At 68.0% G+C, this 56,290-nt stretch carries 54 protein-coding genes (1 of these 54 cut by a window edge); 42 read left to right on the top strand and 12 right to left on the bottom strand.

From position 1 onward, the window contains the following. The 12 genes from DIE02_RS23080 to DIE02_RS23020 form a co-directional block, all read left to right on the top strand. Positions 1-263, top strand: the 3' portion of a protein-coding gene (locus tag DIE02_RS23080; RefSeq protein ID WP_044844191.1) for a hypothetical protein. It extends 142 nt beyond the left edge of the window; only the last 263 of its 405 coding nucleotides appear in the window; the start codon falls outside the window, past its left edge; its stop codon occupies positions 261-263. Positions 264-610: 347 nt separating this feature from the next. Further along, entirely contained in the window at positions 611-1,510 is a 900-nt protein-coding gene (locus tag DIE02_RS23070) for an IclR family transcriptional regulator (RefSeq protein ID WP_044844190.1), read from the top strand. After that, positions 1,507-2,532, top strand: a complete 1,026-nt coding sequence (locus tag DIE02_RS23065; RefSeq protein ID WP_124488244.1) for a 2-dehydro-3-deoxygalactonokinase — start codon at positions 1,507-1,509, stop codon at positions 2,530-2,532. Before DIE02_RS23070 ends, DIE02_RS23065 begins: the two co-directional genes overlap by 4 nt. 22 nt (positions 2,533-2,554) lie before the next feature. Beyond that, positions 2,555-3,232: a 2-dehydro-3-deoxy-6-phosphogalactonate aldolase gene (locus DIE02_RS23060; protein WP_124488245.1), complete on the top strand. Its 678-nt coding sequence runs from the start codon at positions 2,555-2,557 to the stop codon at positions 3,230-3,232. Continuing rightward, entirely contained in the window at positions 3,232-4,011 is a 780-nt protein-coding gene (locus DIE02_RS23055) for an SDR family oxidoreductase (protein ID WP_124488271.1), read from the top strand. The genes DIE02_RS23060 and DIE02_RS23055 overlap by 1 nt, the downstream gene beginning before the upstream one ends. 102 nt (positions 4,012-4,113) lie before the next feature. Further along, complete coding sequence (locus DIE02_RS23050; protein WP_044844187.1) at positions 4,114-5,109, top strand: arabinose ABC transporter substrate-binding protein; 996 nt, start codon at positions 4,114-4,116, stop codon at positions 5,107-5,109. Between the two features lie 67 nt (positions 5,110-5,176). Next, positions 5,177-6,697 carry an L-arabinose ABC transporter ATP-binding protein AraG gene (gene araG / locus DIE02_RS23045; protein WP_124488246.1) on the top strand — a complete coding sequence of 507 codons (1,521 nt, stop codon included), beginning with the start codon at positions 5,177-5,179 and terminating at the stop codon, positions 6,695-6,697. Between the two features lie 80 nt (positions 6,698-6,777). Further along, positions 6,778-7,794, top strand: a complete 1,017-nt coding sequence (araH, locus tag DIE02_RS23040; RefSeq protein WP_044844185.1) for an L-arabinose ABC transporter permease AraH — start codon at positions 6,778-6,780, stop codon at positions 7,792-7,794. 23 nt (positions 7,795-7,817) lie between these two features. Continuing rightward, entirely contained in the window at positions 7,818-8,633 is an 816-nt protein-coding gene (locus DIE02_RS23035; RefSeq protein ID WP_124488247.1) for an SDR family NAD(P)-dependent oxidoreductase, read from the top strand. Positions 8,634-8,707: 74 nt separating this feature from the next. Beyond that, the gene (locus DIE02_RS23030; protein ID WP_124488248.1) at positions 8,708-9,772 is read left to right on the top strand and encodes an aldose 1-epimerase; all 1,065 of its coding nucleotides are present in this window, start codon (positions 8,708-8,710) and stop codon (positions 9,770-9,772) included. Between the two features lie 39 nt (positions 9,773-9,811). Then, positions 9,812-10,639: an orotidine-5'-phosphate decarboxylase gene (gene pyrF / locus DIE02_RS23025; protein ID WP_124488249.1), complete on the top strand. Its 828-nt coding sequence runs from the start codon at positions 9,812-9,814 to the stop codon at positions 10,637-10,639. Positions 10,640-10,847: 208 nt separating this feature from the next. Then, the gene (locus tag DIE02_RS23020) at positions 10,848-11,906 is read left to right on the top strand and encodes a haloacid dehalogenase-like hydrolase (RefSeq protein ID WP_124488250.1); all 1,059 of its coding nucleotides are present in this window, start codon (positions 10,848-10,850) and stop codon (positions 11,904-11,906) included. A gap of 42 nt (positions 11,907-11,948) precedes the next feature. Here DIE02_RS23020 and DIE02_RS23015 read toward each other — a convergent pair whose 3' ends face one another. From DIE02_RS23015 to thiL, 3 genes are read right to left on the bottom strand one after another with little or no spacing between them, the layout of a single operon-like run. Then, complete coding sequence (locus DIE02_RS23015) at positions 11,949-12,449, bottom strand: CinA family protein (protein WP_044844180.1); 501 nt, start codon at positions 12,447-12,449, stop codon at positions 11,949-11,951. A 31-nt stretch (positions 12,450-12,480) separates the two neighbouring features. Then, positions 12,481-13,026: a phosphatidylglycerophosphatase A gene (locus DIE02_RS23010; RefSeq protein WP_124488251.1), complete on the bottom strand. Its 546-nt coding sequence runs from the start codon at positions 13,024-13,026 to the stop codon at positions 12,481-12,483. After that, positions 13,016-14,014 carry a thiamine-phosphate kinase gene (gene thiL / locus DIE02_RS23005; RefSeq protein WP_185702649.1) on the bottom strand — a complete coding sequence of 333 codons (999 nt, stop codon included), beginning with the start codon at positions 14,012-14,014 and terminating at the stop codon, positions 13,016-13,018. The genes DIE02_RS23010 and thiL overlap by 11 nt, the downstream gene beginning before the upstream one ends. A 136-nt stretch (positions 14,015-14,150) precedes the next feature. On the opposite strand from thiL, the gene DIE02_RS23000 reads away from it, so the two are divergent. The 3 genes from DIE02_RS23000 (at position 14,151) to DIE02_RS22990 (ending at position 17,877) form a co-directional block, all read left to right on the top strand. Next, positions 14,151-16,493, top strand: coding sequence for an NADP-dependent malic enzyme (locus DIE02_RS23000; RefSeq protein WP_311766318.1), 2,343 nt, complete (start codon positions 14,151-14,153; stop codon positions 16,491-16,493). Between the two features lie 375 nt (positions 16,494-16,868). Then, positions 16,869-17,300, top strand: coding sequence for a ribonuclease domain-containing protein (locus DIE02_RS22995; RefSeq protein WP_124488254.1), 432 nt, complete (start codon positions 16,869-16,871; stop codon positions 17,298-17,300). A gap of 16 nt (positions 17,301-17,316) precedes the next feature. Continuing rightward, complete coding sequence (locus DIE02_RS22990) at positions 17,317-17,877, top strand: barstar family protein (RefSeq protein ID WP_124529789.1); 561 nt, start codon at positions 17,317-17,319, stop codon at positions 17,875-17,877. Between the two features lie 191 nt (positions 17,878-18,068). On the opposite strand, the gene DIE02_RS22985 is transcribed toward DIE02_RS22990, so the two are convergent. From DIE02_RS22985 to speE, 3 genes are all read right to left on the bottom strand, one after another. Beyond that, positions 18,069-18,836, bottom strand: a complete 768-nt coding sequence (locus tag DIE02_RS22985; protein ID WP_124488255.1) for a 16S rRNA (uracil(1498)-N(3))-methyltransferase — start codon at positions 18,834-18,836, stop codon at positions 18,069-18,071. A gap of 17 nt (positions 18,837-18,853) precedes the next feature. Next, positions 18,854-19,270, bottom strand: a complete 417-nt coding sequence (locus DIE02_RS22980) for a glyoxalase/bleomycin resistance/extradiol dioxygenase family protein (protein ID WP_044844175.1) — start codon at positions 19,268-19,270, stop codon at positions 18,854-18,856. Between the two features lie 215 nt (positions 19,271-19,485). After that, on the bottom strand, positions 19,486-20,343 hold the full coding sequence (gene speE, locus DIE02_RS22975) for a polyamine aminopropyltransferase (RefSeq protein ID WP_044844174.1): 858 nt from the start codon (positions 20,341-20,343) through the stop codon (positions 19,486-19,488). Between the two features lie 215 nt (positions 20,344-20,558). On the opposite strand from speE, the gene tkt reads away from it, so the two are divergent. Both tkt and gap read left to right on the top strand, forming a co-directional pair. Next, positions 20,559-22,631, top strand: coding sequence for a transketolase (gene tkt / locus DIE02_RS22970; RefSeq protein WP_044844173.1), 2,073 nt, complete (start codon positions 20,559-20,561; stop codon positions 22,629-22,631). An 87-nt stretch (positions 22,632-22,718) separates the two neighbouring features. Further along, positions 22,719-23,729 carry a type I glyceraldehyde-3-phosphate dehydrogenase gene (gap, locus tag DIE02_RS22965; RefSeq protein ID WP_006485712.1) on the top strand — a complete coding sequence of 337 codons (1,011 nt, stop codon included), beginning with the start codon at positions 22,719-22,721 and terminating at the stop codon, positions 23,727-23,729. Between the two features lie 78 nt (positions 23,730-23,807). On the opposite strand, the gene DIE02_RS22960 is transcribed toward gap, so the two are convergent. Further along, positions 23,808-24,698, bottom strand: a complete 891-nt coding sequence (locus tag DIE02_RS22960) for a LysR family transcriptional regulator (protein WP_124488256.1) — start codon at positions 24,696-24,698, stop codon at positions 23,808-23,810. A 162-nt stretch (positions 24,699-24,860) separates the two neighbouring features. Here DIE02_RS22960 and DIE02_RS22955 point away from each other — a divergent pair, with 162 nt between their 5' ends. Both DIE02_RS22955 and DIE02_RS22950 read left to right on the top strand, forming a co-directional pair. Further along, complete coding sequence (locus DIE02_RS22955; protein WP_124488257.1) at positions 24,861-25,634, top strand: SDR family NAD(P)-dependent oxidoreductase; 774 nt, start codon at positions 24,861-24,863, stop codon at positions 25,632-25,634. A gap of 15 nt (positions 25,635-25,649) precedes the next feature. Then, positions 25,650-26,708 (top strand): L-idonate 5-dehydrogenase, encoded by a 1,059-nt coding sequence (locus DIE02_RS22950; protein WP_124488258.1) that lies wholly within the window; start codon positions 25,650-25,652, stop codon positions 26,706-26,708. Positions 26,709-26,803: 95 nt separating this feature from the next. Here the strand turns inward: DIE02_RS22950 and DIE02_RS22945 are convergent, their stop codons facing one another. Beyond that, a complete protein-coding gene (locus DIE02_RS22945) occupies positions 26,804-28,003 on the bottom strand; it encodes an MFS transporter (protein WP_124488259.1) in 1,200 nt (399 codons plus the stop codon). 306 nt (positions 28,004-28,309) lie between these two features. Between DIE02_RS22945 and cynR the strand changes: the two genes are divergently transcribed. After that, positions 28,310-29,200 (top strand): transcriptional regulator CynR, encoded by an 891-nt coding sequence (gene cynR / locus DIE02_RS22940; RefSeq protein WP_124488260.1) that lies wholly within the window; start codon positions 28,310-28,312, stop codon positions 29,198-29,200. 57 nt (positions 29,201-29,257) lie between these two features. Here the strand turns inward: cynR and DIE02_RS22935 are convergent, their stop codons facing one another. Further along, positions 29,258-29,980, bottom strand: a complete 723-nt coding sequence (locus DIE02_RS22935) for a FadR/GntR family transcriptional regulator (protein WP_185640885.1) — start codon at positions 29,978-29,980, stop codon at positions 29,258-29,260. 202 nt (positions 29,981-30,182) lie between these two features. Here DIE02_RS22935 and DIE02_RS22930 point away from each other — a divergent pair, with 202 nt between their 5' ends. From DIE02_RS22930 to DIE02_RS22920, 3 genes are all read left to right on the top strand, one after another. Further along, entirely contained in the window at positions 30,183-31,502 is a 1,320-nt protein-coding gene (locus DIE02_RS22930) for a C4-dicarboxylate transporter DctA (protein WP_124488262.1), read from the top strand. A 103-nt stretch (positions 31,503-31,605) separates the two neighbouring features. Beyond that, positions 31,606-32,613 (top strand): allantoicase, encoded by a 1,008-nt coding sequence (gene alc, locus DIE02_RS22925; RefSeq protein WP_124488263.1) that lies wholly within the window; start codon positions 31,606-31,608, stop codon positions 32,611-32,613. A gap of 14 nt (positions 32,614-32,627) precedes the next feature. After that, the gene (locus DIE02_RS22920) at positions 32,628-33,152 is read left to right on the top strand and encodes an ureidoglycolate lyase (protein WP_044844245.1); all 525 of its coding nucleotides are present in this window, start codon (positions 32,628-32,630) and stop codon (positions 33,150-33,152) included. A 210-nt stretch (positions 33,153-33,362) separates the two neighbouring features. Here DIE02_RS22920 and fur read toward each other — a convergent pair whose 3' ends face one another. Further along, the gene (fur, locus tag DIE02_RS22915) at positions 33,363-33,791 is read right to left on the bottom strand and encodes a ferric iron uptake transcriptional regulator (protein WP_011350926.1); all 429 of its coding nucleotides are present in this window, start codon (positions 33,789-33,791) and stop codon (positions 33,363-33,365) included. 142 nt (positions 33,792-33,933) lie between these two features. Between fur and DIE02_RS22910 the strand changes: the two genes are divergently transcribed. From DIE02_RS22910 to DIE02_RS22870, 9 genes are all read left to right on the top strand, one after another. After that, the gene (locus DIE02_RS22910; RefSeq protein ID WP_124488264.1) at positions 33,934-34,740 is read left to right on the top strand and encodes an outer membrane protein assembly factor BamE; all 807 of its coding nucleotides are present in this window, start codon (positions 33,934-33,936) and stop codon (positions 34,738-34,740) included. Between the two features lie 65 nt (positions 34,741-34,805). Continuing rightward, positions 34,806-35,603 carry a 4-hydroxy-tetrahydrodipicolinate reductase gene (dapB, locus tag DIE02_RS22905; RefSeq protein ID WP_124529787.1) on the top strand — a complete coding sequence of 266 codons (798 nt, stop codon included), beginning with the start codon at positions 34,806-34,808 and terminating at the stop codon, positions 35,601-35,603. 19 nt (positions 35,604-35,622) lie between these two features. After that, positions 35,623-36,291 (top strand): MotA/TolQ/ExbB proton channel family protein, encoded by a 669-nt coding sequence (locus DIE02_RS22900; RefSeq protein WP_044844160.1) that lies wholly within the window; start codon positions 35,623-35,625, stop codon positions 36,289-36,291. A gap of 22 nt (positions 36,292-36,313) precedes the next feature. Continuing rightward, entirely contained in the window at positions 36,314-36,769 is a 456-nt protein-coding gene (locus DIE02_RS22895) for a biopolymer transporter ExbD (protein ID WP_044844159.1), read from the top strand. 342 nt (positions 36,770-37,111) lie between these two features. After that, positions 37,112-39,706, top strand: a complete 2,595-nt coding sequence (leuS, locus tag DIE02_RS22890; RefSeq protein WP_044844158.1) for a leucine--tRNA ligase — start codon at positions 37,112-37,114, stop codon at positions 39,704-39,706. A gap of 38 nt (positions 39,707-39,744) precedes the next feature. Then, a complete protein-coding gene (gene lptE, locus DIE02_RS22885; protein WP_044844157.1) occupies positions 39,745-40,299 on the top strand; it encodes an LPS assembly lipoprotein LptE in 555 nt (184 codons plus the stop codon). Positions 40,300-40,317: 18 nt separating this feature from the next. After that, positions 40,318-41,412 (top strand): DNA polymerase III subunit delta, encoded by a 1,095-nt coding sequence (holA, locus tag DIE02_RS22880; protein WP_124488266.1) that lies wholly within the window; start codon positions 40,318-40,320, stop codon positions 41,410-41,412. 138 nt (positions 41,413-41,550) lie between these two features. Further along, on the top strand, positions 41,551-42,822 hold the full coding sequence (locus DIE02_RS22875) for a glutamate-5-semialdehyde dehydrogenase (RefSeq protein ID WP_044844155.1): 1,272 nt from the start codon (positions 41,551-41,553) through the stop codon (positions 42,820-42,822). 17 nt (positions 42,823-42,839) lie between these two features. Then, positions 42,840-43,262: a CopD family protein gene (locus tag DIE02_RS22870; protein ID WP_124488267.1), complete on the top strand. Its 423-nt coding sequence runs from the start codon at positions 42,840-42,842 to the stop codon at positions 43,260-43,262. 151 nt (positions 43,263-43,413) lie between these two features. Here DIE02_RS22870 and DIE02_RS22865 read toward each other — a convergent pair whose 3' ends face one another. After that, positions 43,414-44,262 (bottom strand): MurR/RpiR family transcriptional regulator, encoded by an 849-nt coding sequence (locus tag DIE02_RS22865; RefSeq protein WP_044844153.1) that lies wholly within the window; start codon positions 44,260-44,262, stop codon positions 43,414-43,416. A gap of 293 nt (positions 44,263-44,555) precedes the next feature. On the opposite strand from DIE02_RS22865, the gene edd reads away from it, so the two are divergent. The 4 genes from edd to DIE02_RS22840 all read left to right on the top strand — a co-directional run bounded on the left by edd (position 44,556) and on the right by DIE02_RS22840 (position 49,150). Then, positions 44,556-46,412: a phosphogluconate dehydratase gene (gene edd / locus DIE02_RS22860; RefSeq protein WP_044844152.1), complete on the top strand. Its 1,857-nt coding sequence runs from the start codon at positions 44,556-44,558 to the stop codon at positions 46,410-46,412. A 19-nt stretch (positions 46,413-46,431) separates the two neighbouring features. Beyond that, on the top strand, positions 46,432-47,058 hold the full coding sequence (eda, locus tag DIE02_RS22855) for a bifunctional 4-hydroxy-2-oxoglutarate aldolase/2-dehydro-3-deoxy-phosphogluconate aldolase (RefSeq protein WP_044844151.1): 627 nt from the start codon (positions 46,432-46,434) through the stop codon (positions 47,056-47,058). A gap of 219 nt (positions 47,059-47,277) precedes the next feature. Continuing rightward, positions 47,278-48,639, top strand: a complete 1,362-nt coding sequence (locus DIE02_RS22845; protein WP_124488268.1) for a GntP family permease — start codon at positions 47,278-47,280, stop codon at positions 48,637-48,639. 13 nt (positions 48,640-48,652) lie between these two features. Continuing rightward, positions 48,653-49,150: a gluconokinase gene (locus tag DIE02_RS22840; RefSeq protein ID WP_044844149.1), complete on the top strand. Its 498-nt coding sequence runs from the start codon at positions 48,653-48,655 to the stop codon at positions 49,148-49,150. A gap of 147 nt (positions 49,151-49,297) precedes the next feature. Here the strand turns inward: DIE02_RS22840 and purB are convergent, their stop codons facing one another. After that, a complete protein-coding gene (gene purB / locus DIE02_RS22835) occupies positions 49,298-50,686 on the bottom strand; it encodes an adenylosuccinate lyase (protein ID WP_044844148.1) in 1,389 nt (462 codons plus the stop codon). A gap of 264 nt (positions 50,687-50,950) precedes the next feature. On the opposite strand from purB, the gene DIE02_RS22830 reads away from it, so the two are divergent. The 6 genes from DIE02_RS22830 to DIE02_RS22800 form a co-directional block, all read left to right on the top strand. Beyond that, positions 50,951-51,904: a LysR substrate-binding domain-containing protein gene (locus DIE02_RS22830; RefSeq protein WP_044848296.1), complete on the top strand. Its 954-nt coding sequence runs from the start codon at positions 50,951-50,953 to the stop codon at positions 51,902-51,904. Between the two features lie 276 nt (positions 51,905-52,180). Then, positions 52,181-53,467, top strand: coding sequence for a Glu/Leu/Phe/Val dehydrogenase (locus DIE02_RS22820; protein ID WP_044848295.1), 1,287 nt, complete (start codon positions 52,181-52,183; stop codon positions 53,465-53,467). 252 nt (positions 53,468-53,719) lie between these two features. Next, positions 53,720-54,613, top strand: a complete 894-nt coding sequence (locus DIE02_RS22815; RefSeq protein ID WP_185500314.1) for a glutamate/aspartate ABC transporter substrate-binding protein — start codon at positions 53,720-53,722, stop codon at positions 54,611-54,613. Between the two features lie 84 nt (positions 54,614-54,697). Further along, complete coding sequence (locus tag DIE02_RS22810; RefSeq protein ID WP_044848294.1) at positions 54,698-55,438, top strand: amino acid ABC transporter permease; 741 nt, start codon at positions 54,698-54,700, stop codon at positions 55,436-55,438. Next, entirely contained in the window at positions 55,438-56,115 is a 678-nt protein-coding gene (gltK, locus tag DIE02_RS22805) for a glutamate/aspartate ABC transporter permease GltK (RefSeq protein WP_044848293.1), read from the top strand. Before DIE02_RS22810 ends, gltK begins: the two co-directional genes overlap by 1 nt. After that, positions 56,112-56,290, top strand: a 179-nt coding sequence (locus DIE02_RS22800; protein WP_148092719.1) for an ATP-binding cassette domain-containing protein, incomplete at its 3' end; no start/stop codon positions are given. The genes gltK and DIE02_RS22800, both read left to right, overlap by 4 nt.

The following is a 56,290-nucleotide window of genomic DNA, read 5'->3' as shown; positions in this document are numbered from 1 at the left end:
TGCCGCCGGCCGCGCGCAAGCCGACCGCCGGCACGCAGACGACGGGCGCCGCGCTGCACGCGCAGGTGGTGCGCAAGCTCGCGCGGCAGTTCGGCGCGGCCGACACGCAGAACACCGGCTCGATCACCGAAGCGCAGGCGCGCGCGGCCGGCCTCGGCTACGTCGCGAACCACTTCCGGCAGATCGACGCGAACGGTAGCGGCCGCGTGTCGTTCTCCGACGTGCAGCGCTACATGCAGGCGCGCAGCACGAACCAGCAGTAAGCGCGCCGCGCGCGGATAACGGGGGCGGGACCCGCAACGTGTCGGGTTCCGCCCCCGTGCGCATGGCGCGGCGGTTCCGCGCCGAATGCCGCGGCTTCCGTCGCTTTTCTCATTATCTGGACAATGCACTCAAATATTGGAGGCGAGTGCGTGCGCTCCTACAATCCGAAGCACATCGACAGCTTCGGACCCACGCATCGCGCGGCGCCCGACGCACACGGAGACACCTTCCATGACGTTCGCCGGGCGCTTTCCTCGGTGCATCGACCGCCGCGTTGCCGCGACGCCGGACTTCGTTCCGGCCTCGCAACAGCGGCTAGACCGATTCCGCTGAAGAAGCCCGTTCCATGACCAAGATGCCCGATACCCTTGCTCTCGACGCCCGGCGCGCGACGCCGGACGATGCGCCGCTGACCGACAGCATCGGCGCGACCAGCACGCCGCTCGACCTCGCCGCGCAGCAGGCCGGCACGCAGACGCTGCTGCGCGGCCTCGCGATCCTCGAAGCGATCGCGAACGGCGCGCGCGACATGCGCGCGATCGGCGCCGCGCTCGGCACGACGCGCAGCACGACGCACCGTCTCGTCAGCAGCCTCGTGCAGGCGCGCTACCTGCGCCAGGTGCAGGGCGGCTACCTGCTCGGCCCGAAGCTGATCGAACTCGGCACGATCGCGCTCGAGCAGATGCCGCTCACGGCGGTTGCACGGCCGCACCTCGAGGCGCTCGCCGAAGCGACGCTCGACACGATCCACCTCGGTGTGCGCGACGGCGACGACGTGCTGTACATCGACAAGATTCCCGGCACGCGCGGCCTCGAGATGCGTTCGCGCGTCGGCCACCGGATGCCGCTCGCGTCGACCGGCATCGGCAAGGCGATGATGCTCGACCTCGATCCGGACCGGTGGCGCTCGCTGTTCGAAGCCGCGCGGCGCGCGCTGGCCGGCGTCAATTTCAAGCCGGACAACCGGCCCGAGACGAGCGCGTTCCTGCAGCGCATGGCGCATTACGCGGCCGGCGGCTACACGTTCGACCTCGAGGAAAACGAAGCATCGATCCGTTGCGTGGCCGCACCGATCCGCGACGCGTCGGGCGCGATCGTCGCCGCCGTATCGGTCGCGAGCACGATCCCGTACATGCCGCACGACCGGATGGACGAACTGATTCCGCTCGTGCAGCGCGAAGCGCGAGCCATTTCCGCGGAACTGGGCTGGAGCCCGCCGCAGGGTACCCGCAGGATCAAACGATGACCCACTCGACCCGGACCGCTCCGGACGCCAACACCGCCACCCCGTCGCTGATCGCGCTCGACTGGGGCACGACGTCGCTGCGCGCGTATCTGTTCGACGCGCACGGCGCGCTGCTCGACACGCGCAGCCGCGCGGCAGGCGTGATGCACGTGCCGGCCGGCGGCGCGCGTGCCTTCGACGTCGTGTTCGAGGAAGCGTGCGGCGACTGGCTCGACCGCGCGCCGGGCGTGCCGGTGCTGGCGGCCGGGATGGTCGGTAGCGCGCAGGGCTGGCGCGAGGCGCCGTACGTCGCGGTGCCGGCCGGCGCCGACGCGCTCGTCGCGGGGCTCGTCACGGTGACGACGGCGCGCGGCACGACTGTATCGATCGTGCCGGGCGTGATCGCGACGGGCGAATTGCCCGACGTGATGCGCGGCGAAGAAACGCAGATATTCGGCGCACTCGCGAACGATCCCATGCTTGATGCCGATCGTTCAGGGGTACTGATCGGCTTGCCGGGCACGCATGCGAAGTGGGCATGGGTGAAGGACGGGCTCATCGAGCGCTTCCAGACCTTCATGACGGGCGAGCTGTTCGCGGCGCTGCGCGATCACACGATCCTCGGCCGCACGATGCGCGCGAGCGCGTCGCCCGACCGCGCGGCGTTCGCCCGCGGCGTCGCGGTGGCCCGCGGCGCGCAGCGCGCGGGACTGCTCGCGACGATCTTCAGCACGCGCACGCTCGGCCTGACCGACCGGCTCGCGCCCGATGCGCAGGGCGACTATCTGTCCGGGCTGCTGATCGGCCATGAGCTGAACGCGCTCGACGCGATGCTCGCGGAGCGCGGTGTCGCGCTCGCGAACCAGCCGCTGCTGCTGATCGGCGACGACCGATTGTGCGCGCGCTACGTCGACGCGCTGAGCGTATTCGGCTGCACGCATGCACGCGTCGTCGCACAGGCGACCGAGCGCGGCTTGTGGTGGATCGCGTCGCGCGCCGGACTCGTGCGCGCGGATGGCGAACCCGTCTGCGCCGACCAATGAACCGATTGAAGAGGAACTGCCGATGTCGTCCGACCTTACGCTGCCCGCGCCGTACACGCCGCACGCCGCGCTGATGCGCGCGTTCGACGCGTGCCCGCTGATCGCGATCATGCGCGGCATCGCGCCCGCGGAAGCTGTCGACCACGGCCTTGCGCTGCATGAAGCCGGCTTCCGGATCGTCGAGGTGCCGCTGAACTCGCCCGATCCGTTCGGCAGCATCGCGGCGCTGCGCCGCGCGCTGCCCGACGACATGATCGTCGGCGCGGGCACCGTGCTGCGCGCCGAATTCGTCGACCGCGTGCAGGACGCGGGCGGCACGCTGATCGTGATGCCGCACAGCGACGCGGCGGTGATCCGCCGCGCGCGCGAGCGCGGGCTCGCGAGCGCACCGGGCGTCGCGACGCCGACCGAGGCGTTCGCCGCGCTCGCGAACGGCGCCGACTTGCTGAAGATGTTCCCGGCCGAGCAGCTCGGCGTGCCCGTCGTGAAGGCGTGGCGCGCGGTGATCGACCGCGCGGTGCCGCTGCTTCCGGTCGGCGGGATTACGCCGGACAACATGCAGCCGTTCCTCGCGGCAGGCGCCAACGGCTTCGGCCTGGGTTCGGCGCTGTACCGGCCCGGCCAGTCGGCGGACACGACCGCGGCGAACGCACGCGCGTTCCAGGCCGGCCTGCGCGCGGCGCGCGGCGGAGCCGCATGATGGAACGCCTCGCGGGCAAGGTCGCGATGGTGACGGGCGCGGGCCGCGGGATCGGCGCCGCGATGGCGCAGGCGTTCGCGCGCGAGGGCGCGGCCGTCGCGCTCGTCGACCTCGACTTCGCGCAGGCGCAGCGCACGGCCGCGGCGATCACCGACGACATCGACGGCGCGCGCGTGCTGGCGCTGCATGCGGACGTCGCGCGGCAGGACTCGGTACGCGACGCGCTCGCGCAGACCGAAGCGGCTTTCGGCCCGCTCGACGTGCTGGTGAACAACGCGGGCATCAACGTGTTCGCCGATCCGCTGACGATGACGGACGACGACTGGCGCCGCTGCTTCGCGGTCGACCTCGACGGCGTGTGGCACGGCTGCCGCGCGGCGCTGCCGGGCATGGTCGAGCGCGGCCGCGGCAGCATCGTGAACATCGCGTCGACGCATGCGTTCCGGATCATCCCGGGCTGCTTTCCGTATCCGGTCGCGAAACACGGCGTGCTGGGCCTCACGCGTGCGCTCGGTATCGAATACGCGGCGCGCAACGTGCGCGTGAACGCGATCGCGCCCGGCTACATCGAGACGCAGCTCACGCGCGACTGGTGGGATGCGCAGGCCGACCCGGCCGCGGCGCGCGCCGAGACGCTCGCGCTGCAGCCGATGAAGCGGATCGGCAAACCGGAGGAAGTCGCGATGACGGCCGTGTTCCTCGCGTCCGACGAGGCGCCGTTCATCAATGCCGCGTGCATCACCGTCGACGGCGGGCGCGCGGCGCTGTACCACGACTGACGCAACGATTCGACAGACCGCACGTGCGACGGCCGCGCGCACGCTGCGTCGAAACCAACAAGCGGCTGCATTCCGTTCGATGAAGACAAGGAGACACTGGAGATGAAACGCAGAACGTTCGTAACGCTGGCCGCCGCGGCCGCGGTGGTGATGGGAAGCCCGGTGGCGCACGCGGCCGACCCGGTCAAGATCGGCTTCCTCGTGAAGCAGCCGGAAGAGCCGTGGTTCCAGGACGAATGGAAGTTCGCCGAGATCGCGGCGAAGGACAAGGGCTTCACGCTCGTGAAGATCGGCGCGCCGTCGGGCGAGAAGGTGATGAGCGCGATCGACAACCTGTCCGCGCAGAAGGCGCAGGGCTTCATCATCTGCACGCCCGACGTGAAGCTCGGGCCGGGCATCGTCGCGAAGGCGAAGTCGCACAACCTGAAGATGATGACGGTCGACGACCGCCTCGTCGACGGCGCGGGCAAGCCGATCGAGGCGGTGCCGCACATGGGGATCTCCGCGTACAACATCGGCAAGCAGGTCGGCGACGGCATCGCGGCCGAGATCAAGAAGCGCGGCTGGAACATGAAGGACGTCGGCGCGATCGACATCACCTACGAGCAACTGCCGACCGCGCACGACCGCACGAGCGGCGCGACCGATGCGCTGGTGGCCGCCGGCTTTCCGAAGGCGAACGTGATCGCGGCGCCGCAGGCGAAGACCGACACCGAGAACGCGTTCAACGCGGCGAACATCGCGCTCACCAAGAACCCGCAGTTCAAGCACTGGGTCGCCTACGGCCTGAACGACGAGGCCGTGCTCGGCGCGGTGCGCGCGGCCGAAGGGCGCGGCTTCAAGGCGGACAACATGATCGGCATCGGCATCGGCGGTTCCGATTCGGCGTTGAACGAGTTCAAGAAGCCGCAGCCGACGGGCTTCTACGGCACCGTGATCATCAGCCCGAAGCGCCACGGCGAGGAAACCTCCGAGCTGATGTACACGTGGATCACGCAGGGCAAGGCGCCGGCGCCGCTCACGCTGACCACCGGCATGCTCGCGACGCGCGACAACGTGTCGAAGGTGCGCGAGGAGATGGGGCTTGCCTCGAAGTAAGCGGCACGCCGGCCGCCGCGGCGATGCGGCGGCCGGCGATCGATGGATCTGCAAGTGGGGAGACGACGTGTCAGCGGCACTGCGTTTTGACAATATCGGCAAGGTATTTCCCGGCGTGCGCGCACTCGACGGCATCTCGTTCGACGTGCACGCGGGCGAGGTGCATGGCCTGATGGGCGAGAACGGCGCGGGCAAGTCGACGCTGCTGAAGATTCTCGGCGGCGAATACCAGCCCGATGCGGGCAGCGTGCTGGTCGACGGCCAGCCCGTGCATTTCTCGAGTGCGGCCGCGTCGATCGCGGCCGGCATCGCGGTGATTCACCAGGAGCTGCAGTACGTGCCCGACCTGACGGTCGCGGAGAACCTGCTGCTCGGCCGCCTGCCGAATGCGCTCGGCTGGGTGAGGAAGGGCGAGGCGAAGCGCCACGTGCGCGATCGGCTCGCGGCGATGGGCGTCGATCTCGATCCGGATGCGAAGCTCGGCCGGCTGTCGATCGCGCAGCGGCAGATGGTCGAGATCTGCAAGGCGCTGATGCGCAATGCGCGCGTGATCGCGCTCGACGAGCCGACGAGCTCGCTGTCGCATCGCGAGACCGAGGTGCTGTTCAAGCTCGTCGACGACCTGCGCGCGCAGGGTCGCGCGCTGATCTACATCTCGCACCGGATGGACGAGATCTACCGGCTGTGCGATGCGTGCACGATCTTTCGCGACGGGCGCAAGATCGCGTCGCACGAATCGCTCGCCGACGTGCCGCGCGAGCGGCTGGTCGCCGAGATGGTCGGGCGCGAAATTTCGGATATCTACCATTACGCGCCGCGCGCGCTCGGCGACGTGCGGTTGTCGGCGGAAGGCGTCGATGGTCCGGCGCTGCGCGAACCCGCGAGCTTCTCGGTGCGCGCGGGCGAGATCGTCGGGTTCTTCGGCCTCGTCGGCGCGGGACGCAGCGAGCTGATGCGGCTCGTGTACGGCGCCGACCGCCGGCGCGCGGGCACGCTGACGCTCGACGGCCGGCGTATCGACGTGAAGCGCACCGGCGACGCGATCCGTCACGGCATCGTGCTGTGTCCGGAAGACCGCAAGGAGGAAGGGATCATCGCGATGGCGTCGGTCGCGGAGAACATCAACATCAGCTGCCGCCGTCATTCGCTGCGCGCGGGCCTGTTCATCGACCGCAAGACCGAAAGCGAAACGGCCGACCGCTTCATCCAGCGGCTGAAGATCAAGACGCCGAACCGGCGGCAGAAGATCCGCTTCCTGTCGGGCGGCAACCAGCAGAAGGCGATCCTGTCGCGCTGGCTCGCGGAGCCCGACCTGAAGGTCGTGATCCTCGACGAGCCGACGCGCGGCATCGACGTCGGTGCGAAGCACGAGATCTACGACGTGATCTACCGGCTCGCGGAGCGCGGCTGCGCGATCGTGATGGTGTCGTCGGAGCTGCCGGAAGTGCTCGGCGTGTCCGATCGCATCGTCGTGATGCGCGAAGGGCGGATCGCGGGCGAGCTGCCGCGCGAACGGGCGAACGAGCATGCGGTGCTGAGCCTCGCGCTGCCGCAGACGAGCGTCATCGAGGCGGCTGACGCAGTGTGAGGTCGCCGCGGGCGACGCAGGACATTCGAATCGATCACGCGCGGCGCGGGCCGCGCGATGCAGGAGCAGGAGACACAACCATGCAAGTCAGGGAAAACCTCGCCAGCGCAGCCGTGAAGCCGTCGGCCGACGCGCTGGTACCGCAGCAGAGCGACCGCCAGAAGTGGTGGCAGCACCTCACCGAATACAGCCTCATTGCGATCTTCGCGGTGATGTTCTTGACGATGTCGCTGACGGTCGATCACTTCTTCTCGATCGACAACATGCTCGGCCTCGCGCTGTCGATCTCGCAGATCGGGATGGTCGCGTGCACGATGATGTTCTGTCTGGCGTCGCGCGACTTCGACCTGTCGATCGGCTCGACCGTCGCGTTCTCGGGCGTGCTGTGCGCGATGGTGCTGAACGCGACCGACAACACGTTCGTCGCGATCGTCGCGGCGGTCGCGGCAGGCGCCGCGATCGGCTTCGTGAACGGCGCGGTGATCGCGTACCTGCGCATCAACGCGCTGATCACGACGCTCGCGACGATGGAAATCGTGCGCGGGCTCGGCTTCATCGTGTCGAAGGGGCAGGCGGTCGGCGTGTCGTCGGATACCTTCATCGCGCTCGGCGGGCTCACGCTCTTCGGCGTATCGCTGCCGATCTGGGTCACGCTGCTGTGCTTCATCGTGTTCGGCGTGCTGCTGAACCAGACCGTGTACGGCCGCAACACGCTCGCGATCGGCGGCAACCCCGAGGCGTCGCGTCTCGCGGGGATCAACGTCGAACGCACGCGCGTGTACATCTTCCTGATCCAGGGCGCGGTGACGGCGCTCGCCGGCGTGATCCTCGCGTCGCGCATCACGTCGGGCCAGCCGAACGCCGCGCAGGGCTTCGAGCTGAACGTGATCTCCGCGTGCGTGCTCGGCGGCGTGTCGCTGATGGGCGGCCGCGCGACGATCTCGGGCGTCGTGATCGGCGTGCTGATCATGGGCACCGTCGAGAACGTGATGAACCTGCTGAACATCGACGCGTTCTACCAGTACCTGGTGCGCGGCGCGATCCTGCTCGCGGCCGTGCTGCTCGACCAGCTGAAGAACCGCGGCGTACGCGACTGACCGATTCCACGGAGACGATTCGCATGACCATCGAAACTTCCGCGCCGGATCCGCGCGCCGCGAGCGACGCGCGTTATGCGCGCTACCCGAGCCTCGAGGATCGCGCGGTGCTGATCACGGGCGGCGCGACCGGCATCGGCGCGGCGTTCGTCGAGCACTTCGCGCGGCAGGGCGCGCGCGTGGCGTTCGTCGATCTCGACGCACAGGCGGGCCAGGCGCTCGCGGAAAGCCTCGCGCAGGCGCCGGACGTACGTCACGCGCCGCTGTTCCTCCCGTGCGACCTCACCGACATCGACGCGCTGCGCCATGCGATCGACACGATCCGCGTACGGATCGGCGCGATCGCGGTGCTCGTGAACAACGCGGCGAACGACACGCGCCACGCGATCGGCGACGTGACGCCCGCGTCGTTCGACGCGGGCATCGCGGTGAACCTGCGCCACCAGTTCTTCGCCGCGCAGGCGGTGATCGACGACATGAAGCAGCGCGGCGGCGGCGCGATCATCAATCTCGGCTCGATCAGCTGGATGCTGAAGAACGGCGGTTATCCCGTCTACGTGATGGCGAAGGCCGCCGTGCAGGGCCTCACCCGCGGGCTCGCGCGCGATCTCGGCCCGTTCGGGATCCGCGTGAATTCGCTGGTGCCCGGCTGGGTGATGACCGACAAGCAGCGCAGGCTGTGGCTCGACGACGCGGGCCGGGCGGCGATCAAGGCCGGCCAGTGCATCGACGCCGAGCTGCTGCCGGACGATCTCGCCCGGATGGCGCTGTTTCTCGCGGCCGACGACAGCCGGATGATCACCGCGCAGGACGTGGTGGTCGACGGCGGCTGGGCCTGATTGCCGATGTCCGTGTTCGCGCGGCACCGCGCGACGATCCGTATCGCTTCATCGACGAAGCAAAGGAGTTCACCATGACCGCCACGTCCTCGCGCGCATCGTCGTCGTCCACGAGCCAGTCGCGCCGTGCGCGCCTGGCTGCCGCCGCGCAGCCGGTCAGCGCCGGCCCGCAGACCGCCACGTTCGCGCAGGGCGTCGGCGCCGCGCATGCGGCGGGCGTCACGCTGTCGAACGCGGCGCTGCGGCTCGACGTGCTGCCCCACCTCGGCGGCGGCGTCGCGCGCTTCGACTGGCGCGGCGACCACGGTGCGCTGGTGCCGGTGTTCCGACGTTGCGAACACCCGGAGACGGCGACGGACCCGAACGCACTCGCGTGCTATCCGCTGCTGCCGTATTCGAACCGGATCGGCAACGGCCGCTTCGAATGCGACGGGCGCAGCGTCGCGGTGCCGCGCAACCGCCGCGACGAGCCGCTGCCGATCCACGGCGACGGCTGGCTCGCGCCGTGGCAGGTGGACGACGCGACCGACACCACGCTGCAGCTGTCGCTCGATCGCGCGAGCGGCGCGCCGTACGCGTTTCGTGCGATCCAGTCGTTCGCGCTCGACGACACGACGCTGTCGATCGCGCTGACGATCGAGAACGCCGGGCGCGCACGGCTGCCGTTCGGGCTCGGCTTGCACCCGTTCCTGGTGCGCGACGACGCGACCGAGCTGGCTGCGGCCGCGGGCGGCCTGTGGCTGTCGGGCGCGGATTTCCTGCCGGTGCGGCACGTGTGCGTGCCGCCGGCCTGGCAGTTCGGCGTCGCGTATCCGTTGCCGGCGACGCTCGTCAATCACGCGTTCACCGGCTGGGGCGGCCACGCGACGGTGAGCTGGCCGCGCCGCGGGCTGTTGCTGACGATCGCGGCCGACGCCGATGCGTACGTGCTCTATACGCCGCCCGGCGAGTCGTTCTTCTGCTTCGAGCCGGTCGATCATCCGATCAATGCGGTGAACCTGCCGGGCGGCGCGGCCGCGCACGGGATGACGCTGCTCGCGCCGGGCGAGCGGCTCACGCGGCGTTTCGCGTTCACCGTCGAGCGGGCCGATGCACGGGTCGACGCCGCCGTGCGCGAAGGCCGCCGGCGACGCGGGTAAAATACGCGGTCTATCAACGGTTTGCCGCGAGTATCCGCCATGTCTTCCCCGCTTACTTTCATCGAATCGCTGCGCGCCGCGTGGCAGCGCACGAATTCGCTGCTGTGCGTCGGCCTCGATCCCGAGCCGTCGCGTTTTCCCGTGCAGTTCGACGGCCAGCCCGACGCGATCTTCGAGTTCTGCCGGCAGATCGTCGACGCGACCGCGCAGTACGCGAGCGCGTTCAAGCCGCAGATCGCGTACTTCGCCGCGCATCGCGCGGAAGATCAGCTCGAGCGGCTGATCGCGCACATCCACCTCCAGCATCCGGGCCTGCCCGTGATCCTCGACGCGAAGCGCGGCGACATCGGCAGCACCGCCGAGCAGTACGCGCGCGAAGCGTTCGAGCGCTATCGCGCGGACGCGGTCACCGTAAACCCGTACATGGGCTACGACTCGGTCGAGCCGTACTTCGAGCATGAAGGCAAGGGCGTGATCGTGCTGTGCCGCACGTCGAACCCGGGCGGGTCGGACCTGCAGTTCCTCGAAACGGGTGGCCGGCCGCTGTACCAGGTCGTGGCCGACCTCGCGGCGAACAAGTGGAATGCGAAGAACGGCCAGCTCGGCCTCGTGGTCGGCGCGACGTTCCCGAAGGAGATCGAGATCGTGCGCGGGATCGTCGGCGACATGCCGCTCCTGATCCCCGGCATCGGCGCGCAGGGCGGCGACGTGCAGGCGACCGTCAACGCGGGCCGCACCGCCGACGGCAGCGGGATGATGATCAACTCGTCGCGCGCGATCCTGTACGCGAGCAAGGGCGAGGATTTCGCCGAAGCCGCCGCGCTCGCCGCGCAGAAGACGCGCGATACGATCAACGCGCATCGCTGAAATATCGCTGAGCCACAGGCCGCCCGCCCGGGCGGCCCTTCAATGCCGAACCCGCATCTGCGGGCCGCGCGCCTGCCTCGCGTGTTCGCCGTCCTGGCGCACGCGAACAACTTCCCGTCGCTTGCGCACCGCATGCCCGCGCCACAATCGCGCGATGCTGCCGCTTGTCATCGATCCGTCACCAGAATGTCATAAAAGGAGCGGCGCCATGCCCAAGCTGTCCCGACGTCTTCTGAGCGCGCTTGCCGCGTCGTTGTGCATGTCGTTCGCCCACGCGGCGGACCTGTCGCACTGGCCGGCGGACAGCGCGAAGGCGCTGAACGCGATGATCGCCGCGCACGCGAACCGCGGCGACTACGCGGTGTTCGACGCCGACAACACGACCTATCGCTACGATCTCGAGGAGTCGCTGCTGCCGTATCTCGAGAACCGCGGCGTGCTGACGCGCGACTCGCTCGATCCGTCGCTGAAGCTGATCCCGTTCAAGGATTCGGCCGACTACAAGGAGTCGCTGACGAGCTACTACTACCGGCTCTGCGAGATCGACGACCTGGTCTGCTACCCGTGGATCGCGCAGGCGTTCGCGGGGCTGTCGCTGGCCGACCTGAAGCGCCATGTCGACGCGATGCTCGCCGACGGCAAGCCGGTGCCGATCCGCTACTGGCAGGGCGACAAGGTCGTCGACGGCACCGCGAACCCGCCGCGCTTCTTCCGCGGCATGCAGGAGCTGTACAACGCGCTGCGCGAGAACGGGATCGAGGTGTACGTGATGACCGCCGCGCACGAGGAGCTCGCGCGGCTCGTGCTGTCCGATCCGAAATACGGCTACAACGTGAAGCCGCAGAACGTGATCGGCGTGACGACGCTGCTGCGCGACCCGGCGACGGGCGCGCTGACCACGTCGCGGCTGCAGATCAAGGCCGGCAAGTACGACGAGGCCGCGAACCGCAATCTCGTGATCACGCCGTTCCTGATGAATCCGATGACGTGGTACGAAGGCAAGCTCGGCTCGATCGCCGGCTGGATCGACCAGTGGAAGAAGCCGGTGCTCGTCGCGGGCGACACGCCGAAATCCGACGGCTACATGCTGCTGAACGCGACCGACGTCGCGCGCGGCGGCGTGCGCGTGTGGGTGAACAAGAAGGACAAGCAGATGGCGCAGATCCGCGCATGGTCGGACGAATCGGCCGCGCAGCAGAAGGCGCTCGGCCTGCCGGTCACGGCGGACAAGAACTGGATCGTCGTGAAGCCCGACGCGATCCAGTAAGCGGCGAGGGGCGGCGGCCGCCCCTGCCGTCGCGCGGGGGAATCAGCCTTCGCGTTCGTCGAGCAGCTTGAGCAGCCCGCGCAGCGCATGCGCGGCCGCCTGCGTGCGGATCTGCTCGCGGTCGCCCTTGAACACGAGCGTTTCGACGTCGGTATGCAGCCGGTTGCTCCATGCGAACGACACGGTGCCGACCGGCTTCTTCTCGCTGCCGCCCGCCGGGCCGGCGATGCCGGTGACCGACAGCGCGACCTGCGCGCGGCTGTTGCGCAGCGCGCCCTCGGCCATCGCGCGCGCGACCGGCTCGCTGACGGCGCCGTGTTTCTCGATCAGGTCGGGCGGCACGCCGATCATCTCGATCTTGGCCTGGTTCGAGTAGGTGACGAAGCCGCGCTCGAACCACTGGCTGCTGCCGGAGATGTCGGTGATCGCGGCGGCGATCATGCCGCCCGTGCAGGATTCGGCGGTGGCGAGCGACAGGTGCTCGTCACGCAGCTTGTTGCCTGCGCGGATCGCAAGCTGATGGACGACGGAATCGGTTGGCATGCGCGTCGGGAAACGGGAGTCGGGAAATCGGTCAGCCGACGACGGAGCGCCAGAACGCGATCACGAGCAGCGTCATGAACGCGGCGATCAGGTCGTCGACCATGATGCCGAGCCCGCCTTTCACGCGACGGTCGAAATAGCGGATCGGCGGCGGCTTGAGCATGTCGAAGCAGCGGAACACGACGAACGCCCACAACTGGCCGATGAAGGTCGCGGGCGTGACGAACAGCATCACGAGCCAGATCGCGACGATCTCGTCCCAGACGACGGCGCCCGGATCGCTCGTGCCCATCCTGCGTGCGGTGAAACCGGTGACCCACGTGCCCGCCGCGAAACCGACCGCGATCAGCGCCCACCATTCGGGCACCGTCAGGTAGCGGTTGAGCACGACGAACGCGAGCCAGCCGAACAGCGTGCCGAACGTGCCGGGCATGAACGGCGCGAGCCCGCTGCCGAAGCCGAGCGACACGATGTGCGCCGGGTGCGACAGCATGAAGCGCACGGTGGCGCGCCGCGGCGCGTTGCGGGCGGCGCCTGGCGCGGCCGCGGATTGCGCGGTCGTCGGGTCAGTCTGCATGGAAGTGGTCGAAACCGTGCAACGTGAGAGTCAGGGGCGCGCCGGCGGCGTCGTGCCACGCGATCGCGGGCTGCTCCGACGGCGAGGACAACGCATGTATTGTACCGACTCGCGTGACCGGAACCCCGGCGCTCGCGCCCGCTGCCTCGACCGCGGCGCGGGCCGCGGCCGGCGCGGTGAAGCACAGCTCGTAGTCGTCGCCGCCGGCCAGCGTGCAGCTTCGCTGCACGTCGGGCGGCAGCGTCGCGAGCGCGGCCGAGCGCGGAACTGCGTCGGCGTCGATCTCGGCGCGCACGTTCGAGCGGGTCAGGATGTGCCGCAGGTCGCCGGCGAGGCCGTCCGAGATGTCGAGCGCCGCATGCGCGACGCCCGCGAGCGCGAGCCCGAGCGCAATGCGCGGCTCCGGGCGCTCGAGTGCCTGCCGGAACGCGGCGGCTTCGTCCGCGCCGGCGCTCCATTCGCCGCGCGCGAGCCCGAGCCCCGCGCGCGCGTCGCCGAGCGTGCCGGACACCCAGACGTCGTCGCCGTCGCGCGCGGCGTCGCGCCGCAGCGCCGCATCCGGCGCGACTTCGCCGAACACGGTCACGCACAGGTTCAGCGGCCCGCTCGTCGTGTCGCCGCCGATCAGCTCGCAGCCGAACCGCTCGGCGAGCGCGAACAGGCCGTTGCTGAACGCCTCGAGCCACGCCGCGTCGGCGCGCGGCAGCGCGCACGCGAGCGTGAACGCACGCGGCTCGGCGCCCATCGCCGCGAGATCCGACAGGTTGACCGCGAGCGTCTTGTGGCCGAGCGCGTCGGGCGCGACGTCAGGGAAGAAGTGGCGGCCCTCGACCAGCATGTCCGTCGAAATGGCCAGCAATTTTCCGGATCGCGGCGCGATCAGCGCGCAATCGTCACCGATGCCGAGCGTCGACGCACGCGCCCCCCGGGCCGCGCGGCGCGCGAAGAAGCGATCGATCAGCGAAAACTCGGACAGGGCGGCTGGCACGGCGGAGGAACCCGGAAGCGGTGAAAGGAATGGCATTGTACGCAGCGAGCGGTGCCGTTCCTGCACCGTTCAGTACATTTATGTCGCGGCTGTCGCACCCGAATCGCCGGTCTGACGGCCTTCGATTGGCGCTACAATGCCGTCGAACAGTCATTCTAATCCGCCCGCCACGAGACACATGTCGACCCAAGCCTCCTCCAAAGCCAAGCTCCGCGAAGCCGCTCTCGACTATCACGAATTCCCGACTCCGGGGAAGATCGCGATCGCACCGACCAAGCAGATGATCAACCAGCGCGACCTCGCGCTCGCGTATTCGCCGGGTGTCGCGTATGCGTGCGAGGAGATCGTCGAGAACCCGCTGAACGCCGCGCGCTTCACCGCGCGCAGCAACCTGGTCGGCGTCGTCACGAACGGCACGGCGGTGCTGGGGCTCGGCAACATCGGCCCGCTCGCGTCGAAGCCGGTGATGGAAGGCAAGGCGGTACTGTTCAAGAAGTTCGCCGGCATCGACGTGTTCGACATCGAGCTGAACGAGTCGGACCCGCACAAGCTGGTCGACGTGATCGCCGCGCTGGAGCCGACCTTCGGCGGGATCAACCTGGAAGACATCAAGGCGCCGGACTGCTTCATCGTCGAGCGCGAAGCGCGCAAGCGGATGAAGATCCCGGTGTTCCACGACGACCAGCACGGCACCGCGATCGTCGTGGCCGCGGCCGTCACGAACGGCCTGAAGGTCGTCGGCAAGGACATCAAGAAGGTGAAACTCGTCGCGTCGGGCGCTGGCGCGGCCGCGCTGGCCTGCCTGGACCTGCTGGTCGACATCGGCCTGCCGCTCGAGAACATCACGGTGACCGACCTGGCCGGCGTGGTCTACAAGGGCCGCACCGAGCTGATGGATCCGGACAAGGAGCGTTTCGCCCGGGAAACCGAAGCCCGCACGCTGGCCGAGGTGATCGACGGCGCGGACATCTTCCTCGGCCTGTCGGCCGCCGGCGTGCTGAAGCAGGAGATGGTGAAGGGCATGGCCGAGCGCCCGCTGATCCTCGCGCTCGCGAACCCGACGCCGGAAATCCTGCCGGAACTGGCGCTCGAAGTGCGCCCCGACGCGATTCTCGCGACCGGCCGCACCGACTACCCGAACCAGGTCAACAACGTCCTGTGCTTCCCGTTCATCTTTCGCGGCGCGCTCGACGTCGGCGCGACGACGATCACGCGTGAAATGGAAATCGCGGCCGTCAACGCGATCGCCGAACTCGCGCAGCACGAGCAGAGCGACATCGTCGCGACTGCCTACGGGATCCAGGACCTGTCGTTCGGGCCCGAATACCTGATTCCGAAGCCGTTCGATCCGCGCCTGATCGTCAAGATCGCGCCGGCCGTCGCGCAGGCCGCGATGGACGGCGGCGTCGCGACGCGCCCGATCGAGGACATGGAAGCCTACAAGCAGCACCTGCAGCAATTCGTGTATCACAGCGGCACGACGATGAAGCCGATCTTCCAGCTCGCGCGCAGCGCGCCGGCGGAGAAGAAGCGGGTCGTGTTCGCGGAAGGCGAGGAAGAGCGCGTGCTGCGCGCCGTCCAGATCATCGTCGACGAGAAACTCGCGAAGCCGATCCTGATCGGCCGTCCGTCGGTGATCGAGCACCGTATCCAGCGTTACGGCCTGCGCCTCACGCCGGGTACCGACTTCACGGTCGTCAACACCGAGCACGACGAGCGCTACCGCGATTTCTGGCAGACGTACCACAAGATGATGGCGCGCAAGGGCATCAGCGAGCAGCTGGCCCGTGTCGAGATGCGCCGCCGCACGACGCTGATCGGCTCGATGCTGGTGAAGAAGGGCGAGGCGGACGGGATGATCTGCGGCACGATCAGCACCACGCACCGCCACCTGCACTTCATCGACCAGGTGATCGGCAAGCGCCCGGGCTGCAGCGTGTACGCGGCGATGAACGGCCTCGTGCTGCCGGGCCGCCAGATCTTCCTGGTCGACACGCACGTGAACGTGGATCCGACCCCGGAGCAACTCGCCGAGATCACGATCATGGCTGCCGAGGAAGTGCGCCGCTTCGGCATCGAACCGAAGGTCGCGCTGCTGTCGCACTCGAACTTCGGCACGAGCAACGCGCCTTCGGCGCAGAAGATGCGCGATACGCTCGCGATCCTGCAGGAACGTGCGCCGGAATTGAAGGTCGACGGCGAAATGCACGGCGACGTCGCGCTCGACGCGGCGCTGCGCAAGGAAATCCTGCCGGAATCGACGCTGGAAGGCGACGCGAACCTGCTGATCCTGCCGAACATCGATGCCGCGAACATCGCGTACAACCTGCTGAAGACGGCGGCCGGCAACAACATCGCGATCGGGCCGATCCTGCTGGGCGCGGCCCAGCCGGTGCACGTGCTGACCGAATCGGCGACCGTTCGCCGCATCGTCAACATGGCGGCGCTGCTGGTCGCCGACGTGAACGCCGCACGCTGAGCGGCATGAACGCGCGGCGACGGTCGAACCGCTGCCGCGCGGCGGGCGAAATTGTAAACAAAAGCAAAAAGAGGCGTGCCCGCAATGGGCACGCCGCGGGCAGGGCGCAAACGCGCTTCCCATAAGCAACAGCGGCATCTCTCCCCCTAGGCTAGCGAGCGTGGCAAGGAGGCAGGTCTTGCCATGCGAGAGATGCCGCGGACATTTTATCTCATGTAAGATAAATGTAGTCTTTTTTCGGTAAAAAATGCGCGATTCCGGGCGGAGCCAGCCTTTCGGTTCCCAAACGAACATTGATTCGCGCGGACAATAGCGCTACGCTAACGCCTTTGGTTGGTCGTCAACTACTTGATTTAACAGCGGGAACCCTGGTTCATGGCACGCAAGTGGCTCCGCAACGGCGCGCTCGCGTCCGTCTTCGCGATGTTCGCGATGGGTATCGTCGGTACACCGACGGGCAGTCTGGTTTCCGCCGCTTACGCACGGCAGGCCGTTTCGGCCGACCTGGCCGTCGGCGGGGTCGATACGATCCCGACCGCCCGCCTGCCGCGCGAGGCCGTGACCACGCTTGGCCTGATCGGCGCCGGTGGCCCCTATCCGTACGAGAAGGACGGCGTCGTCTTCGGCAACCGCGAGCGGATCCTGCCGAAGGCGAAGCGCGGCTACTACCACGAGTACACGGTGCCGACGCCGCGCGCGCACAATCGCGGCGCGCGCCGGATCGTCTGTGGCGGGCCATTGCGCCGGATCGACAACTGTTATTACACGGACGACCACTACAACAGTTTTAAACGTATTGTTGAATGACTTCGGGATGAACGGCATGAGCGACTCCATCTACGCGCACGATACGGCGGCGGAACTGTTCGCGGCCGGCGACGGCAACCTGTTTCAGCGCGTGATCCAACTTCACGCGGCGGCACAGGCAGGCGTCGCGGCGGAGCAACAGGAAGCCGAGCCCGGGCTTTCATCGAACGAGGAGCCTATGAGCCTTTTCACGACCGTGCGACCCAATCTCGTGCAGTCGATCCGCGCGTTCCGCGTGCAGGATCTCGCCGACGAAGCCGGCCGGCTCGGCCAGCATTTCCTGTACGCGTATTGCGGTGCCGCGCAGTCGAAGCAGGAAGTGATGGAGACGATCGCGACGTCGTTCCTGTTTCCGAAGCATTTCGGCAAGAACTACGACGCGCTGTACGACTGCCTGACCGACCTCGTCGCGAAGGCCGGCGCGCAGCCAGGTTTCGTGATCGTTCTCGAAGGGTTGCCGATCGCGCAGAAATTCGACAAGGAAGGGCGCGAGACGCTGCTCGACGTGTTCCGCGAAGCCGCCGAGTTCTGGGCCGAGCGCAAGGTCGCGTTCCGCGTGTTCTATTCGTTCGCGTAAAGCGCGGATCCACTGGCCGCCCGAGCGCGGCCGATTCGGCAAAAAGCCCGCATCGCGCGGGCTTTTTTGCGTCTGCGTTCCGGCCGATGGGCGCCGGGAAGTCACGCGCGGCGTCGGTCCGAACGTGCGTCAGGCATCGGGCCGGCGTCGGTCGTTTCGGGCGCATGCCACGCCGGCCGCGCCCCGACGCATCACCATCCGCCCCAGCGCGCGGCCAGCGCCGCCAGCACGGCCGCGCCGGCCGTCTCGGTGCGCAGCACGCGCGGGCCGAGCGACAACGCGGTGAACCCGTGCGCGCGGGCCGCGTGTTCCTCGTCGGGCGACAGCCCGCCTTCGGGCCCGATCAGCAGCGTGACGGCCGCCGCGGGCGGCGCGTCGGGCAGCGACGCAAACGGGATGCTCGCGCGCGGCGACAGCAGCAACCGCAGCTCGCCGTCGGCCGGCGCGGCCGGCAGCGTATCGAGCCACGCGCCGAAGCCGCGTACCGGCGCGACGTCGGGCACGCGGTTGCGCCCGCATTGCTCGCACGACGCGCGCACGACGCCGCGCCAGTGCGCGACGCGCTTGTCCGCGCGCTCGCCGGACAGTTTCACGACGCCGCGCGCCGTCGACAGCGGCACGACCGCCGCGACGCCGAGCTCGACGGCCTTCTCGATCACCCAGTCCATCTTGTCGCCGCCGGCGATGCCTTGCGCCAGCGTCACGCGATAGGGCGGCTCGGCCTCGGCCGGATCGAACCCTTCGAGCTGCGCGAGCGCGCCGCGCTTGTCGATCTCGACGAGCCGCGCGCGGTACTGGCCGCCGCTGCCGTCGAACAGCGCGAGCGCGTCGCCGGGCTGCAGCCGCAGCACTTGCGCGTGCCGCGCGACGTCGGCCGGCAACGCGAGCGTCGTATCGACGCGCAGCGCCGCTTCGACGAAGAAACGCGGCACGGCCGCGGTGGTGGTGGCTTCACTCATGCGTATCGCGGCTCCGTTCATGCAGCCAGGCGGCGCGCGAGCGCCCAGCGGTAGCCGTCGAGATCCTCGATCTGGGCGAAGCGGTCGCCCCAGAACTGATCTTGCGGCGAGGTCAGCGATTGCGCGCCCGCGTCGAGCGCGCGCTGCCAGGTTGCGTCGACGTCGTCGACATACAGGTAGAAAGACTGCGGAGCGGTTGCGTGCGCACTCTTCGGCGTGAGCGCGATCGAGCCGAAGGCGCCTTCGGGCGCGAACATCACGATCAGCTGCCCGCGGTAGGTCATCTCGACGTGCATGATCGCGCCGTCCTCGTCGAGGACGTCGCGCAATTCGAAGCCGAAAGCGGCCTTGAAGAACTCGATGGTCGCGTGCGCATTGCGCACGGCCAGGTAAGGCGTCAACCAAGGCACGTTGGCCGGACGTGGATCGGTCATGAAATCTCCTGTCGAACGGGGTTGGCGCTTGAGCGGTGACTCCGGTCCCATGCTTTGCAGTCCAACGGATATTGGCGCGCGGGTGCCCGGGGCGGCACCGCGCCGGGCAGAGGATACGCAGGCGGGCCGCCTGCGTCGCGCCGGGCCCGCGCGTGGCGGGTCGGGCGCGCGAGAAAGCGCGGCCCGCCCGCGGAGCGATGCGTCCGCCCGGAAGCTCAGCGGCGAACGCCCAGTGTATCGCGCAGCGCGCGCGGCAGGGCAAAGAGGGCCGCATGGAGTCGCGCGTCGTAGTAGCGCAAGCCCTGCACGCGGCGTGCGGCGAGCCGTTCGTCGATGTCGTGAGCAAACAGAGCGGCCGCGTCGAGCGTGTCGCTCGCGATCGCCATCAGCCACTGGGATCCGTACAGCGGCACGTGCGCGGACAGCGGATCGACGACCGCGAAGCTCGCGCGCAGGTCGTCGAGCAGCGCGGCGATGCGCGCCGTGTGGAACACCGGCGAGCCGAGATGCATCGAGATCGCGCCGCACGGCGTGAGGATCCGCTTGAGCCGCGCGTAGAACTCGCGCGTATAGAGGCCGGCCGCCGGCGAGTCGGGCGGCGTGAGGTCGAACACGACGAGATCGAAATGCTCGACGGTCGATGCGACGAAATGCGCGGCGTCGCCGATCACGATCGCGACGCGCGGGTCGTCGAGCGCGCCCTGGTGCACGTCGTCGAGATAGCGGCGCGCCATGCCGACCACCTCGTCGTCGAGCTCCGCGACGACGATCCGCTCGATGCACGCGTGCTTGAGCAGCTGACGCGCGGCACCGCCGTCGCCCCCGCCGAGCACGAGCGCCTTCCTCGGGCACGGGTGCGCGAGCGCGGCCGGGTGCGTCATGCACTCGTGGTACACGTATTCGTCGCCGACCGACGTCATCGGCCGGCCGTCCAGCGTGAACAGGCGGCCGAGCTGCGGGGTTTCCCAGACCTCGATGTGCTGGTGCGGCGACGCGACGTGCGCGAGCCGGCGTGCGTTCGGGAAGCCGTACGCGACGTCGGGCGTGGGATGGAAGAGAAGGGTCGTGTTCACGGGCGGGCCGCTCGGGCAGACAGTTCCGACGTCTGAATTATAGGAGGCGGGCGGTTTGGCGGAAAACCGTGCCGGAACACTACGCGCCGACAAGGGAAATGTCAGCCCATCTGTTAAAATGACGAGCTTTGCAGCCCCGTCCGTAGGCTCCGTCCGCTTCGCGTCCGTCAGGCGCCGCACTGCGCGCCGGGAACGATTGACGCTCGAGCTTCCGGATGCCGCCGTGCCCCCGTTTCCTCGACTCGTTCTCCGGACTCGACATGACGACTTCGTCTCCCGCCTCCACCACCCTGATGGCCAATGCGATCCGTGCGCTCGCGATGGACGCCGTCCAGCAAGCGAACTCCGGCCACCCCGGCATGCCGATGGGCATGGCCGAAATCGGCGTCGCGCTCTGGTCGCGCCACCTGAAGCACAACCCGACGAACCCGCACTGGGCGGACCGCGACCGCTTCGTGCTGTCGAACGGCCATGGCTCGATGCTGCTGTACTCGCTGCTGCACCTGACCGGCTACGACCTGCCGATGGAAGAGCTGAAGAACTTCCGCCAGCTGCACTCGAAGACGCCGGGCCACCCGGAATACGGCATCACGCCGGGCGTCGAGACGACCACCGGCCCGCTCGGCCAGGGTCTCGCGAACGCGGTCGGCATGGCGCTCGGCGAAGCGCTGATGGCCGACGAGTTCAACCGTGACGGCGCGAAGATCGTCGATCACCACACGTACGTGTTCCTCGGCGACGGCTGCCTGATGGAAGGCATCTCGCACGAAGCCTGCTCGCTCGCGGGCACGCTGAAGCTGAACAAGCTGATCGCGCTGTACGACGACAACGGCATCTCGATCGACGGCGACGTCGTGAACTGGTTCCACGACGACACGCCGAAGCGCTTCGAAGCGTACGGCTGGAACGTGATCCCGAACGTGAACGGCCATGACGTCGACGCGGTCGACGCGGCGATCGCGAAGGCGAAGCTGTCGGACAAGCCGACGCTGATCTGCTGCAAGACGGTGATCGGCAAGGGCGCCGCGACCAAGGCGGGCGGCCACGACGTGCACGGCGCGGCGCTCGGTGCGGAAGAAATCGCGAAGACGCGCGCGGCGCTCGGCTGGACCTGGGAGCCGTTCGTGATTCCGCAGGAAGTCTATGCGGCATGGGACGCGAAGGAAGCCGGCAAGCGCGCCGAGACCGAATGGGACGCGACGTTCGCCGCCTATCGCGCGAAGTTCCCGGCAGAAGCCGCCGAATTCGAGCGCCGGATGGCCAACAAGCTGCCGGCCGACTGGGCCGAGAAGGCTGCGGCGATCATCGCCGGTGCGAACGAGCGCGCCGAGACGGTCGCGACCCGCAAGGCGTCGCAGCAGGCGATCGAAGGGCTCGCTGCCGCACTGCCGGAGCTGCTCGGCGGCTCGGCCGATCTGACCGGCTCGAACCTGACCAACTGGAAGGCATCGAAGGCGGTCCGCGCGAATCCGGAAGGCGCGGGCGTGCTGCTCGGCAACCACATCAACTACGGCGTGCGCGAATTCGGCATGAGCGCCGCGATCAACGGCCTCGCGCTGCACGGCGGCCACAAGCCGTTCGGCGGCACGTTCCTGACGTTCTCCGACTACAGCCGCAACGCGCTGCGCGTCGCGTCGCTGATGAAGGTCCCGTCGATCTTCGTGTTCACGCACGACTCGATCGGCCTCGGCGAAGACGGCCCGACGCACCAGTCGATCGAGCACGTGTCGAGCCTGCGCCTGATCCCGAACCATGACGTCTGGCGTCCGGCCGACACGGTCGAGACGGCCGTCGCCTGGACCCACGCGGTTGCCGCCGATCGTCCGTCGAGCCTGATCTTCAGCCGCCAGAACCTCGCGTTCAACCCGCGCACCGACGCGCAGATCGCCAACATCGAGAAGGGCGGTTACGTGCTGAAGGACTGGGACGAAGAGATCGTCGCGCGCAAGATCATCCTGATCGCGACGGGCTCGGAAGTCGAACTCGCGATGAAGGCCGTCGAGCCGCTCGCGCAGCAGGGCATCGCGGCCCGCGTCGTGTCGATGCCGTCGACCAACGTGTTCGACCGCCAGGACGCCGAATACCGCGAACGCGTGCTGCCGCACGGCGTGCGCCGCGTCGCGATCGAAGCGGGCGTGACCGCGTTCTGGCACAAGTACGTCGGCCTCGAAGGCGGCGTCGTCGGGATCGACACGTTCGGCGAATCGGCGCCGGCCGGCGTGCTGTTCAAGTACTTCGGCTTCACCGTCGAGCACGTCGTCGAGACCGCGAAGGCCGTGCTGGCCTAAAAGCATTCGCGACGCGCGCCACCCCTCGCGCGCGTCGCACCGTGAAGCTGCACGAAACGAATTTTTTCAGCCATCAGGAGATAGACCATGACGATTCGCGTCGCAATCAACGGCTACGGCCGTATCGGCCGCAACACGCTGCGCGCGTTCTATGAAAACGGCAAGAAGCACGATCTCGAGATCGTCGCGATCAACGACCTGGGCGATGCGAAGACCAACGCGCACCTGACCCAGTACGACACCGCGCACGGCAAGTTCCCGGGCGAAGTGTCGGTCGACGGCGACTACCTCGTCGTGAACGGCGACAAGATCCGCGTGCTGGCGAACCGCAACCCGGCAGAACTGCCGTGGGGCGAGCTGGGCGTCGACGTCGTGATGGAATGCACGGGCTTCTTCACGACGAAGGAAAAGGCGAGCGCGCACCTGAAGGGCGGCGCGAAGAAGGTCATCATCTCGGCGCCGGGCGGCAAGGACGTCGACGCGACGATCGTCTACGGCGTGAACCACGACGTGCTGAAGGCCGAGCACACCGTCATCTCGAACGCATCGTGCACGACGAACTGCCTCGCGCCGCTCGTCAAGCCGCTGAACGACAAGATCGGCCTCGAAACCGGCCTGATGACGACGATCCACGCATACACGAACGACCAGGTGCTGACGGACGTCTACCACGAAGACCTGCGTCGCGCGCGTTCGGCCACCCACAGCCAGATCCCGACCAAGACGGGCGCTGCGTCGGCCGTCGGCCTCGTGCTGCCGGAACTGAACGGCAAGCTCGACGGCTACGCGATCCGCGTCCCGACGATCAACGTGTCGATCGTCGACCTGTCGTTCATCGCGAAGCGCGACACGACGGTCGAGGAAGTCAACGCGATCATGAAGGAAGCATCGGAAGGCGCGCTGAAGGGCATCCTCGGCTACAACGACGCACCGCTGGTGTCGATCGACTTCAACCACAACCCGGCTTCGTCGACGTTCGACGCAACGCTGACCAAGGTGTCGGGCCGCCTCGTCAAGGTGTCGAGCTGGTACGACAACGAGTGGGGTTTCTCGAACCGCATGCTGGATACGGCAGTCGCATTCGCGAACGCGAAGTAATCCCGCACGTCGCACGGCCGCCGCACGGCGGCCTGCGTGGCGAACGAGCCCGGCCCGGATTTTTCCCGGCCGGGTTTTTTATTGCGCGGCGTTCGCCGTCACCTGCTCGAGCGCGTCGACGAACGCGCGCTTCAGCGGGCTGTCGAGGTCGGTCCACGCGAGGCCGATGCCGCTGCGGTGGCCGGCCAGGTCGAGCGGCCGCGCGAGCACGTTCGGCGGCAGCGCGCTCGCGGCTTCCGCCGGGATCAGCCCGATCCCCATGCCGGCCGCGACGAGTGCGAGCATCGTCGTGAATTCCCCGAACTCCTGCGCGATCTCGAGCGTCGTGCCCGCGCGACTCAGCGCGAGCAGCATGTCGTCGTGAAAGCCGGGCGCGTAGCGGCGCGCGAGCACGAACGCGGGCTGGCCGCGCAACGCGGACGGTGAAATCGTGTCGTGCGCGGCGAGCGGATGGTCGAGCGGCAGTGCGACCACGAAGCCCTCCTCGAGCACCACGCGCGTGTCGATGCCCGCATACGCGGCCGGCAGCCGGATCATCCCGAAATCGATGCGCCGGTCGCGCAGCGCTGCGATCTGGTCGGGCGTCGGCAAATCCTTCAGTTCGAGCGCGATCAGCGGATAACGCTCGCGCATCGTGCGCAGCACGGCCGGCAGCAGCGCCGGCAGCACCGACGACACGAACGCGATGCGCAGCGTGCCGATCTCGCCGCGGCTCGACAGCCGCGCCATCTGCTCCGCGCGCGCGGCCTGCTGCAGCGTCGCCCGCGCTTCGGGCAGGAACACTCGCCCCGTATCGCTGAGCTCGACCTTGTGACGGTCGCGCTCGAACAGGCGTGCGCCCAGCTCCTCCTCGAGCGCCTTGATCTGCATGCTCAGCGCGGACTGCACGATGAACAGGCGCTGTGCGGCGCGCCCGAAATGCAGTTCTTCCGCGAGCGTGACGAAGGCGCGCAATTGCTTGAGTTCCATGGTGGGCGGGCGGCGGCAAACGGTGAAGAGAACGGTGATCGGATTTCATGATAACCGGATCAAAAAAGACCATTGGCGCGACGCCCGTCCGAGCGTCGAAGATACCCTCGACGCGAGACCGGCCGCGACCGGCGGTCGGCTCGATGGCACGAGGAGACATGCATGAACAACGCGCTTGACCGGTTCCGCCTGGATGGCCGCCGCGCACTGATCACGGGTTCCGGACGCGGGATCGGCCTGACGCTCGCCCGCGGGCTCGCGGAGGCCGGTGCGGCGATCGTGATCAACGATCGCAATGAGGAGAAGGCCGCGACGCTCGCGCGCCATTTCCGCGAGGAAGGCTTCGCGGCCGACTACGCGGTGTTCGACGTCGCCGAGCACGCGCAGGTGCGCGCGGCGATCGACGATTTCGAGGCGCGCGTCGGCGCGATCGACATCCTCGTGAACAACGCGGGCATCCAGCGCCGCGCGCCGCTCGACGCATTCGACCCGGACGACTGGCATGCACTGATGCGCGTGAACCTCGACGGCGTGTTCAACGTCGCGCAGGCGGTGGCGCGCCACATGATCGCGCGTGGCCGCGGCAAGATCATCAACATCTGCTCGGTGCAGAGCGAGCTCGCCCGGCCGACGATCGCGCCGTATGCTGCGACCAAGGGCGCGGTGCGGATGCTGACGAAAGGCATGTGCGCCGACTGGGCGCGCCACGGCATCCAGGCGAACGGCCTCGCGCCCGGCTATTTCGAGACCGAGCTGAATCGCGCGCTGGTCGACGACGCGGCGTTCTCCGACTGGCTGTGCAAGCGCACGCCGGCCGGCCGCTGGGGGCAGGTCGACGAGCTGTGCGGCGCGGCGATCTTCCTCGCGTCGGCCGCATCGGATTTCGTGAACGGTCAGACGCTGTTCGTCGACGGCGGGCTGACCAGCGCCGTCTAGAAAAGGAGGAACGTCATGCGTATGCGTTGCATGTGTCTCGTGATCCACGGGCCGAACGACCTGCGGCTCGAGGAGCAGGACGCGGGCGAGATCGGTCCGGGCCAGGTGCGCGTCGAGGTCGCGATGGGCGGCATCTGCGGCTCCGATCTCCATTACTTCCGGCACGGCGGCTTCGGCGCGATCCGGCTGCAGCAGCCGATGGTGCTCGGCCATGAAGTCGCCGGCACGGTGGCGGCGGTCGCGCCGGACGTGACGTCGGTGAAGGTCGGCGATCGCGTCGCGGTGAATCCGAGCCGCCCGTGCGGCGCATGCCGCTACTGCCTCGAAGGGCTGCCGAACCAGTGTCTCGACATGCGCTTCTACGGCAGCGCGATGCGCATGCCGCACGTGCAGGGCGCGTTTCGCAACGCGCTCGTGTGCGATGCCGCGCAGTGCGTGAAGGTGGCGGACCATGTGCCGCTGTCGCTCGCGGCGCTCGCCGAGCCGTTCGCGGTCGGGCTGCATGCGGTGTCGCGCGCGGGCCCGTTGATCGGGCGGCGCGTGCTCGTGTCGGGGTGCGGGCCGATCGGCGTGCTGGCGGTCGCGGCGGCGCGGGTGCACGGCGCGGCGGAGATCGTCGCGACCGACGTGGTCGATGCGCCGCTCGAGGTCGCCCGCGCGCTCGGCGCCGACCATACGATCAACGCGGCGGCCGACACCGGCTGGGTCGCGCGCTACGGTGCAGACAAGGGCACGTTCGACGTGATGATCGAGTGTTCGGGCAATGCGCGCGCGCTGCGCGACGGTCTCGACGTGATGCGGCCGCGCGGCGTCGTCGTGCAGCTCGGGCTCGGCGGCGACGTCAGCCTGCCGCAGAACGTCGTGGTCGCGAAGGAGCTGTCGATCTGCGGCTCGTTCCGCTTCCATGCGGAATTCGCGCTCGCGGTGCAGTTGATCAATGCCGAGCGCGTCGACCTGCGCCCGGCCGTGACGGGCGTGTTCCCGATGCGCGACGCGAACCGCGCGTTCGAGCTGGCCGGCGACCGGCAGCGCGCGATGAAGGTGCTGATCGATTTCGCGGACGCGGCGGCATGAGCTCCTGCTGATGGCGCGCGACGGCGCACAAGGCAAGGAAGGCACGCCCGCGATTGGCGGAGCGTGCCTTTTTCATCGGCTGGAGCGAAACCGGATCATTGCGTGACTTGCCGCGCGCCGATGCGCTGCGACGCGAGCCACAGGGCGATCAGCACGCCCGCGAGCGCCGCGCCCGCGATGCACACGCCGCGCCAGCCTTCGATGCCGTACGCGACGCTCGCCGCGAACGATCCGAATGCGCCGCCGACGAAGTAGCTCGTCAGGTAGATGGTCGTCACGCGGCTGCGCGCGTGGCCCGCGAGTGCATAGATCACGCTCTGGTTCGAGATGTGCATGCCCTGCACGCCGACGTCGAGCAGCAGGATCCCCGCGATCAGCGCGACGAGCGAATGCGCGCCGGCCGCGATCAGCGCGAACGACGCGAGCACGGCCGCCGCGAACAGGCCGGTCGCCGCGTTGCCGTGGCCGCGATCGACGAGCCGGCCGGCCGACGTCGCCGCGAGCGCGCCCACCGCGCCGACGATCCCGAACAGGCCGATCTGCCCTTCGGAACAGCTGTACGGCGGCTGGCTCAACAGGAACGTGAGGCCGGTCCACAGCAGGCTGAAGCACGCGAACACGAGCGCGCCGTAGGCCGAGCGCAGCGCGATCAGCGGCTGCGCGCGCACCAGCGCGACGAGCGAGCGCATCAGCGCCGCGTAGTCGAGCCGCGCGTGGCGGCGATCCTTCGGCAGCTTCACCGCGAGCACGCCGGTCAGCGCGAGGATCATCGCCGCGGCGATGCCGTACACCGCGCGCCAGCCGAACCCGTCGGCGATCGCGCCGGCGGCGACGCGCGCGAGCAGGATGCCGAGCAGCAGCCCGCTCATCACGGTGCCGACCGCGCGGCCGCGCGTGCGCGCGTCGGCGAGCGACGCGGCGAACGGCACGAGCAGCTGCGTCGAGCAGGTGACGAAGCCGAGCGCGATGTTCGCGACGACGAACATCGTGAAGTTCGTGCTGAACGCGACGGCGGCCAGCGCGATCACGTTGAGCACGAGCAGCCGCACGATCAGCGTGTGGCGGTTGACCGCGTCGCCGAGCGGGACGATCAGCAGCAGGCTTGCGGCATAGCCGAGCTGCGTCAGCGTGACGAGATAGCCGAGTTCGGCGGGCGGGCGGCCGAAGCTGTGTGCGATCGCGGCGAGCAGCGGCTGCGCGTAATAGATGTTGCCGATGACGATGCCGCACGCGCAGGCGAACAGCAGCGTCATCGCGCGGGTCAGGGGAGGATGGTTGTCTTGATGCGGTTCCATGGTCGCGAAAGAAGCAGCGGTGCCGGCCGGCGGCGCGGGCCGTCGGCAACGCGGGGTTGCGGGAAATCGGGCCCGGCGTCAGCGGATCGGCGATGCGCGCCGGGCGGCGCGTGGCCGGCGCCCGGTCGAGGCGGCGGCGCAACGTCGTGCGGCGGGCGGGAGAGGGCGGGCCCGGGCGGGCCGCTCCGGTGCGGCGGCCAGGCGGCGTGCGCGGGAGCGGATGTGCGTATGATGCGGGAACCGAACCATAGCGTCCAAGACTGGATCCTTATGGTATCCATTGGTTCTACCAATACCCGGGCCGCCATGCTACTCCGCCACATCCGCTATTTCCTGGCCGTCGCCGAGCAGCGCAGCTTCACGCGCGCGGCCGATGCGCTGCACGTGTCGCAGCCGACGCTGTCGCAGCAGGTCCGCCAGCTCGAGGACATGCTCGGCGTGCAGTTGTTCGACCGCTCGGGCCGCACGGTGCGGCTCACCGAATTCGGCGAGGTCTATGCGCGCCACGCGCGCGCGGCGCTGCACGAGCTCGACACCGGGCAGCGAGCGCTGCACGACGTTGCCGATCTCGGCAGCGGCTCGCTGCGGCTCGCGATGATGCCGACCTTCGCGGCCTACCTGAGCGGCTCGCTGATCGATGCGTTCCATGCGGATTTCCCGAACGTCGCGCTGACGATTGACGCGATGTCGCAGGAGCGCATCGAGGCGCAGCTTGCCGACGACCGGCTCGATGCGGGCTTCGCGTTCATGCCGCCGCGCGCGCCCGACATCGACGCGCTGCCGCTGTGGGACGAACCGCTCGCCCTGGTGACGGGCCGCGCGCACCGCCTCGCCCGCCACCGCCGCGCGCTGAGCCCGGCCGAACTCGCCGGCGAGCCGCTGGTGCTGCTGAGCCGCGCGTTCGCGACGCGCGCGAGCATCGACCGGTATTTCATCGAGCAGGGCGTGCAGCCGAGGATCGCGATCGAGACGAATACGGTCAGCGCGGTGCTCGAACTCGTGCGCCGCGGGCGGCTCGCGACGGTGCTGCCCGACGCGATCGCGCGCGAGAGCGGCGACTTGTGCGCGCTGGAACTCGATCCGCCGCTGCCGTCGCGCACGGCCGCGCTGCTCACGCGCAAGGGCGCATACCGCAGCGTCGCGGCGCGCGCGTTCATCGAGCGCGCGCTCGCGTATCGCGATCCTTCGGGGGGATGACCGGTACGACCGGCGAACCGCTGCCGCGCCGGCCGCGACCGTAGGCCGGCGGCTGCGTCAGGTGCCCGGCGTCGGGAAGAAGATGCCCGCGCGCTGCGCGGCGTTCGCGATGTGCGTCTCGATCGCGGTGCCGGCCGCGGCCGCATCGCGGGCGATCAGCGCGTCGACGATCGCGCGATGCTCGTGCCACGTCGACAGCAGCAGCTCGCGCCGGTAGAACGGCATGCGCTGGCTTTCCTTCATGATGTCGGCGCTGCTGCGCAGCACCGACTCGATCGCCGCGTTGCCCGCGAGATGGATGATCCGCATGTGGAAGTCGAAGTCGAGCTGCGACGCTTCGTCGAGCGCGCTGTCGGTCAGCGCGACGTGCAGGTCGGCGAGGTTGTCCTCGAACCACGCGATGTCGTCGTCGCTGACGACGTGCGCGGCCATCCGCGCGGCGAACCCTTCGAGCGCATAGCGCATCTGGTACGTATCGGGCGGCGACGACTGCTCGGCGAATTGCCACGGATGCGCGGCCGACGCCTGCGCGCTTTCGACATACACGCCCTTGCCGGCGCGGATGCGCAGCATCCCGAGCGCCTCGAGCGTCGACAGCGCCTCGCGCAGCGACGCGCGGCTGATCTCCAGCTCCTCGGAGAGCTGGCGCTGGGCCGGCAGCAGGCTGCCGACCGGATACACGCCTGCCTCGATCCGGTCGCGGATCGTCGCGATGGCGGCGTCGGTCACGGTGTGCGGAACGTTTTTCATGATGTGAACGATGGCCGGTCTGACCGGCATTGTAATCCGCACGCGCGCGGTGCACGACCGGCCTACGGGAAAGCCACGATCCGCCCCCGCACGGTGCGGGGCACAGGGGCGGGAAATCCCTATTTTGTCCGTCCTTGACTCGACTATATCGGCTTCCTACTATCCACCATAACATCACTGGTCTTACCAGTATGAACAGACGAAACTGCAACCGTTGGATCGGGAGAGCGCCGTGTCGAAATTCCTCAATTCGCTGTTTGGCCGGGTAGTCGTCGCATTGATCCTCGGGGTCGCGCTTGGCGCGTTCTTCCCGCATTTCGCCGAGTCGCTACGGCCGCTCGGCGACGGCTTCCTGAAGCTCATCAAGATGGTCATCGGCCCGATCGTGTTCTGCGTCGTGGTCAGCGGGATGGCCAATGCGGGCGACCTGAAGAAGGTCGGCCGGGTCGGCCTGAAGGCGGTCGTCTACTTCGAGATCATGACGACGCTTGCGCTCGGCATCGGGCTCGTCCTCGCATGGGTCACGCGCCCGGGCGTCGGCATGAACATCGACCTGCGCTCGCTCGACGCGGCCTCGCTCTCGACGTACGCGAAGAACGCCGAAAGCCTGAAGGACACGGCCGGCTACCTGATGAAGATCATCCCCGAGACCGCGATCGACGCGTTCGCGAAGGGCGACATCCTGCAGATCCTCGTGTTCGCGGTGCTGTTCGGCTCGGCGCTGTCGCTGCTGGGCGACAAGGCGCAGCGCGTCAATTCGCTGATCGAGGAACTGTCGCACGTGTTCTTCCGCATCATCGGCTTCATCATCAAGCTCGCGCCGCTCGGCGTGCTCGGCGCGATCGCGTTCACGACCGGCAAGTACGGCGTCGCGTCGCTCAAGCAGCTCGGCTACCTCGTCGCGGTGTTCTACCTGAGCTGCTTCGTGTTCGTCACGGTCGTGCTCGGCGCGGTGATGCGTCTCGCGGGCTTCTCGGTGTTCAAGCTGATCCGCTACCTGCGCGAGGAACTGTCGATCGTGCTCGGCACGGCGTCGTCGGACGCGGTGCTGCCGCAGGTGATGAGCAAGCTCGAATACATGGGCATCAAGGATTCGACGGTCGGCCTCGTGATCCCGACCGGCTATTCGTTCAACCTCGACGGCTTCTCGATCTACCTGACGCTCGCGGTGCTGTTCATCGCGCAGGCCACCAACACGCCGCTGTCCACGCACGACCTGATCGTCGTGCTGCTCGTGTCGCTCGTCACGTCGAAGGGCGCGCACGGGATTCCCGGTTCGGCGATCGTGATCCTCGCGGCGACGCTGTCGGCGATTCCCGCGATTCCGGTGCTCGGCCTCGTGCTGATCCTGCCGGTCGACTGGTTCGTCGGCATTGCCCGCGCGCTGACCAACCTGATCGGCAACTGCGTCGCGACGGTGGTCGTCGCCGTGTGGGAGAACGACATCGACCGGGCCCGTGCGAAGCGCGTGCTGAACCGCGAACTGCGCTACGTGGCCGACGAAGCCGGCAGCGCCGCGCCGGTCGCCGGCGACCAGGCCCACGCGCTCTGAGCGCACCCGCGCGCGAAGCGGCCTCCCGGGCTGCTTCGCGCGAACGAATGTCCCGCGGCTGGCGCGTCGATGCGCCGGTCCTTGCCAAAATAATGGAGACGACATGGCAGCCCCCATCCTCGATCCGAACGCGCCGGCCTTCACGCGGCGCTACATGAACCTCGCCGACCCGCGCCTGGGCGCGCAGGCGCTCTTCGCCAGCGACGAATTCTTCGCGCCGAAGGAGCGCATGCTGAATCCCGAGCCGGCCGTCTTCATTCCCGGCAAGTACGACGACCACGGCAAGTGGATGGACGGCTGGGAAACGCGCCGCAAGCGCACCACCGGCCACGACTTCTGCGTGGTCCGGCTCGCGCGGCCGGGCGTGATCTACGGCGTCGATCTCGATACGAGCCACTTCACCGGCAACTTTCCGCCGGCCGCGTCGATCGAGGCCTGTGCGGTGGACGGCGACACGCCGCCGGACGACACCGAATGGCGCACGATCGTCCCCGCGACGACGCTGCAGGGCAATTCGCATCACTACGTGAGCGTCGACGATGCGCAGCCGGTCACGCACCTGCGCGTGAACCTGTATCCGGACGGCGGGCTCGCGCGGCTGCGCGTGTACGGCCAGCCGCAGCGCGACTGGCGCCACGTGCCGGCGGGCGAACTCGTCGATCTCGCGGCGATCGAGAACGGCGGCTACCTGGTGGCCGCGAACAACCAGCACTTCGGTCCGGCCTCGCAGATGCTGATGCCGGGGCGCGGCGCGAACATGGGCGACGGCTGGGAAACGCGGCGCCGCCGCGAACCCGGCAACGACTGGGCGATCGTCGCGCTGGCGCGGCCGGGCATCATCCGGCGCGTCGAGGTCGATACGGCGTTCTTCAAGGGCAACTTCCCCGACCGCTGTTCGCTGCAGGCCGCGCACGTCGCCGGCGGCACCGACGATTCTCTCGTCACGCAGGCGATGTTCTGGGCCGAACTGCTCGGCGAGCAGAAGCTGCAGATGGACCACGTGCATACGTTCGACCAGCTCGCAACGCTCGGCCCCGTCACGCACGTGCGCTTCAACATCTTCCCGGATGGCGGCGTGTCGCGCCTGCGTCTGTGGGGCGAGCCGGCTTGAAGGAGGGCATCGGCATGAGCGGACCACATATCCTGCGCGTCGAGCGCCTGACCCGCGAGGCCTTCGCGCCGTTCGGCGACGTGATCGCGCTCGAAGGCGCGCGGCACTTCCCGATCAACGGCGGCACCACCGAGCGCTTCCACGATCTCGCGACGATCGACGTCTGCGCGGACGGCGGCCGGCCGCTCGTCAGCGTGTTTCGTGCGCAGCCGCGCGCGCTGCCGGTGGCGATCACGCTGATGGAGCGCCATCCGCACGGCAGCCAGGCGTTCATCCCGCTGGCGGCCGTGTCGCGCTATGCGATCGTCGTCGCGCCGGCCGGCGAGTTCCGGCCCGACGCGATGCGCGCGTTCCTCGCCGAAGGCTGGCAGGGCGTGAACTACGCGAAGGGCGTCTGGCACCATCCGCTGCTCGCGCTCGACGCGGTCAGCGACTTCGTGATCGTCGACCGTGGCGGCCCGCAGCCGAACTGCGACGAGATTCCGCTCGACGACGCGTGGGCGCTCGAGTTCGAGCCCGCGTGCGCGAGCACGGCCTGACGCGCGAAGGTAGGGTCAGGGGTTGAGCGGATTCGAGTGGATCGAGCGCCGCGCGCCGGCGACACGCGGCGCCTCGTCCCGCACGATCGACCGAAAACGTTCCCGACCCGGCCCGCACGCGACGTGCGGGCCGTTTTTCCATCCCGAAAACAACACGGCCCGGGCGGCGAGCTGCCGGCCGGGCCGTCGCGCGTGCGCGCAGGGTGCGGATCAGTGCTTGCGGTGCGGGCAGTTCTCGGTCGTGCAGGAGCCGTACATCGCGAGCGAGTGTTCCTGGAGCCGGAAGCCGCGTTCCTTGGCGATCGCTTGCTGGCGGCCTTCGATCTCGGCATCGAAGAATTCCTCGACGCGGCCGCAATCGAGGCAGACGAGGTGATCGTGGTGCGAACCTTCGTTGAGCTCGAACACGGCCTTGCCGGATTCGAAGTTGCTGCGCGTGAGCAGGCCGGCCTGCTCGAACTGCGTCAGCACGCGGTAAACGGTGGCGAGCCCGATGTCGAGCTGCTCGTTGAGCAGGTTGCGGTAGACATCTTCGGCCGTCAGGTGACGCACCGGGCTTTGCTGGAAGATCTCGAGAATCTTGAGGCGCGGTAGGGTGGCCTTTAGCCCGATATTCTTGAGATCCGTCGGATTGGTCATGGCTAGGCATCCCTAGAGTACAATGCAGGGCTTCAATGTTACCGGCTTTTCGCCGTTCCAGAAACACGCGCGACCCGCGACGCGGGCCAGCTCGGTGACGGAAATGTTCCCGGAATCCCTTTCGCACTATCAGAGGAGTCGCATGCGGAGTGCCATCATCGCTGCCGCCGCCGTTGCCGCGCTGGCTGGTTGTTCGTCGTACGACAGCGTGACGCAGCGCATCGCGCAGAGCATCACGCCCTATCGGATCACTGTCGTGCAGGGCAACTTCGTGTCGCAGGAGAAGGCCGCGCAGCTGCAGGCCGGAATGACGCGCGAGCAGGTGCGCGCGTTGCTCGGCACGCCGCTGCTGTCGGACATGTTCCATGCCGACCGCTGGGATTACCTCTTTTACTTCAAGCGCGGCTCGACGTCCGTCGTCCAGCAGCGCGACCTCGTGCTGACGTTCTCGGGCGATCGCCTCGCGAGCTGGACGGGCGCCGAGAACCTGCCGTCCGAACTCGACCTGCTGGCCGATATCGACGGCGACCGCGGCGGCAAGAAGGCGAAGGCCGCGGCCGCGGCGAAGAAGGCGTCCGAAGCCGCCGCTGCCGCGGCTGCGGCGAGCGCCGCGCAGGCGACCGCTGCCGCGAGCCCGTCCGTCGAGCCGGTTTCCGGCGCGGCGGTCGACCAGGATGCGAACGCCCAGGCGGCGCGCGCGGCGAACCGCGCGACCAACCAGGTGTCCGGGCAGGGCACGACCGCCCGCCGCTTCACGCCGTCCGCGCAGGCCTCGGGCGGCGCGCCGGTGCCGGGCGGCCAGCCGCCGGGCGCCGCGCCGGCGATCCAGCCGCAATTCCAGTTCCATCGCCCGCCGCAGCCGAACGCGTCGAACGAGGCGTCGCCGCCGGTCGGCCCGCAAGGCTCGGACAACCTGCAGAACCAGCCGCTCACCGCGCCGGCCCAGTAAGCGGCCGGCGTGCGGAAACAGGGCGGCATGCGCCGCCCGCCTTTAGACCTGTCGTGTAGAAAGCCATGAAGATTGCGATTGCCGGTGCATCGGGCCGTATGGGCCGGATGCTGATCGAAGCCGTTCTCAACGATTCCGACGCGCAGCTCGTCGGCGCGCTCGACCGCGCCGATTCGCCGTTCCTCGGCCAGGACGCGGGCGCGTTTCTCGGCAAGGAAACCGGGATCAAGCTGACCGACGACCTCGACGCCGTGTTCGCGCAGGCCGACTATCTGATCGACTTCACGCGGCCGGAAGGCACGATCGCGCACGTCGCGGCCGCGCTGCGCCACGACGTGAAGCTCGTGATCGGCACGACCGGCTTCACCGCCGAGCAGAAGGCCGAGCTGCAGGCCGCGGCAGGCAAGATTGGCATCGTGTTCGCGGCGAACATGAGCGTCGGCGTGAACGTCACGCTGAAGCTGCTCGAATTCGCGGCGAAGCATTTCTCGCACGGCTACGACATCGAGATCATCGAGGCGCACCACCGTCACAAGGTCGACGCGCCGTCGGGCACCGCGCTGATGATGGGCGAGGCCGTGGCCGGCGCACTCGGGCGCTCGCTCGACGACTTCGCGGTGTACGGCCGCCATGGCGTGACGGGCGAACGCGACCCGTCGACGATCGGCTTCGCGGCCGTGCGCGGCGGCGACATCGTCGGCGATCACACCGTGCTGTTCGCCGGGATCGGCGAACGGATCGAGATCACGCACAAGTCGTCGAGCCGCGTGTCCTACGCGCAGGGCGCGCTGCGTGCGGTCCGCTTCCTGTCGGCGCGCGGCGCCGGCCTGTTCGACATGCAGGACGTGCTCGGCCTGCGCTGACCCTCACGGGGAAACTCCGATGGCGATTCCCACCGGCGTTGTCCACTACCTCGAAAGCGGCGATGCGATCACGCACGCCGTCGCCTACGTGCTGCTGGCGATGTCCGTCGCCAGCTGGTGCTTCCTCCTCATGAAAGCCTGGCTGCTGGTCCGTGCGAAGCGGCAGGGGCCGCGCGCGCTCGCCGCGTTCTGGCGCGCGCCGTCGCTCGATGCGGGCATCGCCGCGCTCGCCGGCACCGATCGCGAGCGCGTGTTCGTGCCGCTCGCCGAAGCCGCGCGCGATGCGGCCGACGAACACGATCCGGCCGCGCTGGCCGCGCGTGTCGAGCGCAGCGAACGCGTGCTGCGCGCGCTGCGTCACGCGATGCTGCGCTCGCAGCGGCGTCTCGAGTTCGGCCAGGTGCTGCTCGCGTCGATCGGCAGCACCGCGCCGTTCGTCGGGCTGCTCGGCACCGTCTGGGGCATCTACCACGCGCTCGGCAGCATCGCCGCGAGCGGGCAGGCGCAGATCGAGAACGTCGCGGGGCCGGTCGGCGAGGCGCTGATCATGACCGCGTTCGGGCTCGTCGTCGCGATCCCCGCGGTGCTTGCCTACAACATCCTCGGGCGGCTCGTGCGCCAGCTCGCCGAGGAACTCGACGGCTTCGCGCGCGACCTGCACGTATTCGTGTGCGCGCAGGGCGCCTGACGCGCGGCCGGGAGGAACGACCATGGCATTCGGCGGGCTGGAGCACCACAAGACGTCCGCGCCGATGGCGGAGATCAACATGACGCCGCTGATCGACGTGATGCTCGTGCTGCTCGTCATCTTCATCATCACCGCGCCGCTGATGACGCACGCGATCCGGCTCGACCTGCCGAAGGTCGCGGCCGGCGTCGCGCGCGACACGCCGCAGTCGGTCACGCTGTCGATCGACGACGCTGGCAAGCTCTACTGGGACGACGCGCCCGTCGCACTCGACGCGCTGCCGGCGCGCTTCCGGGCCGCCGCCGCGGGCGCCGCGCCGCCCGAGCTGCGGCTGCGCGCCTCGCGCGCGACCCGCTACGACGTGATCGCGCAGGTGATGGGCGCCGCGCAGGCCGCCGGGCTCACGCGGATCGGCTTCGTCACCGACGTGCCGCCGGCGGGCGCCGCCGCGCCGGCCGCCGCGGGCGCGACCCGCTGACCCGCTGACCGGCTGACCGGCTGACCGGCTGACCGGCTGACCGGCTGACCGGCTGACGCACCGGGCGCTCGCGCCATCCGTGTCGTCCCGCAGGCAAGAATGCGGGCCGGCCGGCGAGACCGGCCGTACCGCCCGCCACGAACGGTATAATCGTCGTTTTCGCCCGGTTGGCAGGGTTTCGCCGGGTAACCTGGAGACCCTCCGGGTTATCCGGCGAATATCCGGATCATGAGGCAGGCACGAGAACCGTGAGCCTGCCCCCGCCGCCGGGCTGCCCGATTTCGTCCACTTCCGCGTGCCCGCCTCGTGGCGCGCCGCTTAAAGCCTAGTCCGAACCACACCATGCACGAGAGATACGTACCCGCCGACGTCGAAGCCGCCGCTCAGGGCGACTGGCGCGCAGCCGATGCCTACAAGACGAAGGAAGATTCGCAGAAGCCGAAGTTCTACTGCGTGTCGATGCTGCCGTACCCGTCCGGCAAGCTGCACATGGGTCACGTGCGCAACTACACGATCAACGACGTGATGTACCGCTATCTGCGGATGAACGGCTACAACACGCTGATGCCGATGGGCTGGGACGCGTTCGGGATGCCGGCCGAGAACGCCGCGATGGCGAACGGCGTGCCGCCCGCGAAGTGGACCTACGACAACATCGACTACATGAAGGGCCAGATGCAGTCGATGGGCCTCGCGATCGACTGGTCGCGCGAGATCGCGACGTGCAAGCCCGACTACTACAAGTGGAACCAGTGGCTGTTCCTGAAGATGCTCGAGAAGGGCATCGCGTACAAGAAGACGGGCACCGTGAACTGGGATCCGGTCGACCAGACCGTGCTCGCGAACGAGCAGGTGATCGACGGCCGCGGCTGGCGTTCGGGCGCGCTCGTCGAGAAGCGCGAGATCCCGATGTACTACCTGCGGATCACGCAGTACGCGGATGAGCTGCTGAACGACCTCGACGGCCTCGGCTGGCCCGAGCGCGTGAAGATCATGCAGCAGAACTGGATCGGCAAGAGCTTCGGCGTGAACTTCGGCTTCCCGTACGAACTCGACGGCGAGCAGAAGCTGCTGCGCGTGTTCACGACGCGTGCCGACACGATCATGGGCGTCACGTTCTGCGCGATCGCGGCCGAGCACCCGCTCGCCACGCGTCTCGCGCAGGGCAAGCCGGAACTGCAGGCGTTCATCGACGAATGCAAGCGCGGCGGCGTCGCCGAGGCCGATGTCGCGACGATGGAAAAGAAGGGCGTCGCGACGGGCTTCTCGGTCAAGCACCCGCTGACGGGCGAGCCGGTCGAGGTGTGGATCGGCAACTACGTGCTGATGAGCTATGGCGAAGGCGCGGTGATGGGCGTGCCGGCGCACGACGAGCGCGATTTCGCGTTCGCGAAGAAATACGACCTGCCGATCAAGCAGGTGATCGCGGCCGAAGGCCAGACGTACTCGCTCGACGCATGGCAGGAGTGGTACGGCGACAAGGAAGTCGCGACCTGCATCAACAGCGGCAAGTACGACGGCCTTGCGTACGGCGCGGCGGTCGACGCGATCGCGGCCGACCTGAAGGCCGGCGGCTTCGGCGACAAGCAGGTCACGTGGCGCCTGCGCGACTGGGGCGTGTCGCGCCAGCGCTACTGGGGCACGCCGATCCCGATCATCCACTGCCCGTCGTGCGGCGACGTGCCGGTGCCGGAGCAGGATCTGCCGGTCGTGCTGCCGGAAGACCTCGTGCCGGACGGCTCGGGCAACCCGCTCGCGAAGTCGGAAGCGTTCCTGAACTGTTCGTGCCCGAAGTGCGGCGCGGCCGCGAAGCGTGAAACCGACACGATGGACACCTTCGTCGATTCGTCGTGGTACTTCTCGCGCTACACGGCGCCGGACGCCGAGACGATGGTCGACGCGCGCACCGATTACTGGATGCCGATGGATCAATACATCGGCGGCATCGAGCACGCGATCCTGCACTTGCTGTATTCGCGCTTCTGGACCAAGGTGATGCGCGACCTCGGCCTCGTGAAGTTCGGCGAGCCGGCGAAGAACCTGCTGACGCAGGGCATGGTGCTGAACGAGACGTTCTACCGCGAAGACGCATCGGGCAAGAAGACCTGGTACAACCCGGCCGACGTGACCGTCGCGTTCGACGAGAAGGGCCGCCCGGTCGGCGCGACGCTGAACGCCGACGGCCAGCCGGTCGTGCTCGGCGGCATCGAGAAGATGTCGAAGTCGAAGAACAACGGCGTCGATCCTCAGGTGCTGATCGACCAGTACGGCGCCGATACCGCGCGTCTGTTCACGATGTTCGCCGCACCGCCCGAGCAGCAGCTCGAATGGTCGGGCGCGGGCGTCGAAGGCGCGAGCCGCTTCCTGCGCCGCGTGTGGAGCTTCGGCGCGACGAACCGCGAAGCGCTCGCCGCACGCGCGGGCTTCGACGCGGCCGCGCTCGGCGATGCCGACAAGGCGTTGCGCCGCGAGATCTACAGCGTGCTGAAGCAGGCCGATTTCGACTACCAGCGCCTGCAGTACAACACGGTCGTGTCGGCCGCGATGAAGATGCTGAACGCGATCGACGGCGCGAAGGGCGCGACGCCCGGCGTGCTGCGCGAGACGTACGGCGTGCTGCTGCGCGTGCTGTACCCGGTCGTGCCGCACGTCACGTTCGAACTGTGGAAGGCGCTCGGCTACGCGGACGAATTCGGCCCGCTGCTCGACGCCCCGTGGCCGAAGGTCGACGAGGCTGCGCTCGAGCAGGCCGAGATCGAACTCGTGCTGCAGGTGAACGGCAAGGTGCGCGGCGCGCTGAAGGTCGCGAAGGACGCGAGCCGCGAGGCGATCGAAGCGGCGGCGGTGGCCGACGAAGCATTCGCGAAGTTCAGCGACGGCAAGCCGGCGAAGAAGATCGTCGTCGTGCCGGGCCGCCTCGTGAACATCGTCGTCTGACGGCCGTTGGCCGCCGGGCGCACACAGAAGGAGCGAAGGTGATCCGCAGATCGTTTTTGATGCTCGCCGTCGGCAGCGCGCTCGCGCTGTCGGCATGCGGTTTCCAGTTGCGCGGCCAGCAGGACTACGCGTTCAAGCGCCTGCTGGTGGCCGGCGCGCCGGCGCCCGTCGAGGCGCGCCTGGTGCGCCTCGTCGAGGCCGGCAGCGACACGAAGATCGTCAAGTCGGCGGACGACGCCGATGCCGTGCTGCGCATGTGGGAGTCGCGTGGGCAGAACACGCTGACGCTCAACAAGTACGGCTCGGCGCAGGAATACGCGCTGTTCTATACGCTGAACTACACGCTGACGAGCAAGGACGGCACCGTGCTGATCCCGCCGAGCGCGATCGCGCTGAACCGCGCGATGACGTACAGCGACCAGTACACGAACGCGAAGGCGCAGGAAGCCGAGATCCTGTACGGCGACATGGAGAACGACGCGGTCGACCAGCTGATGCGGCGTCTCGCGATCGTCCACTCGCTGACGCCGGCGCCGGAAGACGTGGTGCCGGGCGTTGCACCGGGCGCACCGCTGCCGCCGCCGCCGCTCTGATCGCCGGCGCACGTATCGATGCAATTGCGACTTGATGCGCTGGAGCCGCACCTCGCGAAGGGGATGGCCGGGCTCTACACCGTCTACGGCGACGAGCCGCTGCTCGCGCAGGAAGCGTGCGACCGCATTCGTGCGGCCGCGCGCGCGGCCGGCTTCACCGAGCGTTCGGTGCACACGGTCGAGCGCGGTTTCGACTGGAGCGTGCTGCTCGGCGCGACCCAGGCGATGTCACTGTTCGGCGAACGTCAGCTGATCGAGCTGCGCATTCCGTCGGGCAAGCCCGGCAAGGAAGGCGCCGACGCGCTGAAGACGCTCGCGGCCGCACCGAACCCCGATGCGCTGATGCTCGTCACGTTGCCGCGCCTCGACGCGGCCACGCAGAAATCCGCGTGGTTTACCGCGCTGCAGAACGGCGGCGTCGCGCTGAAGATCGATCCGGTCGACCGCGCGCAGCTGCCGAACTGGATCGGCCAGCGTCTGTCGATGCAGGGCCAGCGCGTCGCGCCCGGCGACGACGGCCGGCGCGCGCTGCAGTTCATCGCGGAGCGCGTCGAGGGCAACCTGCTCGCCGCGCACCAGGAAATCCAGAAGCTCGGGCTGCTCTATCCGCAGGGCGTGCTGACGTTCGAGCAGGTGCACGACGCGGTGTTGAACGTCGCGCGCTACGACGTGTTCAAGCTGAACGAGGCGATGCTCGCGGGCGACGCCGCGCGGCTTGCGCGGATGATCGACGGGCTGAAGGGCGAGGGCGAGGCGATCGTGCTCGTGATGTGGGCCGTCGTCGAGGAACTGCGCACACTGCTGCGGATCAAGCGCGGCACGACGGCCGGCAAGCCGCTGGCCACGCTGCTGCGCGAGAACCGCGTGTGGGGGCCGCGCGAGCGGCTGATCGGCCCCGCGTTGAACCGCGTGTCGGAAGGCGTGCTCGAGAAGGCGCTCGCGTTCGCCGCGAAGCTCGACCGGCAGGTGAAGGGGCTGTCGGCCGTCACGCCGGGCCGCCGCACGCAGGACGAGCCGCCGCCCGATCCGTGGGACGGCCTGTTCCAGCTCGCGATGACGGTGGCGGGCGCGCGCGGCGAACGACCGCCGACCGCGGGTCGTGTGCGGCGTTAAGCCCCGTCCGGGCCTTCAGCGCACGCATCGCAACCCGCTTACAATATTTCGATAGCCGGCGCGGCCTTCCTGCCGCCGCGCCTCACGCTTCTCCACGAATTCATGCCGCGCCAAGCGGCTCGCTTCTCGAGTCACACGATGGATATCGACCAGTACATGACGGACCTGGGCCGCCGTGCCCGGCACGCTTCCCGCGCGATGGCGCGCGCCAGCACGGCGGCGAAGAACGCGGCGCTCGACGCCGTGGCCCGCGCGATCGAGCGCGACGCGCAGGCGCTGAAGGACGCGAACGCGCGCGACGTCGCCCGTGCCCGCGAAAAGGGGCTCGATGCGGCGTTCATCGACCGCCTGACGCTGTCGGACAAGGCGCTGAACACGATGGTCGAGGGCCTGCGCCAGGTCGCGTCGCTGGCCGATCCGATCGGCGAGATCGGCAATCTCAAGTATCGCCCGAGCGGAATCCAGGTCGGCCAGATGCGCGTGCCGCTCGGCGTGATCGGCATCATCTACGAGTCGCGTCCGAACGTGACGATCGACGCGGCCGCGCTGTGCCTGAAGTCGGGCAACGCGACGATCCTGCGCGGCGGCTCCGAGGCGCTCGAATCGAACGCGGCGCTCGCGAAGCTGATCGGCGAAGGGCTCGAGGCGGCCGGCCTGCCGCAGGACGCGGTGCAGGTCGTCGCGACCGCCGATCGCGCGGCGGTCGGAAAGCTGATCACGATGACCGAATACGTCGACGTGATCGTGCCGCGCGGCGGCAAGAGCCTGATCGAGCGCCTGATCAACGAGGCGCGCGTGCCGATGATCAAGCACCTCGACGGCATCTGCCACGTGTACGTCGACGATCGCGCCGATCTCGCCAAGGCACTGACGGTGTGCGACAACGCGAAGACGCACCGCTACGGCACCTGCAACACGATGGAAACGCTGCTCGTGTCGGGCGGCATCGCAGCCGCGCTGCTGCCGCCCCTCGGCAAGCTGTATCGCGACAAGCAGGTCGAGCTGCGCGTCGATGCAGCCGCGCGCGCGGTGCTCGCCGAGGCGGGCGTCGGTCCGCTCGTCGACGCGACCGACGAAGACTGGCACACCGAATATCTCGCGCCGGTGCTGGCGATCAAGGTCGTCGACGGCCTCGACGCTGCGATCGAGCACATCAACCATTACGGCTCGCACCACACCGATGCGATCGTCACCGAGGATCACGACCGCGCAATGCGCTTCCTGCGCGAGGTCGATTCGGCAAGCGTGATGGTCAATGCGTCGACGCGCTTCGCGGACGGCTTCGAATTCGGCCTCGGCGCGGAAATCGGCATCTCGAACGACAAGCTGCACGCACGCGGCCCCGTCGGCCTGGAAGGGCTCACGTCGCTGAAGTACGTCGTGCTCGGGCACGGCGAAGGCCGCCAGTAAAGCGAGGCGCACAACCGATGGCAATGCTCTGGGTCAAGACGTTCCATATCGTTCTGATCGCCGCGTGGTTCGCGGGACTGTTCTACCTGCCGCGCATCTACGTGAACCTGGCCATGGAGACCGATCCGGCCGCGGTGCGGCGCCTGCTGCTGATGGCGCGCAAGCTGTTCCGCTTCATGACGATGATCGCCGTGCCGGCGCTCGCATGCGGGCTGTGGCTGTGGCTCGTGATCGGCATCGGCCAGGGGCAGGGCTGGATCCATGCGAAGGTGACGGTGGTGCTGCTGCTCGTCATCTACCATGCGTATTGCGGGCACCTGCTGAAGGTGTTCGAGCGCGGCGAGAACCGTCGCACCGACAAGTGGTATCGCGTGTTCAACGAACTGCCGGTGCTCGGCATGCTCGTGGCGGTCGCGCTGGTCGTGATCAAGCCGTTTTGAGCTGAGCGGCCGGTTGGCCGCACCGACCCAAGCGCAACGGCGCCCCGCGGGGCGCCGTTCTTCGTTTACGTGCGTGCCGGGTAGCGGCTGATGCGCCGGACCGTGCGTCGGTTCTGCATCGCTCATGCGCCGGCGGGGCGCCGTGCGTGGGTCAATCCTTCGTGCCGTCGTCGATCCGGCGGCGCGTGATCGCTTCCTTCGCGCGGCCGACGCGCTCCATCAATGCGGGCCCGCGCGACAGCGCGACGCCGACCGCGAGGATGTCGCCGATTGCGAGATGCGACATGCGCGACGTCATCGGCGAGAACACGTCGGTTTCCTCCGCGACGTTCGACGCGAGGCTCACCGTCGCGAGCTTCGCGAGCGGCGAATGGCTCTGCGTGATCGCGACGACCTTCGCGCCGCACGCGAGCGCGGAGCGCGCGGCCTCGACGATGTCGCGCGTGCGACCGGTGTTCGAGATCGCGACGACGACGTCGTGTGGCCCGAGCAGCGCCGACGACATCGAGAACGTGTGCGGGTCCGAATACGCGACGCTCGGCACGCCGAGCCGGAAGAACTTGTGCTGGATGTCCTGCGCGGCGATGCCGGAGCCGCCGGCGCCGTAGAACTCGATGCGCGACGCGTTCGACAGCAGCGCGATCGCGTCGGCGACGCTGCCGGCCGACAGGCTGTTGCGCACCTCGATCAGCGCGCCGATCGTGCGGTCGAACACCTTGCCGATGATGCCGGGCGCGGGCTCGTCGGGCTCGACGTCGCGATACACGGACGACACGCCCGGCGCGACGCTCTGCGCGAGCCGGATCTTGAATTCGCGAAAGCCGCTGCAGCCGAGCGCCTGGCAGAAGCGCGCGATGGTCGGCTGGCTGACGCCCGCGCGGGTCGACAGCTCGGTCATCGCGAGGTCGAGCACCTCGCGCGGCGCGGCGAGGATGTAGTCGGCGAGCTTGCGCTCGGACGGGCGCAGGTCGGCGCGGATCGCTTCAATGCGAGGCAGCATGGGACGGCGGATGGAAATCGGGTTCGGATGAGCGAGTGTATCGCAATCGAATTGTAGAAAATCTACATGAAAATGCTAGCTCTATCGTCGGCAATTTCTGCAGTGGACGATGCCGTGGATTAGGGTTTTCACTAGGAAAGCCTTGCTGGTGGCGGGGATGTGAGTTGCGCGTATGCTGATCCGCATTGCGCGCTTGTAGTTTTTCTACTAGACTGACTTCGTTCGTTCGATGCACTCGACCGTCCCCACGATTCCAACCGCCGGTGTCCGTCCGGCATACAGGAGCGCCCAGCATGACGTCGCTGCACCCCACCCTGGCGAAAGTCACCGATCGCGTGATCGCCCGCAGCCAATCGACCCGTTCCGCCTATCTGCAGCGCATCGACGGCGCGCAAGGCAAGTTCCCGGCGCGCGGCGCGCTGTCGTGCGCGAACCTCGCGCACGGCTTCGCGGGTCTCGAAGGCAGCGACAAGTTCCAGATCAAGGCGATCCGCGAGCCGAACATCGGCATCGTGTCCTCGTACAACGAGATGCTGTCCGCGCATGCGCCGTACAAGGATTTCCCCGACATCATCAAGGCCGCCGCGCGCGAGAACGGCGGCGTCGCGCAATTCGCGGGCGGCGTGCCGGCGATGTGCGACGGCGTCACGCAGGGCAACCCGGGCATGGAGCTGTCGCTGTTCTCGCGCGAGGCGATCGCGATGGGCACCGCGATCGCGCTCACCCACAACATGTTCGACGCGGCGCTCTGCCTCGGCATCTGCGACAAGATCGTGCCGGGCCTCTTGATCGGCGCGCTGCAGTTCGGCCACCTGCCGACCATCTTCGTGCCGGCCGGCCCGATGACGAGCGGCCTGTCGAACGACGACAAGGCGAAGATCCGCCAGCAGTTCGCGACCGGCCAGGTCGGCCGCGACGCGCTGCTCGAAGCGGAATCGGCCGCGTATCACGGCCACGGCACCTGCACGTTCTACGGCACCGCGAACAGCAACCAGATGCTGATGGAGCTGATGGGCCTGCACCTGCCGGGTTCGGCGTTCGTCCATCCGCACACGCCGCTGCGCGACGCGCTGACCGCCGAAGCCGCGCGCCGCGTGCTCGACCTGACGGTCGAGCGCGGTCACTACACGCCGATCGGCCACGTGATCGACGAGAAGGCGATCGTCAACGGGATCGTCGCGCTGCTCGCGACGGGCGGCTCGACCAACCACACGCTGCACCTCGTCGCGATCGCGCGCGCGGCCGGCATCCTGATCGACTGGAACGATTTCGACGAGCTGTCGGCGGTCGTGCCGCTGCTCGCGAAGATCTACCCGAACGGCAAGGCCGACGTGAACCACTTCCACGCGGCGGGCGGCGTCGCGTTCCTGGTGCGCAACCTGCTCGAGGGCGGGTTGCTGCACGAAGACGTGACGACCGTGGCGGGCAAGGGCCTGTCGCACTACACGAAGGAGCCGAAGCTGATCGACGGCAAGCTGACGTGGGTCGACGGCACGGCCGAGAGCCACGACACGAAGGTGCTGCGCGGCATTCGCGACCCGTTCCAGCCGGACGGCGGCCTGCGCCTGATGCAGGGCCGGCTCGGCCGCGGCGTGATCAAGATCTCGGCGGTCGCGCCCGAGCACCGCAAGGTGACGGCGCCCGCGATCGTGTTCGATTCGCAGGAAGCCGTGCAGGAGGCCTTCGATCGCGGCGAGCTGAAGCGCGATTTCGTCGCGGTCGTGCGCTTCCAGGGCGCGCGCGCGAACGGGATGCCCGAGCTGCATCGTTTGACGCCGCTGCTCGGCGTGCTGCAGGATCAGGGCTTTCACGTCGCGCTGGTGACCGACGGCCGCATGTCGGGCGCGTCGGGCAAGGTGCCGGCCGTGATCCACGTGTCGCCGGAAGCGCTGCTGGCCGGCCCGCTCGGCAAGGTGAAGACGGGCGACACGCTCGTGATCGACGCGGAAGCCGGCATCCTCGACATCGAGGTCGACGACGCCGAGTGGCAGGCGCGCCCGGTCGCGCAGCCGCTGCACCAGGCCGAGAACGAGGTCGGTTTCGGGCGCGAACTGTTCGGCGTGTTCCGCGCGGCGGCCGCGCCGGCCGAGCAGGGCGCATCGGTTTTCGGGACGCTGGTCGGCGAAACGGCCGTCAGCGTCGCTGCATGAATTTCAAGGAGTGTTCCAGATGAAGACGATTGCTGAAATCGTGAAGCTGGGCCCGGTGATTCCGGTGCTCGCATTCGACTCGGTCGAGCAGGGCGAACACGTGTCGCGCGCGTTGCACGCGGGCGGCGTCAAGGTGCTCGAGATCACGCTGCGCACGCCGGCCGGCCTGGAGGCGATCCAGCGCGCGAGCCAGCTCGCGGACGACATCGTCGTCGGCGTCGGCACGATCACGAAGCCCGAGCACTGCGAGCAGGCGAAGCGCGCGGGTGCGAAGTTCGGCGTGTCGCCGGGCCTGACGAAGGACCTGCACCTCGCGTCCCTCGACGCCGGCCTGCCGCTGCTGCCGGGCGTGATGACGCCGAGCGACATCATCCAGGCGCTCGAGTTCGGCTACGAGATCGTCAAGTTCTTCCCCGCGCAGCAAGCCGGCGGCGTGCCGATGCTGCAGGCGTTCCACGGTCCGTTCCCGGCGCTGAAGTTCTGCCCGACGGGCGGCATCACGGTCGACACCGCGCCGAATTTCCTGAAGCTGCCGAACGTCGTATGCGTCGGCGGTTCGTGGCTCACGCCGAAGGCCGCGCTCGCCGCGCAGGACTGGGCCGAAGTCACGCGCCTTGCGCAAGCCGCGAGCCAGCTGCCCCGTTAAGCCTTGTACGAAACGAACGTTTGACCCTCGGTAAGCGAGCGCTTAGTGCTTGTTTTACCGAGGGTTTTTGCTGATGGAACCGGTTCTATCCGCGGACCGTAAAGATAAGTAAAATTCAGCGTCCTCGCGGGGTGGGAACCCCCGTGTTTCGGAGACCTGCATAGCCGGGCATACTCGCAACAACTCGCCCGGTTCGAACAATCCTAGGAGGAGTGCCACATGGGGGCTGTCCAAGGCAGCATGCTGCTCGTTTATACCGTGATCGCGATCGTCGCGCTGATCGTGATGATCGCGCGGTTCAAGATCTATCCGTTCCTGGTGCTCATCATCGTCTCGCTCGGCCTCGGCCTCGTGGTCGGGATGCCGATGGACAAGATCGTCAAGTCGTTCGAGACCGGCAACGGCAACACGCTCGGCCACATCGCGGTAGTCGTCGGCCTCGGCACGATGCTCGGCAAGATGATGGCCGAATCGGGCGGCGCGGAGCGGATCGCGACCACGCTGATCGACTGGTTCGGCGAGAAGAACATTCATTGGGCGATGATGTTCGTCGCGATCATCGTCGGCCTGCCGGTGTTCTTCGAAGTCGGCTTCGTGCTGCTGATCCCGATCGCGTTCAACGTCGCGAAGCGCACCGGCAAGTCGCTGCTCGTCGTCGGCCTGCCGATGGTCGCGGGCCTGTCCGTCGTGCACGGGCTGATTCCGCCGCACCCGGCCGCGCTGCTGGCCGTCCAGCAATACGGTGCCGACATCGGCAAGACGATCGCGTTCGGCCTGATCGTCGGCGTGCCGACCGCGATCGTCGCGGGCCCGCTGTTTGCGCTGATGATCTCGAAGTTCGTCAAGCTGCCGGAGAACAATCCGCTCGCCGCGCAGTTCGTCGAATCGCACACGGAAGGCAAGCAGCGCGAACTGCCGAGCTTCGGCATCACGCTGTTCACGATCCTGCTGCCGGTGATCCTGATGCTGGTCGGCAGCTGGGCCGACCTGATCTTCACGCCGAAGTCGCTGCCGAACAGCCTGCTGCGCTTTGCCGGCAACTCCGACGTCGCGCTGCTGATCGCCGTGCTGGTGAGCTTCTTCACGTTCGGCAAGCTGCAGGGTTTCAACCGCGACCAGATCCAGAAGTTCTGCGGCGAGTGCCTGGCGCCGATCGCCGGCATCACGCTGATCGTCGGTGCGGGCGGCGGCTTCGGCGGCGTCCTGCGCGACAGCGGGATCTCGCAGCAGATCGTCGAGACCGCGAAGCACGCGCACCTGTCGCCGCTGCTGCTCGGCTGGTTCGTCGCGGCGCTGATGCGTCTCGCGACGGGTTCGGCGACGGTCGCGATGACGACGGCCTGCGGCATCGTCGCGCCGATCGCGGCGGCGTCGGGCGCGGCGGTTCGTCCGGAGCTGCTGGTGCTCGCGACGGGCTCGGGCTCGCTGATCTTCTCGCACGTGAACGACGGCGGCTTCTGGCTGATCAAGGAATACTTCGGGATGACGGTTGGTCAGACGTTCAAGACCTGGTCGCTGCTTGAAACCATCATCTCGGTGCTCGGTCTGAGCTTTACGCTGCTGCTGAGCGTGGTTTTGTAACAAGGGGTAGTCAATGATTCTGATCGCAATGGGCGTGTCGGGCGCGGGCAAATCGCGAATCGGCGAAATGCTGGCAGAACGCCTGTCGTGCAGCTATACCGACGGCGACGCGTTTCACAGCGCGGCGAACAAGGAAAAGATGCACAACGGCATTCCGCTGACCGACGACGACCGCTGGCCGTGGCTGCGCACGATCCGCGCGGCCATCGAGGAAAAGCAGCGTGCCGGCGAGACGGCCGTGTTCACGTGCTCTTCGCTGAAGCGGTCGTACCGCGACGTGCTGCGCGGCACCGACACCGACGTGCGGTTCGTGTATCTGAAGGGCTCGTTCGAGGTGTTGCACGAGCGCCTGAAAAGCCGCACCGGCCATTTCTTCGATCCGTCGCTGCTGAAGAGCCAGCTCGACACGCTCGAGGAGCCGGGCCCGGACGAGGCGATCGAGGTCAGCATCGAGCTGACGCCCGAACAGATCGTCGATCAGGTGATGGCGAAGATCGGCCACGCGCACTGAGCGCGGTTCGCGGCAATCGTGATGCCGCAGTGAGACAGGCGCCCCTCGGGGCGCCTTTTTTCGTCGAGCGCGCGCGAGCCGCCAAAGAAAAAGCCCGATGCGAGCAATTTCGCATCGGGCTTTTTTTCCGTCCGGCGACGGCGGCGCTTACGCGATCCGCTTCGCGAGTTCGACGGCCTTGCCGATGTACGACGCCGGCGTCATCGCGAGCAGGCGGTCCTTCGCATCCTGCGGGATCGCGAGCGTGGCGACGAATTCCTGCAGCGCTTCGCGCGTGATGCCCTTGCCGCGCGTCAGTTCCTTCAGCTGTTCGTACGGGTTCTCGATGCCGTAGCGGCGCATCACCGTCTGCACCGGCTCCGCGAGCACTTCCCAGCAGTTGTCGAGATCTTCGTTCAGGCGCTGCGGGTTGACTTCGAGCTTGTCGAGGCCGCGGATCAGCGAGTCGTAGGCGAGCAGCGAATAGCCGAGCGCGACGCCCATGTTGCGCAGCACCGTCGAGTCGGTCAGGTCACGCTGCCAGCGCGACACCGGCAGCTTGTCGGCGAGGTGGCGCAGCGTCGCGTTCGCGAGGCCGAGGTTGCCTTCCGAGTTCTCGAAGTCGATCGGGTTGACCTTGTGCGGCATCGTCGACGAGCCGATTTCGCCGGCCTTCGTCTTCTGCTTGAAGTAGCCGACCGAGATGTAGCCCCACACGTCGCGATCGAGGTCGAGCAGGATCGTGTTCGCGCGCGCAACCGCGTCGAACAGCTCGGCCATGTAGTCGTGCGGTTCGATCTGGATCGTGTACGGGTTGAACGTGAGCTTCAGGCGGTTCTCGATCACGTCGCGCGAGAACGCTTCCCAGTCGAATTCCGGATACGCGGACAGGTGCGCGTTGAAGTTGCCGACCGCGCCGTTCATCTTGCCGAGGATCTCGACCTTCTCGATGCGCGTGATCGCGCGTGCGAGGCGCGCGGCGACGTTCGCGAGCTCCTTGCCGAGCGTCGTCGGGCTGGCCGGCTGGCCGTGCGTGCGCGACAGCATCGGCTGCTCGGCGAGCGCGTGCGACAGCGCGACGAGGCGCTGGTGGACCGTGCGCAGCGCCGGCACGATCACGTGCTCGCGCGCACCGGCGAGCATCATCCCGTGCGACGTGTTGTTGATGTCTTCGGACGTGCACGCGAAGTGGATGAATTCGCTGGCCTTCTCGAGTTCGGCCTGGCCCTTGACCGATTCCTTCAGCCAGTATTCGACGGCCTTCACGTCGTGGTTCGTCACGCGCTCGATTTCCTTGATGCGCGCGGCGTCGTGCGCGGTGAAGCGCTCCGCGAGCTGCAGCAGGAATTGTTCGGACGCGTCGGAGAAGCGCGGGACTTCCGCGAAGCCGGCGCGCGACAGCGCGATCAGCCAGTGCACCTCGACGGTGACGCGGTGGCGCATGAAGGCGGCTTCGGAGAGCCAGTCGCGCAGCGCTTCGGTCTTGCTGGCGTAGCGGCCGTCGATGGGCGAGAGCGCGGTGAGGGCGAAAAGCGTATCGGGACGAGTGTCGGACATGATCGGGCGGGCCTTGGGGCCGGGTCGAGCGAGGGGGGGAAGAATCCGGCATTTTACCATCGCCGCGGGGCGATCCCGGCCGAACCGGTCCGGCCGCGGCCGCCGCGGGCGATCGGCACGCGCCCGGCGCCCGGGCGGCGCGCGACCGGCCTGCCGGCAGGCGCCCGCGCCGGCTCGCCGGGGCGCCCGCCACGCCGCCGGGCCGGCCCGCCCGCCGGTAGAATGCAGGCTTCTTCCCGACCGCCGCCCGCCGCGCCCGCCTGCATGGAACTGAAATGGCTCGAAGACTTCGTCTCGCTCGCGGAAACGCGCAGCTTTAGCCGCTCCGCCGAACTGCGGCACGTGTCGCAGCCCGCGTTCTCGCGGCGTATCCAGGCGCTCGAGGCGTGGCTCGCGACTGAACTGATCGATCGTTCGGTCTATCCGACGCGGCTCACGCAGGCCGGCCAGATCTTCTACGAGCAGGCGCTGACGATGCTGTCGCAGGCGCACGAGGCGCGCACGCTGCTGCGCGGCCACGTCGGCGCGCCGGTGCCGACGATCGAGTTCGCGGTGCCGCACACGCTGTCGCTCACGTATTTTCCGCGCTGGCTGCAGCGGATCGAGGCGAAGATGGGGCAGGTCCACACGCGGCTGCGCGCGCTGAACGTGCACGATGCCGTGCTGTCGCTCGTCGAGGGCGGCTGCGATCTCGTGATGGGCTACCACCACCCGAGCCACCCGGTCGCGCTCGACCCGGCCCGCTACGACATGCTGGTGCTCGGCAGCGAGCCGATCAGCGCGTTTTCGGCGCCGGGCCGCGCGGGCCGGCCGCGCTATACGCTGCCGGGCACGGCCGAGGCGCGCGTGCCGTACCTGTCGTATACGCCGAACGCGTATCTCGGCCGGATGACCGAAGTCATCGTGGCGAATGCACCGACGTCGCTGTTCCTCGATCGTGTTTACGAAACCGACATGGCGGAAGGGCTGAAGGCGATGGCGCTCGCGGGCCACGGCGTCGCGTTCCTGCCGCACAGCGCGGTCGAGGACGCGGTGGCGAGCGGCCGCCTGATCCGGCTCGACCGTTCCGCGCGCGGCGGCACCCATCCGTTCACGCTGACGATGGAGATCCGCCTGTACTGCGACAAGCTCGCGCTGCAGGGCGACGATCCGCACCAGAAACTCGTGCGCGCGCTGTGGGACGTCGTGCGCGACGAACTGCGCGAAACCACCGGTTAACCGTGGGCGGTTAACCGGGCCGGTCGGGCGCGAGCGACTGACGAGCCGCTTTCGGCGCCTGTCGGACGCCCGGCCGGCGGGCGTCCCGCGACTTTCACGACGATTTTTCACGCCCGCGATGCACGGCCGATCGCGGGCGTTCTTGCGCAAATCGACCGCGGATTTGCGAAAAATCACGATCATGCAAGAAACGCATAATCGAATAAGCAAACGGCATTGGATAAAAAAAACGGGTTTTTCGACAATGTGCGCAATCCGTTGAACGTTGGAGTGTCCATGTCTTCGCAACTGCAGTCCATCCCGTCCTACCTTCACGCCGACGATCTCGGCCCGTGGGGCAACTACCTTCAGCAGGTCGATCGCGTCGCGCCGTACCTCGGCTCGCTGTCGCGCTGGCTCGAGACGCTGAAGCGTCCGAAGCGCATCCTGATCGTCGACTGCCCCATCGAGCTCGACAACGGCACCGTCGCGCACTTCGAAGGCTATCGCGTGCAGCACAACGTGTCGCGCGGCCCGGGCAAGGGCGGCGTGCGCTACCACCAGGACGTGACGCTGTCGGAAGTGATGGCGCTGTCGGCATGGATGTCGGTGAAGAACGCCGCAGTGAACGTGCCGTACGGCGGTGCGAAGGGCGGCATCCGCGTCGACCCGCGCAAGCTGTCGCGTGGTGAGCTCGAGCGAGTGACGCGCCGCTACACCAGCGAAATCGGCATCATCATCGGCCCGAACACCGACATTCCGGCACCGGACGTCAACACCAACGAACAGGTGATGGCGTGGATGATGGACACGTACTCGATGAACCAGGGCCAGACGTCGACCGGCGTCGTGACCGGCAAGCCGATCGCGCTCGGCGGTTCGCTCGGCCGCAAGGAAGCAACGGGCCGCGGCGTGTTCGTCGTCGGCTCCGAAGCGGCGAAGAAGAAGGGCCTGGAAATCGAAGGCGCGCGCATCGCGGTGCAGGGCTTCGGCAACGTCGGCGGCATCGCGGCGAAGCTGTTCCAGGAAGCGGGCTCGAAGGTGATCGCGGTGCAGGATCACACGGGCACGATCTACCAGCCGGCCGGCCTCGATTCGAACAAGCTGCTCGACCACGTCGCACGCACGGGCGGCGTCGCGGGCTTCGAAGGCGCCGAGCCGATGCCGAACGACGAGTTCTGGACGGTCGAGACCGACATCCTGATCCCGGCGGCGCTGGAAAACCAGATCACGGAAAAGAACGCGGCGAAGATCCGCACGAAGATCATCGTCGAAGGCGCGAACGGCCCGACGACGACGGCGGCGGACGACATCCTGAGCGCGAACGGCGTGCTCGTGATCCCCGACGTGATCGCGAACGCGGGCGGCGTGACCGTGTCGTACTTCGAGTGGGTGCAGGACTTCTCGAGCTTCTTCTGGACGGAAGACGAGATCAACCACCGTCTCGAGCGCGTGATGCGCGAAGCGTTCGCCGGCGTGTGGGCGGTCGCGGAAGAGCACAAGGTGACGGTGCGTACGGCGGCGTTCATCGTCGCGTGCAAGCGCATCCTGATGGCGCGCGAAATGCGCGGCCTGTACCCCTGATCGGTCGTTGCCGATCGCCGATCGGTTGACTACGATCAAAGCATGACGCAATCCACCCGATTGCGCGCATGAACCTTCGCGGGCGATGCCGAATCCGGCATCGCCCGCGCGCGCATTCAGGTGCCGAAACGGGCGCCCGGAGCCGGGAGGACGGCTTCGCACAGCGCGATTCGTAGTGCGGTTAACAACCAGTACTTTCAAAAATATTACTTTGATACACTGGCGCGGGTTTTAGCCAAGGAGATGACCAAAATGAAATACCAGAAGGCAGTCCTGATGGTCGCGGCGCTGTGCGCGTTCGCGAGCGGCGCGCACGCACAGGAGACCGGCACGCTGAAGAAGATCAAGGACACGGGCGTGATCGCGCTGGGCCACCGCGAATCGTCGATTCCGTTCTCCTACTATGACCAGAACCAGCAGGTCGTCGGCTATTCGCGCGAATTCCAGTTGAAGGTCGTGGACGCGGTGAAGAAGAAGCTGAACCTGCCGAACCTGCAGGTCAAGAACATCCCGGTCACGTCGCAGAACCGCATCCCGCTCGTGCAGAACGGCACGGTCGACATCGAGTGCGGCTCGACGACCAACAACCTGGAGCGTCAGCAGCAGGCCGCATTCTCCGACACGATCTTCGTGATCGGCACGCGCCTGATGACGAAGAAGGATTCGGGCGTGAAGGACTTCGCCGACCTGAAGGGCAAGACGGTCGTGACCACCGCCGGCACGACGTCCGAGCGCCTGCTGCGCAAGATGAACAACGACAAGCAGCTGGGCATGAACATCATCAGCGCGAAGGACCACGGCGACTCGTTCAACACGCTCGAGTCGGGCCGCGCGGTCGCGTTCATGATGGACGACGCGCTGCTCGCGGGCGAGCGCGCGAAGGCGAAGCAGCCGGGCGAATGGGTGATCGTCGGCACGCCGCAGTCGGAAGAGGCGTACGGCTGCATGATGCGCAAGGGCGATGCGGACTTCAAGAAGGTCGTCGACGACGCGATCTCGCAAGTCGAGAAGTCGGGCGAAGCCGCGAAGATCTACGCGAAGTGGTTCGAGAACCCGATCCCGCCGAAGGGGCTGAACCTGAACTTCCCGCTGTCCGATTCGATGAAGAAGCTGTACGCGAACCCGAACGACAAGGCGCTCGACTGACCACGCGGCCGTTGACGCAGAAATGACGCTACTGAAACGGAAGAGGCCACGCTTCTTCCGTTTCTTTTTGCTGGAGTCTTGCCCATGTCTTACCACTGGAACTGGGGCGTCTTCCTGAGCCCCGTCTCGACCGGCGAGCCGACGACTTATTTCGGATGGCTGATGTCCGGCTTCTGGGTGACGATCGAGGTGTCGCTCGTCGCCTGGGTCATCGCGCTGATCGTCGGCTCGCTGTTCGGCGTGCTGCGCACGGTGCCGAACAAATGGCTGTCCGCGATCGGCACCGTGTACGTGTCGATCTTCCGGAACATTCCGCTGATCGTGCAGTTCTTCATCTGGTACCTCGTCGTGCCCGAGTTGCTGCCCGCATCGATCGGCACCTGGATCAAGCAGTTGCCGCCGACCACGCAGTTCTTCACCTCGTCGATCATCTGTCTCGGCCTGTTTACGGGCGCGCGCGTGTGCGAACAGGTGCGCTCGGGGATCAACGCGCTGCCGAAGGGCCAGCGCGCGGCCGGCCTCGCGATGGGCTTCACGCAATGGCAGACGTACCGCTACGTGCTGCTGCCGGTTGCGTACCGGATCATCGTGCCGCCGCTCACGTCCGAGTTCCTGAACATCTTCAAGAACTCGGCGGTCGCGTCGACGATCGGCCTGCTCGACCTGTCCGCGCAGGCGCGCCAGCTCGTCGACTACACCGCGCAGACCTACGAGTCGTTCATCGCGGTCACGCTCGCGTACGTGATCATCAACCTCGTCGTGATGGCGTTCATGCGCTGGATCGAAGGCCGCACGCGGCTGCCCGGCTACATCGGAGGCAAGTGATGCATCAGTTCGACTGGAGTAGTATTCCCGGCGCGATACCGACGCTGTGGACGGGGGCGATCGTCACGTTCAAGATCACGCTGATCGCGATCGTCGTCGGCATCGTGTGGGGCACGTTGCTCGCGCTGCTGCGGCTGTCGGGCGTGAAGCCGCTCGCGTGGTTCGCGAAGGCGTACGTGACGGTGTTCCGCTCGATCCCGCTCGTGATGGTGCTGCTGTGGTTCTTCCTGATCGTGCCGCAGGTGCTGCAGGGCGTGCTGGGGCTGTCGCCGACGATCGACATTCGCCTCGCGTCGGCGATGGTCGCGTTCTCGCTGTTCGAAGCCGCGTATTATTCCGAGATCATCCGCGCCGGCATCCAGGCGGTGCCGCGCGGGCAGGTCAACGCCGCGTTCGCGCTCGGCATGAACTACGCGCAGGCGATGCGCCTCGTGATCCTGCCGCAGGCGTTCCGCGCGATGGTGCCGCTGCTGCTCACGCAGGCGATCGTCCTGTTCCAGGATACGTCGCTCGTGTACGTGATCAGTCTCGCGGACTTCTTCCGCACGGCCGCCAACGTCGGCGATCGCGACGGCACGACCGTCGAGATGGTCCTGTTCGCGGGTGCATGCTATTTCGTGGTTTGCTCGGTGGCGTCTGCCCTCGTCAAAGGTCTCCAGAAAAAGGTCACAAGATGATTTCCATCAAGAACGTTTCCAAGTGGTACGGCCAGTTTCAGGTCCTCACCGATTGCACGACCGAGGTCAAGAAAGGCGAGGTGGTGGTCGTGTGCGGTCCGTCCGGCTCGGGCAAGTCGACGCTGATCAAGACCGTGAACGGCCTCGAGCCGTTCCAGCAGGGCGAGATCCTCGT

The organism is Burkholderia sp. Bp8991 (assembly GCF_003853795.1).
GTDB lineage: Bacteria > Pseudomonadota > Gammaproteobacteria > Burkholderiales > Burkholderiaceae > Burkholderia.
This window is presented reverse-complemented; position numbering and strand designations above follow the sequence as displayed.

Bases quoted from the DNA above. Each gene is read 5' to 3' on its own strand.
- DIE02_RS23060 (WP_124488245.1), top strand. From the start codon at position 2,555: ATGTCGTCCGACCTTACGCTGCCCGCGCCGTACACGCCGCACGCCGCG.
- dapB (WP_124529787.1), top strand. From the start codon at position 34,806: ATGAAGATTGCGATTGCCGGTGCATCGGGCCGTATGGGCCGGATGCTG.
- tkt (WP_044844173.1), top strand. From the start codon at position 20,559: ATGCCGCCGTGCCCCCGTTTCCTCGACTCGTTCTCCGGACTCGACATG.
- gltK (WP_044848293.1), top strand. From the start codon at position 55,438: ATGCATCAGTTCGACTGGAGTAGTATTCCCGGCGCGATACCGACGCTG.
- DIE02_RS22920 (WP_044844245.1), top strand. From the start codon at position 32,628: ATGAGCGGACCACATATCCTGCGCGTCGAGCGCCTGACCCGCGAGGCC.
- DIE02_RS22910 (WP_124488264.1), top strand. From the start codon at position 33,934: ATGCGGAGTGCCATCATCGCTGCCGCCGCCGTTGCCGCGCTGGCTGGT.
- DIE02_RS22995 (WP_124488254.1), top strand. From the start codon at position 16,869: ATGGCACGCAAGTGGCTCCGCAACGGCGCGCTCGCGTCCGTCTTCGCG.
- DIE02_RS22935 (WP_185640885.1), bottom strand. From the start codon at position 29,980: ATGCCGGTCAGACCGGCCATCGTTCACATCATGAAAAACGTTCCGCAC.
- DIE02_RS23015 (WP_044844180.1), bottom strand. From the start codon at position 12,449: ATGCCAACCGATTCCGTCGTCCATCAGCTTGCGATCCGCGCAGGCAAC.
- purB (WP_044844148.1), bottom strand. From the start codon at position 50,686: ATGTCCGACACTCGTCCCGATACGCTTTTCGCCCTCACCGCGCTCTCG.
- DIE02_RS22815 (WP_185500314.1), top strand. From the start codon at position 53,720: ATGAAATACCAGAAGGCAGTCCTGATGGTCGCGGCGCTGTGCGCGTTC.
- DIE02_RS22945 (WP_124488259.1), bottom strand. From the start codon at position 28,003: ATGGAACCGCATCAAGACAACCATCCTCCCCTGACCCGCGCGATGACG.
- DIE02_RS23030 (WP_124488248.1), top strand. From the start codon at position 8,708: ATGACCGCCACGTCCTCGCGCGCATCGTCGTCGTCCACGAGCCAGTCG.
- DIE02_RS22980 (WP_044844175.1), bottom strand. From the start codon at position 19,270: ATGACCGATCCACGTCCGGCCAACGTGCCTTGGTTGACGCCTTACCTG.
- DIE02_RS22990 (WP_124529789.1), top strand. From the start codon at position 17,317: ATGAGCGACTCCATCTACGCGCACGATACGGCGGCGGAACTGTTCGCG.
- DIE02_RS23010 (WP_124488251.1), bottom strand. From the start codon at position 13,026: ATGCAGACTGACCCGACGACCGCGCAATCCGCGGCCGCGCCAGGCGCC.
- DIE02_RS22810 (WP_044848294.1), top strand. From the start codon at position 54,698: ATGTCTTACCACTGGAACTGGGGCGTCTTCCTGAGCCCCGTCTCGACC.
- DIE02_RS23065 (WP_124488244.1), top strand. From the start codon at position 1,507: ATGACCCACTCGACCCGGACCGCTCCGGACGCCAACACCGCCACCCCG.
- DIE02_RS22900 (WP_044844160.1), top strand. From the start codon at position 35,623: ATGGCGATTCCCACCGGCGTTGTCCACTACCTCGAAAGCGGCGATGCG.
- fur (WP_011350926.1), bottom strand. From the start codon at position 33,791: ATGACCAATCCGACGGATCTCAAGAATATCGGGCTAAAGGCCACCCTA.
- DIE02_RS22870 (WP_124488267.1), top strand. From the start codon at position 42,840: ATGGCAATGCTCTGGGTCAAGACGTTCCATATCGTTCTGATCGCCGCG.
- DIE02_RS22875 (WP_044844155.1), top strand. From the start codon at position 41,551: ATGGATATCGACCAGTACATGACGGACCTGGGCCGCCGTGCCCGGCAC.
- DIE02_RS22950 (WP_124488258.1), top strand. From the start codon at position 25,650: ATGCGTATGCGTTGCATGTGTCTCGTGATCCACGGGCCGAACGACCTG.
- pyrF (WP_124488249.1), top strand. From the start codon at position 9,812: ATGTCTTCCCCGCTTACTTTCATCGAATCGCTGCGCGCCGCGTGGCAG.
- DIE02_RS22865 (WP_044844153.1), bottom strand. From the start codon at position 44,262: ATGCTGCCTCGCATTGAAGCGATCCGCGCCGACCTGCGCCCGTCCGAG.
- edd (WP_044844152.1), top strand. From the start codon at position 44,556: ATGACGTCGCTGCACCCCACCCTGGCGAAAGTCACCGATCGCGTGATC.
- eda (WP_044844151.1), top strand. From the start codon at position 46,432: ATGAAGACGATTGCTGAAATCGTGAAGCTGGGCCCGGTGATTCCGGTG.
- cynR (WP_124488260.1), top strand. From the start codon at position 28,310: ATGCTACTCCGCCACATCCGCTATTTCCTGGCCGTCGCCGAGCAGCGC.
- araH (WP_044844185.1), top strand. From the start codon at position 6,778: ATGCAAGTCAGGGAAAACCTCGCCAGCGCAGCCGTGAAGCCGTCGGCC.
- DIE02_RS22985 (WP_124488255.1), bottom strand. From the start codon at position 18,836: ATGAGTGAAGCCACCACCACCGCGGCCGTGCCGCGTTTCTTCGTCGAA.
- DIE02_RS22955 (WP_124488257.1), top strand. From the start codon at position 24,861: ATGAACAACGCGCTTGACCGGTTCCGCCTGGATGGCCGCCGCGCACTG.
- DIE02_RS23070 (WP_044844190.1), top strand. From the start codon at position 611: ATGACCAAGATGCCCGATACCCTTGCTCTCGACGCCCGGCGCGCGACG.
- DIE02_RS23050 (WP_044844187.1), top strand. From the start codon at position 4,114: ATGAAACGCAGAACGTTCGTAACGCTGGCCGCCGCGGCCGCGGTGGTG.
- DIE02_RS22960 (WP_124488256.1), bottom strand. From the start codon at position 24,698: ATGGAACTCAAGCAATTGCGCGCCTTCGTCACGCTCGCGGAAGAACTG.
- DIE02_RS22845 (WP_124488268.1), top strand. From the start codon at position 47,278: ATGGGGGCTGTCCAAGGCAGCATGCTGCTCGTTTATACCGTGATCGCG.
- DIE02_RS22820 (WP_044848295.1), top strand. From the start codon at position 52,181: ATGTCTTCGCAACTGCAGTCCATCCCGTCCTACCTTCACGCCGACGAT.
- DIE02_RS22895 (WP_044844159.1), top strand. From the start codon at position 36,314: ATGGCATTCGGCGGGCTGGAGCACCACAAGACGTCCGCGCCGATGGCG.
- DIE02_RS22830 (WP_044848296.1), top strand. From the start codon at position 50,951: ATGGAACTGAAATGGCTCGAAGACTTCGTCTCGCTCGCGGAAACGCGC.
- alc (WP_124488263.1), top strand. From the start codon at position 31,606: ATGGCAGCCCCCATCCTCGATCCGAACGCGCCGGCCTTCACGCGGCGC.
- leuS (WP_044844158.1), top strand. From the start codon at position 37,112: ATGCACGAGAGATACGTACCCGCCGACGTCGAAGCCGCCGCTCAGGGC.
- DIE02_RS23020 (WP_124488250.1), top strand. From the start codon at position 10,848: ATGCCCAAGCTGTCCCGACGTCTTCTGAGCGCGCTTGCCGCGTCGTTG.
- DIE02_RS23035 (WP_124488247.1), top strand. From the start codon at position 7,818: ATGACCATCGAAACTTCCGCGCCGGATCCGCGCGCCGCGAGCGACGCG.
- DIE02_RS23055 (WP_124488271.1), top strand. From the start codon at position 3,232: ATGGAACGCCTCGCGGGCAAGGTCGCGATGGTGACGGGCGCGGGCCGC.
- DIE02_RS23000 (WP_311766318.1), top strand. From the start codon at position 14,151: ATGCCGTCGAACAGTCATTCTAATCCGCCCGCCACGAGACACATGTCG.
- gap (WP_006485712.1), top strand. From the start codon at position 22,719: ATGACGATTCGCGTCGCAATCAACGGCTACGGCCGTATCGGCCGCAAC.
- DIE02_RS22840 (WP_044844149.1), top strand. From the start codon at position 48,653: ATGATTCTGATCGCAATGGGCGTGTCGGGCGCGGGCAAATCGCGAATC.
- holA (WP_124488266.1), top strand. From the start codon at position 40,318: ATGCAATTGCGACTTGATGCGCTGGAGCCGCACCTCGCGAAGGGGATG.